This is a genomic window from Mycobacterium sp. IS-1742 (assembly GCF_001500125.1).
Taxonomy (GTDB): domain Bacteria; phylum Actinomycetota; class Actinomycetes; order Mycobacteriales; family Mycobacteriaceae; genus Mycobacterium.
This window is the reverse complement of the sequence record NZ_LQIV01000014.1, coordinates 1-57,671: the sequence shown is the minus strand read 5'-3', so window position 1 is coordinate 57,671 and position 57,671 is coordinate 1. Positions and strand designations below refer to the sequence as shown.

Sequence of the window (57,671 nt, the reverse complement as noted above, 5' to 3'; positions counted from 1 at the left end):
CACCGCGGCCGACACGGCCATGTACGACGCGAAACGCGCCGGCGGCAACCGGGTGCGGCACCGCGAGCTGCCGGTGGTGACCGACGACGACGCCTGACCCGGCGGTTCAGAGCCCGGGCTGGTCGTCGATGATCCCGAGCCAGATCTGCGCGGCGTCGATGGCCACCTTCTCTGAGATGAAGGCGTGCTGGGTGCCGGTGTAGATGTCGCGGAACGCCCGTTCGAGACGACTGCCCTCGCGGATCGCGTCGGTGCCCGCCACCAGGTGCGCCCACTCGGCGCACTGCCGTGCGGTGTCGGTGGCGTAGACCGCGGCCACCCGCATGTCGGCGCGCAGGGCGGGTGTCAGGTCGGCGCCGGAGTCGACAGCGGCTTCGGCGGTGGTGAAGGCGTCGAGCACCAGCAGCCGTGCGGCCCGCCACGCCGCCGTGTGGTGAGCCAGGCCCTTCTGGAAGGTGGGGCGGCTCGCCAGCGACGCCATGTCGCTCATCCGGAACTTCGTCGCCGCGAGCTCGGACACGTCGTCGAGCATGCTCCTGGCGACTCCGAGCGCCCATGCGGCGTGCCCGGCGGCGGTGACCGGCATCAGCCCCATCCGGGTGGCCGGTGACGCGCCGCGCAACGGGCTGCGGGAGAACAGCGGGAACGTGCGCCGCACCGGGACGAACACGTCCTCGACGCGGTAGTCGTAGGAGCCGGTGCCCTTCAGGCCCTGCACGTGCCAGCCGTCGGTGAAGGTGACCTCGTTGCGGGGCAGCACGGCCACCTGCATGTCGGGGACGCCGTCGCCGGCCCAGCGGATCTCACCGGCGTCCATCGGCAGGAATCCCGCTGCGACATACTGCGAATGCCCGGTTCCCGATCCGAAGCTCCACGAGCCGCTCAACCGGAACCCACCGGATATGGCTTCCCCCTGGCCATTCGGGAAGAACTGACCGCCCATCGCCACGTGGTTGTCGTGCGCGGTGAAGACCTCGGCGAAACCCTCGTCGGGCAGGTAGCAGGCGGCGGCGAACGACGACGGCAGGTTCGCGATCCCGATCCACCCGAATGATCCGTCCTGCCATGCCATTTCGATCCAGGTCTCGATCATCTCGGAGAAGGACGGTTCCGCGCCGCCCGCGGGCGCCGGGTTGAACGCGCCCATCAGCCCGCTCGCCCACATCGCGTCGACAATCTGGGGGGACAGCGTGCGCAGCCGCTCACTCTCGTCCGCCTGTGACCGTACGAGGTCGCGCATGTCACGGGCCAGCCCGACGACTCCGCACTGTCGTGTCTCCATCGCGGACGACCGTAACGGTTTGCCTCAGCCGCCGACGGGTATTTCAGGATCCCGTCACCGACCGAAGGGAGCCCCCCGATGGCCACTCCGATGTTGCGGCCACTGCTGCGCGTGGTCACCGCGGTGCTGCCGCGCCGGGCGCCCAGCAGGGCGCCGTGGGCTCCCGCGGCGCCGTCGTACCTGAGTTACCAGCTCCGAATCCGGTGATCGACGACGCGGTGCGGTTGGCCGGCCGGACCGCCGTGCGGGTGGCGCGCGGGATCCCCGTCGTCGGCAGCCGGTTCGGCGCACCTCCCCATCTGGACCTCGACGGCCGGGTCGTCTTCGTCACCGGCGCGGCGCGCGGGCTGGGCGCCCGGATCGCCCGGCAGGCGCACGCCCGCGGCGCGTGCGTGGCACTGGTCGGCCGCACCCTGGAACCACTCCAGACCCTGGCCGCCGAACTCGCCGACGCGGCCGCCGCCTTCGAGGCCGACGTCACCGACGCGGCGGCGCTGCGGCGTGCCGCCGACGGTACGGTCGCCACGTTCGGCGGTATCGACGTGGTGGTCGCCAACGCCGGGATCGCACCGCCGTCGGAGACCGTCGCCACCATCGACCCGGACGACTTCGAGCACACCGTCGAGGTGGACCTGCTCGGCCAGTGGCGCACCGCGCGCGCCGCGCTGCCCGCCGTCATCGCGGCCCGCGGCCACATCGCGTTCGTCGGCTCGATCTACGCGTTCTTCAACGGTGTGCTCGCCGCCCCCTACGCGGTCAGCAAGGCGGGGGTCGAACAGCTTTCGCGCGCCCTGCGAGTCGAGCTCGCCCAGCACGGCGTCACGGCCGGCATCGCGTACCTCGGCTTCATCGACACCGACCTGACCAGCGACGCGTTCGCCGACGAGCACGCCGCGGCGATCCGGTCGGCGGCGCCCGGTTTCATCACCAGGCCGATGAGCGCCGAGGCGGCCGCCGAGGCCGTGCTCTCCGGCGTCGAACGCCGCGCCGCGCGGGTCACCGCACCCGCGTGGGTGGGCCCGCTACTGACGGCGCGCACGCTGACCACCACCGTGATGGACGACGTCCTGATGCACAACCCCCGCGTCAACCACGCAGTCCACAGCGCCGAAGCCCTTGCCGCACGGCCGGATTCCTAGCTCAGTCGGGTCGCACGGTGGTCAGGCAGAACGGATGACCGACCGGGTCGAGCAGCACCCGCCACGCCTGCCCGGGCTGGACTTCGGCCTCTGTCGCACCCAGTGCCACGGCGGCGGCCACCGCTGCGTCCAGATCGTCCACCGCGACGTCGAAGTGCATCTGCTGGCGCTGCGGACCGTCGGGCCAGTCGGGTGCCACGTAGGTCTCGGCGCGCATCAACGTCACCATCGGACCGGCGCCCGCCAGGGCGACGACGCCCCGGTCGGGGGTGGCGAAGACCTCCTCCACACCCAGCAGGCCGCGGTAGAACGGCGCGAGCCGGTCGGGGTCGGGACAGTCGACGGAGATGGACGCCAGGGTGCCGACGGGTCCTTCGGGGGAGGTCATGTCGCAGAGCCTAGATCGGCCTCAGCGCACGACGATCGTGTGCTCGCCGCGCGGTACCAGTTCCCCGATGACCGGGGCGCCGGGGATCTCACCGGCGACCAGGAGCCCCCCGGAGGTCTGGGCGTCGGCCAGCAGCAGCGCCTCGTCCTCGTCGACCGCCGACAGGTCGGCGTGCGGCGCCACCCAGTCGAGGTTGCGCCGCGTGCCACCGCTGACGTGGCCGGCCGCGAGCGCGTCGCGCGCCCCGTCGATGTAGGGCACGGCGGCCGCGTCGACCACCGCGGTCACACCGCTGGCCCTCGCGAGCTTGTACAGATGACCGAGCAGGCCGAAACCCGTGACGTCCGTGGCACATTCGGCGCCGGCCTCGAGCGCCGCCACCGCCGCCTGCGCGTTGAGGGTCGTCATCACCTCGATCGCCTCCTGGGACCGCTCACCGGTGGCCTTGTGCCTGCTGTTGAGCACGCCGATCCCGAGCGGTTTGGTCAACGACAGCGGTGTGCCGGGCCTTCCGGCGTCGTTGCGCAGCAACCGGTTCGGGTCGGCGACACCCGTCACCGCCAACCCGTACTTCGGCTCGGGGTCGTCGACGCTGTGCCCGCCCGCGAGGTGGCAGCCCGCGGCGTTGCAGACGTCGAGCCCACCGCGCAACACCTCGGCGGCCAGCTCGAACGGCAGCACGTCGCGCGGCCAGCCCAGCAGGTTCACGGCCACCACCGGGCGGCCGCCCATCGCGTACACGTCCGACAGCGCGTTGGTCGCCGCGATGCGGCCCCAGTCGTACGCATCGTCGACGACCGGGGTGAAGAAGTCCGTCGTCGCGATCAGCGCGGTGTCCCCGGCGATCCGGACGGCCGCGGCGTCGTCGCCGTCGTCCAGACCCACGAGCAGCTCACCGACCGGGTTGTGCGGCCGCGCCGCCGTCAGCCCGCGGACCACGTCCTCCAGTTCGCCCGGCGGGATCTTGCACGCGCATCCGCCGCCGTGGGCGAACTGGGTGAGTCGGTAGGTCACAGACGTCATGCCCACCATGGTGCCTGCCATGATGGGGCCATGGGCCAGGGAGGCGTATCCGGTCTGGTGACCGGCGCGATCTTCAAAATCGTCGAACGGCAGGATCTGTCGTTGGCGGGTTCGATTCCCGTCCGCCTCCGCCATACTCCCCGCGATTTCGGTGTAGTCGGTCGCGCCCAGCGCGACGAAACACACCGAAATCACCGCCGGGGAGCGGCATGAGTGACCCGCGCCGCCGTGTCCCCCGCACCGATTCGCTACTCGCCGATCCGCGACTGGCCGAGGCGCAACGACTGCTGGGGCGCACGCTGGTCAAGGCGGTGGTCGCCGAGGCGCAGCAGCGGGCCCGCGCCGGGGACATCGCCCCCGAGCAGGTGGCCGACCACGCCGTCGCCGCGTTGCCGTCCGCCGCGGTGAGCCTGCGCCCGGTGATCAACGCGACCGGGGTCGTCGTCCACACCAACCTCGGTCGGGCACCGCTGTCCCGGACCGCCGTCGACGCGGTGGTGACGGCCAGCGGGGCGACCGACGTCGAATTCGACCTCGGCACCGGTCGACGCGCCCGCCGCGGGCGTGGCGCGCTCGCCGCCCTCGCCCGGGCGGTGCCCACCGCGGGCGGTGTGCACGTGGTCAACAACAACGCGGCCGCGCTGCTGCTGGCCGCGATGACACTGGCCGGCGGGCGCGAGATCGTGGTCAGCCGAGGCGAACTCATCGAGATCGGCGATGGCTTCCGCATCCCCGAACTGCTCGAGTCGACCGGGGCGCGCATCCGGGAGGTCGGCACCACCAACCGGACGCATCTGCGCGACTATGCCGACGCGATCGGCCCGGACACCGGTTTCGTGCTCAAGGTGCACCCGTCGAACTACCACATCAGCGGCTTCACCAAGACCGTCCCGATCTCCGAACTCGCGGGGTTGGAGGCGCCGCTCGTCGTCGACATCGGCTCGGGCCTGCTGACCCCGCACCCGGTGTTGCCCGACGAGCCCGATGCCACGACCGCACTGCGCGACGGCGCCGACCTGGTCACCGCCAGCGGCGACAAACTGCTCGGCGGACCGCAGGCGGGTCTGCTGTTCGGCGGTTCGAACGTGATCGAGCGGCTGCGCAGGCATCCGGCCGCCCGGGCGCTGCGGGTCGACAAACTCACGCTGGCCGCGCTCGAGGCAACCCTGGTGGGTCCGCCGACGCCGGTCGAGCGCGCGCTGACCGCAGACATCGCCGCCCTGCGGGAGCGTGCGCAGCGGCTTGCCGACCGGCTGCCCGACGCGCGGGCCGTCGACTGTGTGGCGGCGGTCGGCGGGGGCGGCGCCCCGGAGGTGTCGCTGCCCAGCGCCGGCGTCAGCCTGCCCGAGTCGTACGCGCCCGCCCTGCGCGCAGGGATGCCTCCGGTGGTGGGCCGCGTCGAGGCCGGCCGCTGCCTCCTCGACCTGCGCACGGTTGATCCGGAGCAGGACCGGCAGCTGCTCGAGGCCATCGCGGCATGTATGTAGTCGCGACCGCGGGCCACGTCGACCACGGCAAGTCGACGCTGGTCCAGCGGCTCACCGGGATGTGGCCCGACCGGCTCGCCGAGGAGCAGCGCCGCGGCCTGACCATCGACCTGGGATTCGCCTGGGCCGACATCGGCGGACGCGAGATGGCCTTCGTCGACGTGCCCGGCCATGAGCGGTTCGTGGCCAACATGCTCGCGGGTGTGGGACCGGTCCCGGCGGTGATGTTCGTCGTCGCGGCGACCGAGGGGTGGATGCCGCAGTCGCAGGAGCACCTGGCCGCGCTCGATGCGCTCGGCGTGCGGCGCGCGCTGCTGGTCGTCACGAAAGCCGACCTCGCCGACCCGGAACCGGCAATCGAGCAGGCCCTGACGGCGTTCTCGGGAACCGGTATGGCCGGTCCGCCGGTCGCCGTCGGCACCGACCTCGACGGCGTGCGCACCGCACTCGTCGACCTCGTCGACCGGTTGCCAGACCCCGACGACGCCGCCGACGTCCGGCTCTGGGTCGACCGCTCCTTCACGGTGCGCGGGGCGGGCACCGTCGTCACCGGCACGCTCGCCGCGGGGACGCTGCGCGTGGACGACGAACTCGAGCACGCCGGGCGGCGCGTCAGCGTGCGCGGGCTGCAGTCGCTGGGGCAGCAGCGCAGCGCCGTCGGTCCGGTGGCCCGCGTCGCGGTCAATCTGCGGGGTGTCGACCGGCAGGACATCGGACGCGGCGACACGCTGCGCACCCCCGGCGCTTGGCTCGACACCGATGAGGTCGACGTCGCACTGCGCGTGGCCGACGACCTGCACCCTCGCCTCGTCATGCACATCGGTTCGGCCGCGGTGCCCGTGCACGTCCGCCCCCTCGGCGCCGCGGCCCGGCTGCGGTTGTTGCGGCCGTTGCCGCTGCGGGTCGGCGATGTCGGGCTGTTGCGTGATCCGGGCCGGCACCGCATCGCCGCCGGAGTGAGGGTGCTCGACGTGCGGCCCCCGCCGTTGCGGCGGCGGGGGGCGGCCCGCGAGCGCGCCCAGGAGCTGGCCGAGGGGCGCACGCCCCCACCGCTGTTCGCACGGGTGTCCGATCTGCGCGCGATGGGCGCGCCGCAGACCGGCCGGCGCATCGGGGCGTGGATGGTCGACGAGACGTGGTGGGGCCGGCGCCGCGACGACGCGGTGGCTGCCGTGCGGCAGTGGTCGGCCGTCCACGACGTGGCGGCGGGGATGCCGCTGGAGACACTGCGCCGTGAGATCGGTTTGCCGGCAATCGAACTCGTCGCCCCGCTGCTCGCGGACACCACGCTGGAGGTGTCCGACGGCAGGGTCCGGGAGCCCGGGATGACGCTGCCGGCGCGGGTCGACGAGGCGGTCCGCAACATCGAGGAGTCGCTGGCCGCCGAACCGTTCCGCGCACCAGAGGCGGACACGCTCGCCGAGTTGGGGCTCGGCGCACCGGAACTGGCCGCGGCGGTGCGGGCGGGACGGCTCACACGGATCGCCGACGGCATCGTCCTCGGTGCGGACGCGCTGGGGCACGCGGCCAAGATCCTTGCGGCGCTCCCCCAGCCGTTCACCGTCGCCGAGGCCAAACGGGCACTGGGCACCACCCGTCGCGTCGCGGTGCCGCTGCTCGAGCGGCTGGACGCCCAGCGGATCACCCGCAGGCGTGACGACGGGACGCGCACGCTCACCGCCGAACGTCGACGTGCCGACAATCCGCGGCGCGATGTCTAGCGAATGGTCTGCCTACGACGTCGTTGTTCGAGGATAATTCGCACACTTGATAGTTGCGCAACGAAACGGGGGCCTGAGGCGTGATTGTCGTGTACGGCGGTTCCCAGGCTGACGAGGCCGATCGAGCGAACCCCAGAATGCCATTGGATCGTGCGAACGCGTTGCGCTTGCGGATCAGGGGGCTGCTGCAATCGCTGCAACCCGCGTGTGTTGTCGGCGCTCTTGCTTCCGGAGCAGACATGATCTTCGCGCAGGCGGCTTTGGCTGAGCAGATTCCGGTGAAGGTGGTCCTCCCATTCGACCGAGACCGATTCCGAGAAACCAGCGTCGCGGTCAGGGGTGAGCCGTGGACGAGTCATTACGACCGAATTCTTCAAAATGACGCGGTCGCGGTCAGGGAATTCGATCTGGATCCGGCCGACGAGCGCACCTACCACCTACACAACCAACACTTGCTCGACGCGGCCGATGCGCTCGCCGCGGCGGAGGCTCAACGAGTATGGCTCTTCACGCTACGGCCGGCGACTGCCGACGACGAGTTGAGCGTGACCGACGATCTGGTTCTGCGCGCTGAAGAGCGCGGCATGTTGACAGTCGACCTCGACCCGATCCAATCGAGTGGAACCGCCTTCATCGTGATGCCTTACGGGCGAAAGCGCGATCCCCGATTGGGACGCTACGTCGATTGCGATGCTGCGTTCCACAAGGTCTACCGCGTCCTCATGGAGGACCTCGACACTGCATGGACGCGCGCCGACCTGGAGACCGACAGCGGCATCATCCACTCGGGCATGCTCGCAGAACTCGCCAATTCGGACATCGTGCTCGTCGATCTGTCCACCCTGAACTTCAATGTCGCCTACGAGCTGGGAGTACGACACGTATTCGCTCCGCGCTCGACAGTTCTCGTGGATCCGGCAATCGAATCGTTCAAACCGAAGCCGCCACCGTTCGACGTCAACATGATCAGGACCCACAGTTTCGTACGCCGTACCGATTCCGTATCAGACGAGCAGGCAGAGAGGGCGATTCGCGCGCTCAGACCAGTATTACAAGAGGCGTTGACCTCTGATCACACCGATAGCCCAGCTCATGCGTGGTTTGATCTGGAAGACGTCGTCCGTCCCTTTCGACAGCGGTTCAGCGGCCCGCACCACGGACGACTCGAAGCCGATCTCAGACAGCAAATGACTGACGCTCTGCGGCGACCCGATCAGGAAGCATTCGAGTTACTCGCCACTCGAATCGGCGCTGCCAAGGGCCTACCGCCATCAACGGTGCGCGGACTCCGGATCGAACTGGCATCCGCCCTGTTGGACGAAGGGGCATACGGGCGTGCCCGTGATCTGCTCGAGTCAGCGGAACCAGACGGACGAGATCCCCTGTACAGAGTCTGGCTCCAGAAGTCTGTGATGGCGTATCGCCGCTTGGGAGAGACGGCAAGTGATGTCGGCACACGATCGGAAATGTGGCGTAGTGCAGAAGCATTCCTCATCGAAGCGGAACGGCGCGGCTATGTGGATTCGGAGACGCACGGCATATGGGGTGGTCTGCTCAAGAGGCAACTTCACACCCAGCGATCGACGCTGACGGCGGGTCAAAAGAGCCGACTCTTCAGCGAGATCGAACGGCAGTACCGCCTCGGTTTTCAGCTCGATCCCGACTACTACACCGGCGTGAACCTGGCCATGGCCATCCGTTTGAGCGATCGTCCACGGGACGCTCATTTCAGCGCAGATTTTTCGGAAGTCGTCACCGTCACCAATTTCTTGACGCGGGTCGCGCTGACGAACGATCCGTCCGACTTCTGGGCGCTTGCCACTCGAGCAGAGCTCGTACTGCATGAGAGCCTGGAAAGTGGCACGGATTTCGACGAGGCTCTTTACCGGTATTCAGAGGCCGCAAGGTATGGCCGGGGCGATCAGATTCGCAGCGCGCGATTTCAGTTGCAGTTCCTCGCCGACTGCGGCGACCCGAAGGACGTGATCGACCGCCTGCTCACCGCCCTCACACCCTGACGACGGGTCCGCACGGGCAATTCTGTATGGCACAAGCGAATTCGCGATGTCGATCCGATTCGGGTGCGCTTGTTCGGACGATGGCGTAGCCGAAGGATGCCGCTATCGCCGGGTAGGTCTCCGTTGCGATCCTGCGGTTGTAGTCGGCAGCTTTCCGAAGACGGACCGGTGTTTCCCCGCTGGCTTCCAGCGCGACAAGACCTCGGTAGCAGTACTGGTTGGCACGTGATGTGCTGTAGGTGATGACTCGTTCCACCCGGGCAGGCCATCGGCTGGTATCCGTCCACGTGCGAGTCAGCCAGTCGTGGTGCTCGGACTCCGCAATGTATTCGATGTCCTCAGAAGTCAGCGGCGGAGCCTCGATGGCGTTGGTGTCGAGCGCTCGACGTAACTCGAACCCACGGTCTGCCAGCACCTCCAGCATCACTTCCGCGGCACGCTTGCTGGAATATCGGCTGGCGATCTCTCGGCGGGCCGAACGCGCGGCGTCCTCTGCCGACCCGTTGCACCGACGCGCTGCCCGGATTCGCTCTCTTTCGAGTCCGCGTGTGGACTCCCCCATCGGCGCGCCGGGTTGCCATCCTGTGACAGGCGATCCGACACCGCCGACGGAGAACATGATCTGGTAGGCCAGGTCAAATGTTCTGGCCCATTGTGTGCCCGTGACATCCGTGACGAGTGTGGCGTCCAGGCCGACATCGGCTGGGTCGAGGACCAGGATGGGTAACTCACGATCGCTCGTCGTGGGTGACTTCATCGTCGGGGAGCCCAGCCACTCCCGGCCGGTCAAGACGTCCGGGCGCTCCTCCTCCCGGTATCGGAGCTCTACGGCGCCCTTTGTCATGTCGGCGTCTGCGATCGCGATCCAGAGATCCGCTGCGGCTCGGTTCGTCAGCACGTGCCGCACGACCGCGGCGGATGTAGCGCCCGTGACGATCTTGATGCGCATTCCTGCTCCACTTGGTGTCGGCGGGTCCCCGCAGACGACAGTCACCCGAGGCACGGTCGTGTGATCCGCCAAACCGACGCCATCGCGAGGGATACGGAGGAACTCCAACGATCTGCACAGCCGCCGCACCCAAATGTCGATGGTTCGGTCGAGGTTGAGCTGCGGGTCAGAGCGCGCGCTGGGCGACTCCACGTCGATGACGGCGACACTGACGTGTTCCGTTTTCGAGCCGGTCACCGCCGCAACGATCACATGGCAGACATGCTCCGCGATATTCTCAGCTGGACAGGTGATCTCGTTGGCAGGCAGCACTCTCCCGAGCGACTCAGGACGCAGCAACTCTGCGTACTCGGAGTCGTGTATGACGACGAGGTCTCTCGGCTGTCGGCCGAGTGCGGGCTGCCGTCCAGCAGAGGACGCGCGCCCGCTTGTGCGCACGCGGCGCATCTCCGTGTGAAGAGCCATGTTCGACCGATCGGAATCCGTCGCGATCACGACGGTACGCGCGCGCTTGACCGCCCTCCGTGCCGGAAAACTCGTGAGTGCGGAGGGCATCTCGCCGGAGGCGATGATAGGAACGGTCGGTTCGGCGGCCCTGGCGGCCAATGACCTCCGTGTGTCCGTGAGCAGTACCGCCGGGATACCTCGATCAATACTGGATGTCACCAACATGGCGGCCGATGAGCCGTCGCCGATCACGACCAACCGACGAGCGGGTCGAATCGTCCGCACGAAATCTCGCACACGGCGAGAGAGAAGGACCAACGAGCCTGCGGTGATCAGGGTCAGGCTCAGAGCGATGATCCCGACGACACTCAGCTCCCTTGGTGGCATCGGGTCCCAGTCCGGGTTCAGCGAGATGTACGCGCCGGTGAACAACGCGAGCGTCGCCCATAGCCGCTGCCAATTGCTCGACGAGCTGTGGTCACCGGTCTCCACGTCGAATTGGCCGGTTATGTGAAATCCCCACATGAAGACCACCGCGATCGCAATCGCCAAGAGCGCGGGCACGAGCACGGAGCCCCGCATCCATCGGCGGCCGCCACGAATACGCCGGGCTGCCCGAATTCTCACAATCATGGACCGCCTCGTTACTCCTCGATTCAGTTCGGGACGGGCGTCCTGCCGGTCCAACCCTGATTCTCACAGAATTGACGAGCAACACACCGGTATTGCGCTCCGGCAGCGGTTCCGCAGTTTGTCAGTGACAATCGATCGGGAAGAAGCAGTCGACGTGAGGTAAGCGCAGTGAACACTGCCGTCAACGACCCCGATGATTTTCCGTCCGTCTATCGCAGTGTCGACACCCTGTCGTCAGCCGCGCAGCGAAGTTACCTCGGTTGGTTCAAAATCCGCTTGTACGGGTTCCTCATTGCTGCAGTCGGTGGTGCCATTGTTTGGATCGTCGGCCCAATCAACATGGGTGGAGCTGTCGCCTTTGTTGCCTTTGCAATTTCACTGGCTGCCGAGCTCGTGCTCGCCCTCCGGCGGCAGGACCGAGTTTGGCATCAAGGTCGGGCGGTCGCCGAGCACGCCAAGACACTCAGTTGGCGCTATATGGCGCACGGAGCTCCCTTCGAGACGGGCGTGACTGACGTCGATGCCAGGTTCCTGTCCAAGTTGAAGGACGTGTGGCAAGAACACACCGACATGGTTGTCGAATCGGTCGTCGGCGACCGCCAGATCTCGCCTGCGATGCACGAGGTACGCGACCTGGATTTCGAGATGCGTCGGGATGTGTATCTGCGGGACCGGATTGGCAGGCAGCACACGTGGTATTCGGCCAACGCCGCGCTCAACGCATCGAGAGCGCATCGTTGGATGACGGCTGCGGTCGCGTTCGAGTTTGTCGGCCTCATCGGTGCCGCGTGCAAAGCCGCCGGTTTCATCACCGTCGACCTGCTGGGAATCTTCGCCACAGCGGCGGCAGCAGCCGCTACCTGGTTGCAGGCCAAACAGTACGAACGGCTTGCATCCGTGTACGGCAGTACAAGTCAGGAGTTGGCAGCCGTCGCATCGGTGGTCGAGTCCGCCGTCGATGAAAGACGGTGGCCGGACCTGGTGGACGAGGCCGAGCAGGTGATCACGCACGAGCACCATCTGTGGCGTGCAACTCTCGGTATCCCCGCCCGTCGTCCCTGACCCGCCCGCACGCCGACGGAGGTGTTATCTATGACCGCGAAGGCCATGGCTCAGCACATTGCCAGCGCTGCGTTGAATTATCGCTGGCATATCTTGGTAGTGGCTGCACTCACCGCATTCGTACTGGGCTGCGTGGGCTACTGGCAGTACTTCACGAACGCTGACGGGACTCCGCCGGCGGCAAGCGATGCAATCTACTGGAGCCTCAGGACGTTCTTGACCTACGCACCGTTGGATCCGCACCTCCCGCTGGCCTTGGACATTGCTCGATTCTTGGGCCCTGCCGTCGCGGGATACGCCGGGTTGGAGGCACTGACCCTGCTGTTCCGCGATCGTCTCCAACAGATGCGCGCGACGCATATGCGGGGGCACGTGATCATCTGTGGCCTCGGGTATATCGGCGCGACATTCCTCCGCGAGCTCGACGGCACCGGTACCAAAGTGGTGGCAGTCGACATCGACGCTGCCAACCCACACATCGAATTGTGCCGCGCATTAGGGGTGCCGGTAGTGGTGGGGGACGCACGGCTACCCCGCGTACTGCAGGCCGCAGGGGTGCATCGAGCCGCACGACTACTCGCCGTGACACCAGACGACGCGCTGAACGCTGAGATAGTCGCTGTTGCGAGGCGTTTGAGTGCGGCGAGGCGCCGCGGCCGATTGAGATGCCTCGCGCGGGTGGGAGACCCCGAGCTGTGTGTGTTGTTGCGCGTCCACGAAGCACGCCGCGCCGGCGCCTCGTCGACGCTGGACTTCTTTAACACCGAGGAGATCGGAGCGCGGTTGATGCTGCGGGACGTTCCGATCGATACCGACCGCAGTTCAGTGCATATCATCGTCGCCGATCTCAACGCCCTCGGTTCCTGGGTGGTTTATCACGCCGCACAAGCGTGGTTCGAAACACACAGGGGGGACCACCAATCGCTCATTGTCAGCGTTGTCGATGAGATGGCGGCCGACCGCATCAGCGCACTCCTGAGTACGCATCCCGCGCTTGGGCATGTGTGTAGGTTCATCATCAGCGGGCGAGAAGCCGACAGTCCTGCGATACCACCCCCGTCTCGGGCCTATGTCGCGGCGTATCGAGACCAAGACGGGTTGACCACAGCGCTGAGATTGCGATATGAGCTCGACGACGGCGTGCCCGTGGTCGTCGCACTGGACCGAACTGACGGGGTGGCAGGACTGCTCGACGACGCCCGGCACGCCGGTGCGTACAACATTCACGTCTTTCCGACCCTCGAACGCAGTTGTTCTGTCGGCTTGGTTGAGGGCGGTTCGTTCGAGACGATCGCCGAGGCGATCCACCGGCGTTGGCGGACTGAAACCGCGGCCAGGGGCGTGACCGCACCACCGTGGTCGGAAGCGGACAAAGCAGGACGCGAGTCCAGTCGCGCACAGGCACGGCACATACCGGTCAAGTTGCGCGCTATCGGGTGTGAGGTGACGCCGTTACGCGACTGGGCCGCATCGCAGTTCGAACTGAGCGCCTCGGAAGTAGAGACGCTCGCGGCCATGGAGCACGATCGGTGGCGAGACGAGCGAAGATCTCGACCATCCAAGGACGAACGAACTGACAGCGGTGACGTTCACATGGTTCCGTTCGACGAGCTTCCCGGTGAGATCGCCGAAATGAACCGTGCCTTCGTGCGAGATATTCCTGGACTGCTCGCCTCGGCCGGACTGCAACTCGTGCGGGCGCCCGAACTTGCTCGCGTACGCCATGTCGAGGCCGACAACATCTGAGCGGCGGTCGGTTTCAGGCTTCGGGCCGCTCACGCCACGGCTCCCCGTCGCGACGCAGAGGTGTTCGGTCACGTGCCTTCTGCGCTTTGTCGTCCCATTCGTAGATTAATCCGTCGCGTACCAAGAACTTCACGCCGCTGCCGTCATCGACAACTTTCCCTTCGTAGTTGTCGATGTTCTCGCCGTAGCACGTCTCGAAGACGTGGCGAGTGTATTTCCGTTCGTCGTGCACAAGGGTGCCGACGGGAGTTTCCCAGGCGCCGTGCTTCCACATCTTGTAGACGTCGACTGTCTGTGTCACAACCGATAGAACGCCGGCGGTCCTGCCGACGGCGCGTAGGAAGCCCGTTCCACCGCCCCGTGGCCGCAGCTTCGCTATGGCAGGTGAGGAGCCCGTGCGCGCAGGTGCGATCTTCGCGGAGCGTAGACCGCTGACCGGGCTTGGCGTTGGTGGCACGGGTACGGGATTCTGCTCAGCCGCAATCGGGGAGTTCGGTGGGATCTTCCCTATGTTCGGTGGCTTCCTACCAGGGAAGTGACGCGCCACGTTGGCGCTGTTCTCCGCCCGTGTCTGCGGAGGATTGAGGGGGTTGACCTGACCTTTCGGCGTCGCCACGACCTGACGTGCTGGATGAAGCACGGAGTGTTTCTGATGAAGACCTCTCGGGACGGGAACCGTTGCGCCACCCTGACCCACATGGTGATGATCCAATGTCTGCCCCTTGAAGCCCTTGTGCTGCGGGTACTTCGAGATCCAGGCGCGGTCGACGATCGGGGACTTCCCCGCTTCGATCCTGCGGAGATTCTTCTTACTCAAGGCGCCCATGGACTTGTACTTGTCCCTCCATACACGCCAGAACATACGATGGTCCCGCGCGAAGCCCAGTTCGCTGGAAGACACACCTGCTCCTTTGCCTCTCCAGGGCATATCCACAGACTCATGCGGCAGATTCAGCGGATTGTCGGGTTCGCGGCCGGATTGATACCCACCGTTAGGTGTGCCGTTCTGCCTCTTCCTGGCGGGCGTGGTGACTCGTGACGCAGTGCGCAGCCATCCGCCGGGCCGCTGGCTTCCACCGTGCGCTTGGGCAGTCGCAGAGTGAGGTCTGGGCTCAACTCGAGTGACCCGGATTTGTTCAGGTGGATGCGTCGTGGATTTGGGGGCCGGCGGGGGGTTTCTGCGAACGTTCTCGGTCCAACGCGAACCGTTCCACCATCGCATCGGTGCTCGGCGCGACGGATCGGCGTACCACCCGGGGGCGGGGCGGGGCACCTTGTTCGCAATCGGGCGACCGGTGTTCGACTCCTTCGCGCGTCCTGTGATCCGAGACCAGAGCGAGGGCTTCGGCGTACCCGACGCCGGCGCCGTCTGTGAGTCGGCTCGGCGTTGTTGATCGCGTCGTTGTTGATCGCGTCGTTGTTGATCGCGTCGCTGTTGATCGCGTCGCTGCTTCTCCAGCCTCCGCTGGGTTGACGCCCGATTGAAGGACGATCGATTGAACGACGACCGTCCGAAGGATGACCGTCCGAAGGATGACCGACTCATGGGTACACCTCACTGTGTCGAGCAATGGGAACTGCAGACAAGTGCCGCTACAAGGCCGTGGGCATGCATCAGTTCGTTCGGCTGGGGCTGCCTGCCGCGGGAGCGGTCCATTGATCCCCGCATCATTCGGCTTCTCCTAGCGCGGAGAGAACTTCGTCAGATCCGCTGGTAAAGGCGCGACCCTATATTCGATCCCGGCGTCTTTCAGCGCTCGGCGAAGGCGCTCTGCTTCCCCAGTAGCAGGCAGAGGTTCAGTTCCGTACCAGACGGCCGAGCGAATCTTCCTTTCCCTTTTCAGTTGCAGATCTTTGCCCACCTGTTGGATTTTGAAGTTGACCTTTTCTCGAAGTACATCCTGTGGGACTTTGCTCCATGGGGTGGTGTTGAACTCATAGAGCGTCTTCGTTCGCGGATCGAAGTGGTCGGCCACCCTCGAATCAAGCTTCGATTTTCTGGTCAGTACAAAGGACTTCGAGCTTAGACGTCCGCCGACCACGGACTCACCGTAGCGATCGTGTACATACGTCGCCCTCACCTCTACCTTGGTTCGACGTTGAGTGGGCGAGTTCGCCGGCGTCGGCGGCATCGGCGGCCGCGGTCTAGGCGACGGGGGAATCTGTGGGCGCCGCCCCAGGAACTTGAACACACGGGATGGTTGCGGCCGAGATCCTGCCGGTCGTCCCGGAATGTCCGAACCTTGTTGCGCGAGAGGTGGTCTGACGACCTTCGGTCGCAACTCACGAACTACCCCCCTGATGGCCGACGTCGCGCGTGACCGCGAACGTGTCGGGGTACTGCCCATGTCATCCGTGCCCGTGCGTTGAACCTCGACTTCCGTCGGCTGAGGGCTGAGGGCACCTGTGCTCGGCGGAACGTGATTGTCGTTCGCAGGTCCGCGTTGATCCGCCTTCCCGGCCGCCGGTACGCCACCCGGCCGAGGCACCATATTGTCGTTCGCCGGTTTGTCACCGGCTGAACGATCCCTGGGACGGACGCCGCGGCGAGGGGCTTTCGGGTTCGGGTCGACACCGGATCGGGGAGCAGTACGCGGCAGGCCGGCGGTGGGGGGCTTGTCCGGCGATGCAGGTGCATTGCGTCGCGACGGAGTCGCGCTGCGCATCCCAGCCAGTCCGGCTGCCATACCGCCGAGGAACTCGTCTCTTGCGTCCTGTAACCCCTGCTCTTTGGCAGCGTCGACTTGATCTTCGGGACCGACTCGCGTTTCCGTGACTCGCCTTCCCGCCATATAGGGATGAGGAACGGAGACTTCGTCGATGACCGTCTTACGTGGCGGGCGAGAGCGATCTTCGGTCTCGCTGTAAACCGGCCTGATCTCGCCCTTCTCGATCATCCGTGCTTCCAGCTCCAGCGGGTCCACCTTGTCGGGCGGAACCGGCCCATACTCCTTCAAGACCAGATCGTTGAAACTCTTCCCTGTTTTTGCCGTCAGCATCGCTTTGATGTCGTCGTCCGTCCGGCCCGCGCGCTGGTCCCGGCGTGTCCGCCCTGAGAGGTACGAACGTATGCCGCGCCCGTACAGGGTCGGTGCGTTTGGGTCCGCACTCTGCGGTCCGTGGTTCGCCGATTGAGTGACTTGAGGTGGTCGCGCAGTCTCGGCGGGCGCGCCCGCATCGTTCGATCGCACCACTTTCTGCCGGTTTGGAATGCGGTTACGCAATCGTTCGGCCTTTGGCTTGAGCCGGCCGCCGGAAGTGGGTGTCTCAATCGGCATCCCGCGGCCATTGTTGTCGCCGCGCCGCGGAGGAACGCTCGACTCGGCCGGCCGGCCGAGGTCATCCGACGCTCTCTCACCCCGGCCGTTCGCGGTTCGGCCGGTCCAGCCCTTGCCGTCCCACCACCGCAGCGGCGCTCGACGGGACGGGTCCGCATACCAGCCCGCATTCGGCAACCGTCGAGGCGGCCGGAACGGGCCCCGCCTCTGTTCGCGCGTTTGCGCTCCGGGCGTCCTTACTTGCTCCTGTCCGATCGTCACCCTTTGTCGGGGCGGTCGAGCCGATGGCTGAGAAGCCGCCGCCGGCGATTGTGAGCTCGCCGGGCGTTGTCTGAATCCGAGGCTCCGGAGGAGGGCCCGCCATCCACCTCGTCTGTCGCCACGGCCGAGCGCGCTGCCACCGCCCGTGCGTCCGGTGCGCTTCGTCGTCCCCGACAATGTTGGTTTGGTCGACTCGATGTTCTTCGGCGCAACCGCTCCGGCTGGTGTGCCTTCCTCCCACGTCGCATGCGGGCTGTCCACATCGGCTGGGTCGGGTGCTCCCCAGCCGTCCTTGAAAGGTGGGGGCGCGGTAGGCGGCGCTGTTTTACCCTGTCTGTCCGAACGTTGTTGTTGATCGCGTCGCTGTTGATCGCGTCGCTGCTTCTCCAGCCTCCGCTGGGTTGACGCCCGATTGAAGGACGATCGATTGAACGACGACCGTCCGAAGGATGACCGACTCATCTTTCTTTCCTTCCCCCGCCCGTCCACGATCCGACCGAGTTTCGGTCGCTGACACGTGCTGTGGGTGAGTAGCCGGCTACACGAACCGCATGTGGGCGGGCCGGCCAGAACGTGCGCACAGGCATCATCAACCGCCGGAATCCGTTGCGATACTGGGTTCGTCGGGCCCTGACGGGCCGATGCCCGGGTCAACCGGGATGGGATCGGTCGTCGGCGGAGTGGTAACGGGAGACGAAGAAGGATCGGTGGATTCGGCTGTTCCACCGCCAGGATCACTGCCGTTGTACCACCCAGGCGGCGGAACAGCGGTCGTGTCGGTGACGTCACCGCTTCCGCCTTCCGTCTGGTCGAGCCCCAGGACAGTCAGGGTGAGCGTCGCCGCGAGAACAGCGCCCGCCGCAGCGACCGCCCAGAAAACCCCTCGGCGGCGTGAATCGGGTTGTCCACCGTGCGGCTTCGGCCGATGAGGATCTTTCGGCACATTGCTCGCGCGGCTGTGGTGCTCATTTCGGCTGCGCACGGGCGCGTTGACCGCATGACTCGGTGAGGCGTCGGCGCGCCGGTCTTCCCACGGTCGGTGCGATTGTTCTGGTTGTCGACCTGTCAGCTGAGAGATCGTTCGATCCACATCCGCATACAGATCGCTGCGGCTGCTCAGCATTCGAAGAATGTCCTTGCCGGCTTGCCGTTCTTCTGCGTCGGATGACTGAAGTGCGGGGCCGATTCGCTGCACGATGTGACGCTGCTGCTCATGGTTCAATGACGTGTTTCGGTAGAGCAGATCGACCAGATCAGTGATGTACGACAACGGTGCCGCGGGCGGTTTAGGAAGCGGCCTTGGTAACGACGGTGCCGCCGGCAAGGCGCCGATACCGCCCGCCAGGGACAGAGCGGCACGATCACGGGCCCCAGAGTCGGAATAGTCGACGATGTGTCGCATCGAAAAGCGGCGCGGGAGCGCCTTGGGCAGTGGTTCGAGGGCAACGGGTAGTACTGGTTTATGAAGGGCCTCGGCCCAGTCGAATTCTCGTTGACACGCCGACGATTCGAGCGCCGAGCGAGAGACCGTCGCGATGAAGACGTCGCAAGCGGCGATCTGCCGGAGTATCTCGTCCCACCATTGCTGGCCGCCTCGCAGGGAGGAGTCCACCCATGGGGAATTGCCCAGGAGGTGCAAATGCGCGACCAACTGATCGACGTCCGCTTTGTCTCGCCGCGCGTACGAAATGAATGTCTTAGCCACTCTGTCCCCGATCCAAGCAGGCCGCCGCGAAAGCCGATTCAACGTGGTGTGCGCGCATTCATCACACCGTTGTGGGCTTCGACTACACAGGCTATCGAAAGGATGTTAGGCGTGACCGAGACGATCGGCGCCCACCCCTGCCAGGCGACCTCGATTACTCGCTATGCCAAATGCCCCCTTTGTATGAATCCCCACCTTCTGCCATTGCATCCGGCTACACATGCATTCGTTACGAGGCTAGGCTTCTCATGGTCAATTGACCAGTGTCACCAATATTTGAATAGTCGACGATCCAGGCAGCGGGTTCGCCTGATTCCGCCCGCGGTACGCAACCTGGGCTCGCTCGCTGATCGACACTTCGCGCTGACCATCCAGCTTGATCCGCAAGGGGCGGCAAATGAGCACGAGTTTGTCCTCGCATACGGCCGAGCTCCCGTACTACTTCGTGTGCTATTCGCGTGAGCAGCGGGGGTTTGCCGAAAAGATCGAAAGGAAGCTCCAACCGCGGAGGGCGCGCGGTGAATTGGAGGTCTGGCGCGATGTCCGCAACCTGGACATGTGGGAAGAATTCACGCCGAAGATTCTCGAGGCGTTGCGCAATGCCGCCGGCGCCATCGTCCTGGTCAGCGACAGTTGGTACGCATCCGACTATATCCAAACGTACGAATGGCCGACGGTGAAAGCTTGCCGGGAGCGAGACCCGTCCTTTCAGATATTTCTCCTGGCGTACAACGCGCTCGACGATGACGATCCCCTACGGAAGCGCAACTTCGTCAACGACATCCAGCGGGAACTACTGGTCAAATCCCGACCGGCAATGCGTGACACGATTCTGACTCGGCTTTCGAACCTCGTCGGCGAGCATGCCCGCATGCGATGCCCGCGAGTCACGCCGCCCGTAACGGCTCCAACGGAACGGACGGTGTCGGGGCAGCCATCCACGGGCGAGGGTATCGCGGAGCCTGACATCGCTTCTGACACCGACGGAGCGCTCAACGACGTCCCGGACCTGCCCGAACACTTCAGGGAGCCCGACCAACTGGTCGCGTTCACGCGGGCCGTCGCGGATGGCTTGCAGGGCAGAACCTGTGGCCTCCTCGGTGAGGGTGGGACAGGAAAGTCCGTTCTGGCCGCAGCGATCGCTCGGAGGTCTGCGCCCCGATTTCACGACGGTGTCTACTGGCTTACCGTCGGCGAGTTCGCGACAAGCGAGGATGTGCGCCGCCTTCAAGTCGATCTGCTGACGTCGTTCGGAGGCGGTCAGTCACCGCCGACCGACATATCCGATGGCGCAAAACAACTCGGTGAGGCGCTCGCGGGGCGGACTGCGTTGATCGTGATCGACGACGTGTGGCACCCCTGGCAGGCACGGGCCTTCGCCACCGCGGGAGTGGATCACTCGAGACTCCTCTTCACCACACGGTTCGTCGAGGCGCTACCGGACGGTGCTGCTGTCATCCATGTACCACGACTCGAACCTGACCAAGCCACACTCTTTCTCGAGCAGGGACCCAGCGGTGTGCCTGGCGACCCCCACGACCGAGCCGCCGTTCTCGACGCCGCGGGCGGTCTGCGTCTGGCGCTGGCGGTGTTCGCGGCGACGGCGGACGCAGAAGGTTCCTGGGCGCCGGTGCTCGCACGCCTCGATGGCTTGGCCGAACGATTCGGCCAAGGCGATGACGCATCGTCCGCCCACAAGGCGCTCTACGTGGCTCTCGACACGATGGATGCCGCAGACCGCAGCCTCGCATCGTCGCTCGGAGCCTTCCCGGCTGACGCCGCCATCCCAGTCGACCTACTGGCGAGGATGTGGAACACCACTGCGGAGGACGCTCAGCGGTTGGTCCGAACTCTCGTGGCCAAAAACCTGGCTGCATACGCGAACGGGGACGTGACACTGCACGACCACGTGCACGACTTCCTCATCCTCCAGAGTCAAGCGCCGACCAGCGACGTCCACCTTCGTCTGTGGGAACTGGCCTCCGGTTTACGCCATCATGGCTGGTCCGCGCTGATCGAGGAGATCCCATACTTGTGGGATCGTCTGGTGTGGCACGCATGTCGGGCAGGCCTCAACCGGAAGTCCCTGTGGGATCTGGTCTCGGATCTGGGTTGGCTGGAACTACGGATCCGACGAGAAGGGGCAGCAGCCGCCGGCCAAGACGTCGGAACAGTGTGTGAGGTGACCGATGTGGCCGATGACGCGCCGCTGAGCTTGCTGCGTGGAGTGTTGCGGCATGGCGGGTTGTTCGACACCGCAGACGCTGACGCGGGCTTGGGTGTCAGCCTCACCGCCTGGGCGGACGTCCTCGGGCTTCGGCATCGGCAACGTCGACGCCTCAGGAGCGGCGCGCTACCCGTTCCCAGCCCTGGCTTGAAGCAGACGCTGCGCGGCCACACCAGCGAGGCATGGGCGGTCAGATTTCTGAGCAACGGACGCGGCCTTGTCACGTGCAGCGAAGATGCCAACGCGGTCGTGTGGGACATCAGGAGCGGACAGATCCTACGCACACTCGCCGGCCACACCGGGCGCGTGTGGAAGCTGGCGGTCAGCCGGGATGAGACACGAGTGGCCACCGCGAGCGAGGACGGAACCGCTCGCATCTGGACAACTGAGAACGGTCGCCTCCTGCACATTTTGGAGGCGCACTCCGGTGAGGTGTGGGGTGTTGCGTTCAGCCGGGACGGCAACCGGTTGGCGACCTGTGGCGAAGACGGCAGTGCAAAACTGTGGGACGTCACGACAGGGCAGCACCTACGAACGCTGAATGTCGGACGACCGTTGTGGGACATCGCCTTCGACCCCGACGGCCACCGCGTCGCCGCCGCGGGTGGTGGCATCGACGCCGATGGCGCCAGCCGCCCGCTCGTGTGCATGTGGGACAGCGGCACCGGCAAGCCGTGTCCCACCGGTTCTGACCACACCGCACAGGTGCGCGCGATCACCTTCAGCCCAGACGGATCCCAGATCCTGACCGGGAGCGACGACGGAACCGCCCGGGTGTGGGACATCGCAGCCGGCATGACGACGATGCTGTTGAGCGGTCATGCCAACGCGGTCTGGTCGGTTGCCTTCAGCGCCGACGGACAGCTCGCGGCAACGGGCAGCGACGACGGGTCCGCGCGAGTCTGGGATGCCCGAACCGGCGCACAGCTGCTCGCGCTCAACGGCCACTCGAGCACGGTGCACGGGGTGACGTTCAGCGCCGATGCGCGTCAGCTCGCCACGTGCGGAGGCGACGGTACCGCCCGAATCTGGTCCGTCAGTAGTTCGCCCGACACGGTGCCACGTCTTCCCAGTACTGCGCATGATGTCGCGCTCGACGCCGCCAACACACGACTGCTGGTCGCCGTTGGCGACGGGACTGTCCGAATGTTCGAGACGGGCAGCGGAGAGGAGTTGCGCGCGTTCGGTGGCCACGATGCCGCGGTCTGGGGTGTCGCGTGGAGTCCCGACGAACGCCGCATCGCCAGCTCCGGAGAGGACCGGACCGCACGGGTGTTCGACGCCTGCACCGGGGCGCTGCTCGTGACGCTGACCGGACACACCGGACAGGTATGGGACGTGAAGTTCAGCCGCGATGGACGTCAGGTGATCACGGTCAGTGAGGATTCGACGGTTCGTCTCTGGGACAGCGACACGGGACAGGAGTTGTGCCGTCTGAACGGCCACCGAGGTCGAGTGTGGGAGGTAGGGCTGAGTTTCGACGGGCGGCGGATGGCCACCGGAGGTGATTTCGGGAGCGCCCGGGTATGGCACATTGATCGGCGGGTCGAACAGATGTCGCTCGGGGACCACACCGGCGCAATATGGGACGTGGTGTTCAGCCCGGACGATCAACACCTGGCCACAGCCGCTGAAGACGGTAAGGCACGCATATGGGACCTGGCGAGCGGAGGCCTGCGGCACGAACTGTCCGGTCACACCGGACAAGTGTGGGGAGTCGCCTTCAATACCGACGGCACGCTGCTGGCCACCGCAGGCGGCGACGGGACGATCCGCATCTGGGAAGCGCACTCGGCTCGACCTGTGATGACGCTGCCGGTCGCATGTTCCGGGCCGATGTCATGGCGGCGCGACATGCTCGCGATTGCGGCTGGGCGCCATTGGGCGATTCTGAACGTACCTGGATTCGCGAGTGACCTTGCCTCGGCAGCCGGCGACGGCGCTCCACGCGAACACTGAACACTGAACACTGAACACTGAACACTGAACACTGAACAACCCATACATAGCGCTGCTAGGGTAGAGGCGCTATGCATATCGACAAGGACCTCGTCGCGGCCACCGCGACACCGCTCGTCCTCGGCATCCTCGCCGAGGGCGAGTCCTACGGCTACGCGATCATCAAACGCGTCCACGACCTGTCCGGCGGACGCATGCAGTGGACCGACGGGATGCTGTATCCCCTGCTGCACCGGCTCGAACGGCTCGGTTACGTGTCCGCGTCGTGGGGGGTCTCCGAGACCGGGCGTCGCCGCAAGCACTACGCGATCACCGATGCGGGCCGAGAGATGCTGGCGGAACGGCGGAGTCAGTGGACCGTCGCGGTCGACGCGCTGAACCAGGTGTGGCGCGACGCCCGCCCGCCGCTCGTCGAGGGGTGGTCGTGATGGACGCCGACACCGCGCTGGAATCGCAGATCGCCCAGTGGCGCGGATACGTCGAGCGTCATCAGTCGATCTCGGCCGCCGACGCCGACGAGATGGAAGACCATCTGCGCAGCCAGATCTCGGACCTCGCCGCGGCGGGGCTGATGAGCGACGAGGCGTTCCTCGTCGCGGTCAAGCGCATGGGCAACACGCACGGCATCTCCCGCGAATTCGCGCACGAGCACTCCGACCGGCTGTGGAAACAACTCGTGCTGATGCCCGCCGCCCCGGACAGCGCCGACGCTCACCCGACCCGCGAACTGTGGGTGGTGCTCGCGCTGGCGGTCGGTGCCGCCGTCGCGGTCAAGGTCGGCTCGGCCCTACTGGGCGAACAGGCGTTCGCCCGCAACGCCGCACTGTTCGTCCTCCCCTTCCTGACCGCGTACTTCGCCTGGAAGCGCCGGATGCCGCCGCGCGGTGCCGCGGCACTGCTGCTGCCATTCGCATTGGCCGGGGCCGTGCTCAACGGCTACCCCTTCCGCCCGGAGGGCGCGACCGAGGTGATCGCGGTGATCCATACGCCGATCGTGCTGTGGTTCGTGGTCGGGCTGGCCTATGTGGGAGGCCGGTGGCGATCCGACCGCCGCCGCATGGACTTCCTCCGGTTCACCGGCGAATGGATCGTCTACCTGGCGTTGCTCGGGATCGGCGGCGGTGTCCTCGTCGCGCTGACCGTCGGCGCGTTCGACGCGCTGGGCATGGACATCGAGTGGGTGATCGAGAGCTGGGTGCTGCCGTTCGGCGCGGCGGGCGCCGTCGTCGTCGCCGCCTGGCTGGTGGAGGCGAAACAGAACGTGGTGGAGAACATCGCGCCCGTCCTCACCCGGGTGTTCACCCCGCTGACCATCCTCATGCTGCTGGTGCTGCTCGTCGCGTTCGCGGCAGCCGGCAGCGTGGTGGGCGTCGACCGCAACCTGTTGATCCTGATGGACCTGATCCTGGTGCTGGTCCTCGGGCTCGTCCTGTACGCGATCTCCGCGCGTGACCCGCAGGCCCCGGCCGACCTGTTCGACCGCCTGCAACTCGTCCTCGTGCTCAGCGCGCTGGCGGTCGATCTGCTCATGCTCGTCGCCATGCTCACCCGGATCGCCGAGTTCGGGGTCACCCCGAACAAGGTGACCGCACTGGGGCTGAACCTGGTCCTGCTGGTGAACCTGACGTGGTCGGCGCGCCTGCTCGCCGGATTCCTGCGCGGCCGCGTGCCGTTCACCAGCGCCGAACGCTGGCAGACGCGCTACCTTCCCGTGTTCGGTGTGTGGGCGGCGGTCGCGGTCACCGTGATCCCGCCGGTGTTCGAGTTCGTGTAGAAGTGGTTTGATCGGAGACCCTTCGGGTATCGCCAGCCCACTCGAGGAGGACGGTGTGGACGTCAGGAAGCTGATCGCGTCGTGGCCGGTGTACCGGCAGCTCACCGGTGACGACGCGCTGGGCCGCGGTAAGGCCGCGCAGTCCGGGCGCTCGCTGACACTGACGCCCCGTACCGCCGAGGCCGACCACGTCGCCCACTCCGTCTGCCCGTTCTGCGCCGTGGGATGCGCGCAGAAGGTGTACGTCAAAGACGAGAAGGTCGTCCAGATCGAGGGCAATCCGGACAGTCCGATCTCGCGGGGCCGCCTGTGCCCCAAGGGTTCTGCCAGCAAGCAGCTGGTCACCGGCCCCCAGCGCCTGACCAGGGTCAAGTACCGGCCGCCGTACGCGACCGAGTGGCAGGACCTCGACCTCGACACGGCGATGGACATGGTCGCCGACCGCCTGCTCGACGCGCGCGAGAAGGGCTGGCAGCAGTTCGACGCCGACCGGAACACGCTGCGCCGCACCATGGGAGTCGCGAGCCTCGGTGGCGCGACGCTCGACAACGAAGAGAACTACCTGATCAAGAAACTCTTCACCGCCCTGGGGGCGCTCCAGATCGAGAACCAGGCGCGTATTTGACACAGCGCAACGGTTCCCGGTCTGGGAGCCTCCTTCGGTCGCGGCGGGGCGACGGACTATCAGCAGGATCTCGTCAACTCGGACTTCATCGTCATCATGGGGTCCAACATGGCCGAGGCCCATCCGGTCGGGTTCCAGTGGGTGGTCGAGGCGAAGAACCGCGGCACCGAGGTCGTGCACATCGACCCGCGGTTCACCCGCACCAGCGCACTGGCCGACCGGCACGTGTCGCTGCGCGCCGGTAGCGACATCGCGTTCCTCGGCGGGGTCATCAACCACATCCTGAGCAACGGCCTGGACTTCCGGGAGTACGTCACCGCATACACCAACGCGTCGTTCCTCGTCGACGAACGGTTCAGCGACGCCGAGGATCTCGACGGTCTGTTCTCCGGCTACGACGACGAGACCGCGTCCTACGACCCGTCGACGTGGCAGTACGAGACGACCGACCCCGAGGAAGGCGGCGCCGAGGCGAAGGAGCAGAGCGCGGCCTACGAGTCCGGGTCCGGCGGTCCGCCGGTCGAGGGCGGGGCGGGTGCCATCCCGTCCGATCCGACGCTGCAGCACCCGCGCTGCGTCTACCAGATCCTCAAACGGCACTACGCCCGCTACACCCCGGAGATGGTCGAGCGGGTGTGCGGTGTGCCCGCCGAACAGTTCCTCGAGGTGGCGAGCAAGTGGGCCGAGAACTCGGGACGCGAACGGACTGCTGCGCTGGTCTACAGCGTCGGGTGGACCCAGCACACGATGGGCGCCCAGTTCATCCGCGCCGGCGCCATCATCCAGTTGCTGCTCGGCAACATCGGTCGTCCCGGCGGTGGGGTGTTCGCGCTGCGCGGCCACGCGAGCATCCAGGGTTCGACGGACGTGCCGACGCTGTTCAACCTGCTGCCCGGCTACCTGGCCATGCCGAAGGCCGGTCAGGAGACGCTGGCCGACTACATCGACGACGTGAAGAGCCGCAACCAGAAGGGCTTCTGGCACAACGCCGATGCCTACATGGTGTCGCTGCTCAAGGAGTACTGGGGCGATCACGCACGAGCCGACAACGATTTCTGTTTCGACTACCTGCCGCGGATCAGCGGCGACCACGGCACCTATCGCACCGTGATGGACATGGTCGACGGCAAGGTGTTCGGCTACTTCCTGCTGGGGCAGAATCCCGCGGTCGGGTCGGCGCACGGCCGCCTGCAGCGGCTGGGTATGGCAAACCTGGACTGGCTGGTGGTGCGCGACCTCGTCGAGATCGAGAGCGCCACCTTCTGGAAGAACGGGCCCGAGATCGAGACGGGCGAGATCACCCCCGAGACGTGCCGCACCGAGGTGTTCCTGTTCCCCGCCGCCTCCCACGTCGAGAAGGCCGGCACGTTCACCCAGACCCAGCGGATGCTGCAGTGGCGCGAGAAGGCCGTCGAACCGCCGGGCGACGCCCGGTCGGAGTTGTGGTTCTTCTATCACCTGGGCCGCATCCTGCGGGAGAAACTGGCCGGTTCCACCGACGAGCGCGACCGCCCGCTGCTCGAATTGTTCTGGGACTACGCGATGGACGGCGACGAACCCTCGGGTGAGGACGTGTTGCGGCGGATCAGCGGCGTTGACCTGACGACCGGCCGCGCGGTGGACGACTACATGTCGCTCAAGGCCGACGGCAGCACCCTGAGCGGCTGCTGGATCTACAGCGGCGTGTACGCCGACGAGGTCAACCAGGCGGCCCGCCGCACACCCCACGATCAGCAGGGGCCCTACGAGAACGAGTGGGGCTGGACGTGGCCGATGAACCGGCGGGTCCTCTACAACCGCGCGTCAGCGGACCCGCAGGGCCGGCCGTGGAGCGAGCGCAAGAAGCTGGTCTGGTGGGACCCGGAAATGGGGGCGAACGGCGAGTGGACCGGCTACGACGTACCCGACTTCGAGAAGAAGAAGCCGCCGGACTACCGGCCGGCGCCGGAAGCGGTGGGCGTGGAGGCACTGCACGGCGACGACCCGTTCATCATGCAGGCCGACGGCAAGGCGTGGCTGTTCGCGCCGAACGGCGTCGCCGACGGTCCGCTGCCCACACACTACGAGCCGCACGAGTCGCCTGTGCGCAACCCGCTCTACGCCCAACAGGGCAATCCTGCCCGCAAAGTCTATGGGCGAGCTGACAATCCGTCGAACCCGTCGCCGCCGGAGCTGCACGGCGACGTGTTCCCGTACGTGTTCACCGCGGCCCGGCTGACCGAACACCACACCGCGGGCGGCATGAGCCGTCAGCTCCCCTACCTCGCCGAGTTGCAGCCCGGCCTGTTCGTCGAGGTGTCCCCGCAGTTGGCGGCCGAACGCGGGCTGACCCACATGGAGTAGGCGCACGTGATCACCAGCCGGGCAGCCGTGGACGCCCGGGTGTTCGTCACCGACCGGATGCGTCCGCTGCGCATCGACGACCATGTGGTGCACCAGATCTGGATGCCCTACCACTGGGGCAACGCCGGGCTCGTCGACGGCGACGTGGTGAACGACCTGCTCGGTGTGGTCGCCGACCCCAACGTGTTCATCCAGGAGAGCAAGGTCGCCACGTGCGACATCCAGCCCGGGCGCCGCCCGCGCGGAACCGCGCTGCTCGAGTACATCGCGATGTACCGACAGCGAGCCCGCATCACGATCGACACGGGCACCGACCTCGACACGACGAAGGCGTCGACCGAGCACACCGAGGAGACGCCATGAGCGGCAACAGTTTCTACGGACCACTCGCGGATCCGGCCGGTGACGCGGGCTATTCCGAACACCCCGAACGGGTCGGATTCTTCACCGACACCTCGGTGTGCATCGGCTGCAAGGCCTGTGAGGTCGCGTGCAAGGAGTGGAACGAGGTCCCCGTCTCAGGAGAGGGGGACGGCTTCAACCTGCTGGGCATGTCGTTCGACAACACCGGCAACCTGGGTGCGAACTCGTGGCGGCACGTGGCGTTCATCGAACAGCCGGTCCCCCAACGCGAAGCGGTCGATCTGGGCATGCCCGATGTCAGCGGCGCGGGGATCGACATGGTCGGGCAGCGGCCCGACTTCCGGTGGCTGATGGCCTCCGACGTCTGCAAGCACTGCACGCACGCGGGCTGCCTGGACGTGTGCCCGACCGGGGCCCTGTTCCGCACCGAGTTCTCCACCGTCGTGGTGCAGCAGGACATCTGCAACGGCTGCGGGTACTGCGTGTCGGGGTGCCCGTACGGGGTGATCGAGCGGCGTGAAGGTGACGGCCGGGCGTGGAAGTGCACGCTGTGCTATGACCGCCTGCACGACGGCCTCGAACCGGCGTGCGCCAAGGCGTGTCCGACGGATTCGATCCAGTTCGGCCCGCTCGACGAACTGCGGGAGCGCGCGGCGTTGCGGGTGGAGCAGTTGCACGAGCGCGGGGCGACCGAGGCGCGGCTGTACGGTCACGACCCCGACGACGGGGTGGGCGGCGACGGCGCCTTCTTCCTGCTGCTCGACGAGCCGGAAGTGTATGGGCTGCCGCCGGATCCGGTGGTGCCCACCCGTGACGCGGCCGCGATGTGGCGTTACGCCGGGATGGCGGCCTCGGCCCTGGTGGGCATCGCGGTGTCCGCGTTCGCGAGGCGCTCGTGAAGGAACAGTTGGCGGTGCCGAAGGCCGAGTTCCGGTCCTATTACGGGCGGCAGATCCTCAAGACACCGGTGTGGAACTGGATGATCGCGGCCTACCTGTTCACGGGCGGGCTGTCGGCCGGCTCGGCGATGCTGGGCGCCGGCGCGGATCTGACGGGTCGGCCCGGCCTGCGGAGGGTCTCGCGGATCGGCTCGCTGGTGAGCCTGCTGGCGAGCATGTACTTCCTGATCGGTGACCTCGGCAGGCCCGAACGGTTCCACCACATGCTGCGGGTCGCCAAACCCAGCTCGCCGATGAGCATGGGCACATGGGTCCTCGGCGCCTACGGGCCCGGCGCTGGGGTGGCCGCCGTGGCCGAACTGATGCCCGCGCGCCTGCGGCGGACCCGGGTGGGCCGGTTGCTGGGCTGGGCGGCGCGGCCCGCCGGACTGGAGGCCGCGGCGGTGGCGCCCGCAGTCGCGTCCTACACCGCGGTCCTGTTGTCGCACACCGCCGTTCCCGCCTGGAACGAGGCACACCCCTACCTGCCGTTCGTGTTCACCGGGTCGGCGGCGGCCAGCGGCGGCGGGCTCGGCATGCTGCTGGCACCGCTCGGCGAATCCGGCCCGGCGCGCCGGATGGCGGTCGCGGGCGCGGCACTCGAGGTGGCCGCGTCGCGGACCATGGAGCACCGGCTCGGTGTCGTCGGCGAGGCCTACACCACCGGCAGGGCGCACCGGCTGCGTCAGCTCTCGGAGATCCTCACCGTCGGCGGCGCGGCCGGGGCGGTCGTCGGCCGGAACCGGGCGGCGCTGGCGCTGTCGGGCGCGGCGCTTCTGGCCGGCAGCGCACTGCAGCGCTTCGGCGTCTTCGAGGCCGGGGTGGAGTCGACCAAGGACCCCAGGTACGTCGTGGTGCCGCAGCGCGAACGCCTCGCCGCCGGCGAACCGGCGCGGGCCCGCTGACGCCTCACAGGTGGGTCGCGGCGAACCCCGCCCCCTGGTGGACCATGCCGTTGACCGGATACGACGAGTGCGCGGTGGTGTTGCCGCCCGGGCCGCAGACCGGGTCACCCGCCGCGCACAGTTCGATCGTCCTGGCGGCGTACAGCGGTCCGGTGACCACCGGGGGCATCGCGTACTTCTGCAGGAACGGCCCGGACGGCTTGCCGAGCAGCACGACCGCGGCGACGTTGTCGGCGACGTCCGGGGCCAGCGCCGGCGGCATCGGGGCGGGCGTCACCCCCTGGGGCACCGCGTCGCCGGTGACGAATCCCGACACCATCGCCCCCTGGGAGAACCCGCCGAGCACCAAGCGGGTGTTGGGGCAGATGACCGACATCACCTGCACCCGGTTCGTCGCGTCCCGGATCCCGTCGACGACGGTGCTCGGGAAGTTGGGGTTCGTGAAGTCATTGCTGGCCGGATAGTTGACGCCGTACACGCCGAGGGTCCGGAAGCCGATCTGCGAGCGCAACGAGTCCACGAACGCCTGCCCCGTCCCGCCGACCCCCGGTGCCTCGGCGGTGCCGCGGGCGAAGATCACCTCGACGTCCGGACACGGCTGCGCCGCCGCCGCGGGCACGACGCCGCCGACCACGGCCGCCCACGCCAGACCGGTCGCCCCGGCCAGCCGGCGCACAGCTCTCCACGTCCCGAAGACGTTCACTCCCACCCCCACAGTCGCGCGTCACCACCCGACCCGGAGACCGATGCTAATACCGGTGTCAACGACGACGCCTAGAATTCCGGCGAGCCCGGGGACGAGCACCGGAATGAGCACTGCGGAAAGGGGTCCGGTGTCGGCAATCCCGGTCATCGCGCTGACCGGCTACCTGGGTGCCGGGAAGACCAGCCTGCTCAACCACGTGCTGCGGGCGCCCGATGCCCGGGTCGGCGTGGTGATCAACGACTTCGGCGAACTCAACGTCGACGCCGCACTGGTGACCGGCCAGGTCGACGAACCGGCGTCGATCGCCGGTGGCTGCATATGCTGCCTGCCCGACGACGGCGGCCTCGACGCCGCGCTCGAGAAGCTGGCCGACCCGAAGCTGGGCCTGGACGCGATCATCGTCGAGGCGAGCGGTCTGGCCGATCCCGTCGCGGTGTCCCGGATCATCCGGTTCAGCGGCGTGGACCGGGTGCGGCCCGGCGGTGTGGTCGACGTCATCGACGCCGCCATGCACTTCGACACCGTCGACCGTGGCGGCGCGCCGCCCGCCCGCTACTCGGCGGCCTCGCTGGTGGTGGTCAACAAACTCGACCAGATCCCCGACGACGAGCGCGCCGCCGCGCTCGAGCGCATCGAAGCCCGGGTCCGCGAACGGCATCCGGAGGCGCACATCGTCGGCGCCGTCGGCGGCCGGGTCGATCCGGCGCTGCTGTACGACGTGCCGGACGCGGACTCCCCCGTCGGTCAATTGTCCTTCCGCGAACTGCTGATCGACGGCGCCGACGACGAACCCCACCATCACGTGCACGCGGTGTCGGTGACGGCGACCAGCGAGGGCTGCGTCGACCCCGGCGGGCTGTTCGACCTGCTCGAGGAGCCGCCCGCGGGGGTGTACCGGCTCAAGGGCACGGTCGCGGTCCGCTACCGGGAGCGCGCGCGCCGCTACGTCGTCAACGTCGTCGGCCCGTCCGTGCACGTCGCGGCGGGGACGCCGGGCGCCACGAACGTCCTGGTGGCGATCGGCACCGGATTCGACGTCGACGCGGTCCGCGCGCGCGTCGAGGCGGCGCTGCGTCCGAGCGACGGTCCGGTGCCGACGGCGGGGTTGCGCCGCCTGCAGCGCTACCGACGGCTCAGCGTCTAGGTGCCGCGGTGCCCGGCCTCGGCGGGCAGCGGCGGTGGGAGCGGAGTGGTCGGTGTGGGTTTGGCGGGTGCGGGCCCGGGACCCGGCGACGCCGGCGCGCTCGGGGCCGCCTGGCCGTGGAACTCCAGCATCGTCTCCTCGCGGACCACGTCGTCGCCGATGGTGACGGTCAGCGCCTCCGAGGTGACGGTGTAGGTGGCCACGTTGTTCGAGGCGACGTACTCGCCGTCGCCCGTCGCCGTCGCCGCGGTGATCAGCTTGGCGCCGTCACGGACCCGCACCCCGCGGTACTGGTACTTGCCGTCGGGCGATTTGCACAACGCGATGCGCGAGCTGTCGGTTCTGCCGTACGCCACCGCGGTGCTCGGCGAGGCGCAGCGGGCGGTGGAGTCGACGAAACCCTGCGCGTCGGAGGCGGGTGCGGCCGCGGCGGGCAGCGCGCCGAGACTCAGCAGCGCCGTACCCGCCGCCGCGGCGACGGACCAACGGATGAGGAAGCGGGAGGTGGGCATCACCGTCCACTCGACCATGTAGGACCCGGCGGAGGCGAGGGCCGACACCGAGACACAACTGGATCGTTAGGTCTCCGAGACAGTCAGCGCCCGGTTGGCGGTGCGGATCGACAGGTAGATCACCGTGGAGGTCACCACGAACACCGGCCAGCCCATCGCGATCCGCGCCACCGCCAGCAGGCCTTCCCGGTCGCTGTCGTACAGGTGGTACTGCACTCCGAAGCGCATCCACGACACCGCGGCCATCATCAGCGTCGCGGCGTCGAAGACCCGCCGGACCCGCCGCACACCGCGCCACGAGCCGTCGCGGCCGGTGAACCAGGCCCACACCACCCCGACCGCGGGCCTGCGCACCACCACCGACAGCGTGAACACGACGGCCAGACCGAGGTACATCCAGATGCCGGGCAGGTAGAAGTCCTTGCTGCGGCCGGTGATCCACGCGACGGCCGCGCACAGCGCCACCGCGGCGAAGCCCAGCACCGCCGGGCGGGCGGACTCCCCGCGCGCCAGTTGCCACGCGAGGACGACGGTCGCAGCGGCGAGCGCGGCCACGATGGCGGGGACCAGTCCGGAGACCGCCGAGGTCGGGGCGAAGGCGGCGACCGGCAGGGCGGTGGAGACCAGTCCACGGATTCCGCCCGCGCGGGCGAGCAGACTCTGCAGCGGGGGCGCCGAATCCGTCGTACCGGGCCGGCTGGACATGGCCCGAGGGTACTGCCCGGTGACCGGATGCGACAGTGTCGTGCGGCTACGGCAGGATGGCGCCGTGACCTCGCGGCGGCGCCACATCGCGCGGCTGGCCCTCTTCGCCGCGCTGGTGTCCGTCGTCTTCTACCTGGTGGCGGTCGAGCGGGTGATCGACGTGGACGCGGTCCGCGGTGCGGTGGCGTCGACCGGACCCGTCGCTCCGCTGACCTACGTCGTGGTGTCGGCGGCGCTCGGTGCGCTGTTCGTGCCCGGCGCGCTGCTGGCCGGTGGCAGCGGTCTGCTGTTCGGTCCGGTGCTGGGTACCTTCGTCACGCTGGGCGCGACGGTCGGCACGGCGGTCGTCGCCAGCCTGGTGGGTCGGCGGGCCGGACGGGACAGCGCCCGCGCACTGTTGGGGCCCGAACGTGCCGATCTGATCGACGCGCAGATCGCTCGGCGCGGCCTGTGGGCGGTGGTGGGCCAGCGGTTCATTCCCGGCGTCTCCGACGCGCTGGCCTCGTATGCGTTCGGGGCGTTCGGTGTTCCGTTGTGGCAGATGGCGGTCGGGGCGTTCATCGGTTCGGTGCCGCGCGCGTTCGTCTACACCGCGCTGGGGGCGTCGATCGGTGACCTGTCATCGCCGCTGGCGTACACCGCGATCGGGATCTGGGTGGTGACGGCGGTCGTGGGCGCGTTCGCCGCGCACCGCGGGTATCGACGCTGGCGTCGGCGCCCGTCGAGGCCGGACGATGGCACACCCGAGTCGCCCGATCCCGCCTAGAGTCGGACGGGTGAGCGCCGGGGAGAGCCGGGCCGGGGTCGACCTGACCAACCTCGACCAACCGCTGAGCCCCGACGCCGGGGCGACCAAACGCGACCTCGTCGACTACCTGGACGCGGTGGCCGACCGGATCCTGCCCGGCCTGGCCGGCCGGCCGCTCACCGTCCTGCGGGTACTGCGCGGCCGCGCGCCGTTCATGCAGAAGAACGTGCCGAAGTACACCCCCGAGTGGGTGAAGACGGTGACCATCTGGGCGGAGAGCTCACACCGCGAGGTGCGGTACCCGCTGTGCGACGACCGGCGCACGCTGCTGTGGCTGGCGAATCAGCGTGCGGTCGAATACCACCCGACCCTCGGTCTGGCCGGGGACATCTACCGGCCCACACACCTCGTGCTCGATCTGGACCCACCGACCGACGACGACTTCGCCGCCGTGGTCGCCGTGGCGCATCTGGTGCGCCGGGCGCTCGCCGACATCGGGTTGGCCGGGGCGGTGAAAACCAGCGGCGCCAAGGGTTTACACGTCTTCGTCCCGGTCGACGACCGCGCGCCGGTCGAGGATGTGGCCGCCGCGACGCGGGCCCTCGCGGCCCGTGCCGAAGCTCTCGACCCGTCGATCGCCACCACTGCGTTCATCGTCGAGGACCGGCAGGGCAAGGTCTTCGTCGATTCCACCCGGGCCGGTGGGGCGACGGTCGCGGCGGCCTACAGCCCGCGGCTGCGCCCGGGAACCCCGGTGTCGTTTCCTGTCGACTGGTCGGATCTGTCCTCGGTGGCCCCGACGGATTTCACCGTGCACACCGCGATCGACGCGCTCAACGGCCGTGACCCCTGGGCGGAGTCGATGCCCGCACCGCAACGCCTACCGGCTGACCTGATCGAACACGGCCGCACCATCCCCGTCGCCCGGGTGGCGGCGATGCACGAGGGCAAGCGTCGCGCGCGCCCGCCGCACCCGCGGTGAGTGACCGGATCGCGCTGACGCTCAGCCTTTCTCGGCGGCCAGCCGGGCTCGCTCCCGGACCGACGCGACCACTCCGCCGTCGTTGAGGATGTCGGTTCCGGTGAGATAGCCGGCCCGGTCGCCGGCACAGAAGGCGAACAGTTCGGCCATCTCCTCCGGCTTGCCCCAGCGCGGAACGGCGGCGTCGGCCACCATCGCGCCCGCGCCGGCCTGTTCCTCGAGCCGGCCCATCTCGGTGTCGACCGACCCGGGCGAGACGGACACGATGCGCAGCCCGCGGCCGTTGAACCGCTCCGCCTGCGAGGAGCTGAACCACGTGACGAAGTTCTTGCTCAACGCGTAGGCGATCCCTGACTGCGCCTCCTCGGGCACGATCCCGCACGCCGCCAGCATGTCCGCCATGAAGGCGCTCTCGTCCTCGAGGGCGCGGGCGAACTGGCCGACGGGGATCATCTCCTCCGGCAGCAGGTGCGCCGCCATCGACGCCACGTTGACGATCGCGGCGCCCTCACCGGCACTGGCGTAGAAGGCCTCGTTGACGTTGAGGGTGCCGATCGCGTTGGTCCGCATGACGTACTCGGCGTCGCCCATGCTCGGGCTGACACCGGCGGCGTGGATCACCGACGCGATGGGCCCGAGTTCCTGCGCGGTGTCGAACAGCGCCGCCACGGCGTTCCGGTCGGTGACGTCGCAGTGCACGGCCGTGGGTGTGATGCCGACGTCCTTCAGCGTGGCGACGGCACTGTCGAGCCGCTCCTTGCGGACGTCGCAGAGCACCACCGGCTGGTCGCGGCCGACGATCCGCGCCGTCGCCACACCCATACCGCCCGCACCGCCCGTGATCACCGAGATTCCGCTCATCCTCGGACCGTATACGTTGGATGCGGTGGATCACGCAGACAGTGAGAAAGTCGACGCCGGCGCCCTGAGCAGCATCTCGGAGACCGCGCTGCTCACGCTGAACGGGCGGGCGCACCAGGCCCGCCACCCGAACGCGATCATCGACGACCCGATGGCCATCCGGCTCGTCGACGCCATCGACGTCGACTTCACGAAGTTCGGTCGCAAGGGCCAGGAGATGGCCTTGCGCTCACTGGCCTTCGACCGGGCCGCCCTCCAGTACCTCGACGCGCACCCCTCGGCCACGGTCGTCGCGCTCGCCGAGGGTCTGCAGACCAGCTTCTGGCGCCTCAGCGATGCGCGACCCGCCCTCGACTTCCGTTGGCTGACGGTTGATTTCGAACCAGTCATCGCACTCCGGGAACACCTGCTGCCGCCGTCCGACCGGATCACCACGCTCGCGCAGTCGGCACTGGACTTCTCGTGGATGGACCGCGTCGACACCACCAACGGTGTGTTCATCACCGCCGAGGGTCTGCTGATGTACCTGCAACCCCACGAGTCGATGCGTCTGATCACCGAGTGCGCGAAGCGATTCCCGGGCGGGCAGATGATCTTCGACCTGCCGCCCGTGCTCGTGAAGAAGTTCGCGCCCAAGGGCATGCGGGCCTCCCGCCGGTACCGCGTTCCGCCGATGCCGTTCAGCCTGACGCCCGATCAGCTCGCCGATCTGGCCATCACGGTCCCCGGAATCCGCGCGGTGCACGACCTTCCGATGCCGAAGGGCCGCGGTCTGGTGTTCGAGAAACTGTTCCCGGCGTTCTGGCGGTTCAAGCCGACCAGGAACTACCGCGGCGCCTACACCCTGCTGGAGTTCGGCTGAGCCTCACCGGCCACCGCGTCGGTGAGCAACGCGGCGATGCGCCGGTGCACGACATCGGTGTCGTCCTCCACGGCGACGGTGGAGAGCAGCAGCGCGGCGCCCGCCGCCAGGGCGAGCACCGTGCGCGCGTCCAGTTCGGCGTCGTCGCCCGAGCCGAACAACGCCACCGCGGGGCCGCTGAACTCCGCCCACAGCCGCCGCCGCAGCGCGTCGTTCTCCGACATCGCGAGCAACAGGCCGGGCACCGCCGCCCGGACCTCGGGACGGGCGAACAGCTGCCTGCTCCCGCGCACCACCCAGTCGATCCAGCCCCGCCGATCGGTGCCGGCGAACGGCGCCAGGTCCGGGGTGTCACCCAGAATCGCGTGGAACACCAACTCGGACTTCGACGGCCAGCGGCGATTGATGCTCGACCGGCTCACCCCGGAGCGCGCCGCGATCCGGCGCATGCTCAGGTCGTCCCAGCCGGTCTCCACCAGCAGCTCCCGGGCCACCGCGAGGACGCGCTCGTCGATCGAGCTGTCCCTGGGCCGACCCTGCGCTCTCCCGTCCACCACGCCCGCAATTCAACCGCAGTGCCGGTTCTGCCGGCCCGCCGCGGAACCTCGACACTAGGCTGAGCACGTCGGTCGGCGTGGGGAGCTCGTGTGGTCACTTTGGACCGGCTCGTCAATGTGCTCGGCGGGTACGGAGTCCAGTTCCGGACGGGTTCGACGCCGCGCTCCACCGAGTTGCGCACCGTGGTGCTACGCGAGGATCGCGATGTCGTCGGCGACGTGCTGCTGGCGGTCGGAGCCGATTCGGTGGCCACCGCGCTCACGTGGGCCCGGGCGGCCAGGGCCGCGGTGGTGCTGGTGCGCGGCGATGACGGCGGCGCGGTCGCGGCGGAGCCCGGGCAGCCCGCGGTGCTGACCGTCGACCCCGAGGTGTCGTGGAGCGAGCTGGCCGCGGTGGTGTTCGGGCTGGTGCTCGAGGGCCGTGAGACCGAGTCCGGGCGCGGCCCGACCGATCTCTTCGCGCTGGCCGACAGCCTGTCCGACGCGATCGGCGGCGCGGTCACGATCGAGGACCGGCACTGGCGGGTGCTGGCCTACTCGCGGATGCAGCAGCACACCGACGACGCCCGCGTCGCGACCATCCTCGGCAGGCAGGCACCCGACCGGCTTCGTGCGCTGTTCACCGACCGGGGCGTGGCCCGGCACCTGGCGAGCTCCGACGCGCCGATGTTCGTCGCCCCGTCACCCGCGGACGGGCTCGCCGGCCGGATGGTGATCGCGGCCCGCGCCGGTCGCGAACTGCTCGGCTCGGTGTGGGTGGCGTGCGCCGAGGAACTGCGCGGTGACCAACTGCGCGCGCTGGCCGACGGGGCCCGCATGGTCGCCCTGCACCTGTTGCGGTCGCGGGCCAGCGCCGACCTCGAGCGGCAGGTGGAGTCCGACCTGGTGATCGGTCTGCTGGAGGGCACGGTGGACGCGCCGACGGTGGTGAGCAAGCTGGCGCTGCCCCCGTCGGGACTGCGGGTCATCGCGCTGCGGGCCCGCCTCGGCGACGAACGCCACGCCGCGCTGCTGCTGGCCTTCGAACGCGCCACCATGGGCTTCGGGTGGTCCCGGCCGGGGCGCAGCACGCTGTCGGACACCACCGTCTACACGGTGTTGCCCAGCGACCCGGCGGGCAGCGCGCGGCACTGGGTCGACAGCCTGCGCGCCGCCCTGCCGGAGCGGGCCACCATACTCGCCGGGATCAGCAGCACCGCAACGGTTCTCGAGCTTCCTACGGCTCGCGACGAAGCCGACGAGTGTCTGGCGCTGCACGAGATGCAGGGCGGGGTCGGCGAAGCGCCCGCCTACGACGAGTCCTGGGACGACATCGTGCTGCGGCGGCTGCGGATCGCCGCCCGCGTCGGCCGTACCCCGCAGCGCGGTCCGGTGGCCGATCTGCGGCGCCACGACGAGCACCACGCGACCCGCTACGTCGACACGCTGCGGGCCTGGCTGGCCGCGCAGGGCGATCTGCACGAGGCGGCCGAACGCCTGGGCGTGCACGAGAACACCGTGCGCTACCGGCTGCGCAAGATGGCCGAGGTGACCGACCTCGACCTCACCGACGCGCGCAAGCGGCTGGCCATGACGGTCGAACTCGCCGCTACAGATGACGACGGTTTCACGTTGTCGGTGCCCGACAAAAACTCCTAGCCGGGTTGTCCTCACCGGGCAACCGCCTGCCGGACATGCCCGCCATCATCGGTGGGGACGGTCCTGCCCGGAGCAGCCGTCCAGTGGAGGTGACGTGATGTTCGGCGGCGACGGATTCGACGGCGGCCCGCGATCGGTGATCGTGGTGGGCGCCGGCATCGTCGGGCTGTCCACCGCATGGTTCCTCCAGGAACGCGGCGTCGAGGTGACGGTCGTCGACCGCGGCGGTGTGGCCGCGGGCGCGTCCTGGGGTAACGCCGGATGGGTGTCGCCGGCGCTGACGATCCCGCTCAACCAGCCGTCGGTGCTGGGATACGGGCTGCGGTCGCTGGCGAATCCGTCCGCGCCGTTGCATGTGCCCGCCCGTGCCGACGTCCGGCTGTGGTCCTTCCTCACCCGCTTCGCGGCCAACTGCCGACCCTCGTCGTGGGACCGCGCGGTCGCCGCCAACGTGCCGTTCAACGCCGAATGCCTCGAGGCGTTCGACGTGCTGACCGGCAACGGCGTCGACGCGCCGACCACCGACTGCCCCATCACCGCGATGTTCACCACCCCGCGTCAGGCCGACCGTCTGCTCGACGAGCTGAGCGCGCTGCGGGAGGCCGGCCAGGACGTGTCCTACCGCCGCCTCACCCGCGACGAGCTCGAGGATCACGTACCGCTGGCGTCGCGCGCGGTGACGGTCGGCGTCAGCGTCGAGAACCAGCGGTTCGTGGACCCGGGACGGTTCACCCACGCGCTGGGCCGCGCCGTCGTGGCGCGCGGCGCGACGATCGCCGAGATGGACGTCGTCGACGTGGGGCCGGACCGCCGCGGCGTGCGGGTCCATCCGGGGACCGGCGCGCCGCTGACCGCCGACGCCGCCGTGATCGCCACCGGCGCGTGGTTGTCGACGCTGGCCGGCCGCTGGGTCCGCACGCCGGTGCGCGCTGGACGCGGTTACTCGTTCACCGTGCCCGTCGACCGCCCGCTGCCTGGTCCGTTCTATCTGCCCGAGGTGCGGGTGGCGTGCACGCCGTACCACGGCGCGCTGCGCGTCGCGGGCACCATGGAGTTCCGCGAACCGGACGAGCCGGTGATCCCGGCCCGCGTCGAGGCGATCGTGTCCTCGGCCGCACCGCTGCTCGACGGCGTGCGCTGGGGTGAGCGCACCCACGAGTGGGTGGGCCCACGGCCGGTCACCACCGACGGCCGCCCGCTGATCGGGCAGGCGGCGCCCGGTGTCTTCGTCGCCGGCGGGCACGGCATGTGGGGGCTGGCGCACGGCCCCGTCACCGGTCGCCTGCTGGCCGAGCAGATCACGACCGGTAAACAACCCGAGGCGCTGCGGGCCGTCGACCCGCTGCGCTGACCACGAACCCGCATCGAGTCGTCAGGGGCGGCGCCCCGGCCCGCCCCTGACGACGATTGCGGCTCAATTCATCGAGGAGGACCCGTGACGACAGCACAACCCATCACCCGGCGCATCTGGATGACCCCGGTCGCCTATCAGCGCCTGCAGGACGAACTGACCGAACTGCGCACCCTGATCTCCACCGAGGCGGCCGACGACGGCGAGGAGAACACCGTCGCGGTGCAGCGGGCCCGTCAGACACGCATCCAGCAGATCCATGATCTGCTGCTCAACGCCGTGGTCGGCGAGGATCCGCCCGACGACGGTGTCGCCGAACCCGGCATGGTGCTGACCGTCCGTTTCGACCAGACCGGCGACCAGGAGACGTTCCTGCTCGGTGTCCGCGGGGCGGAGTACGGCGATCTCGAGGTGTACTCGGTGAACTCGCCGCTCGGTGAGGCGCTGCTCGGTGCCCGCCCGGGTGACCGGCGCACGTACGAGGTGCCCAGCGGGGCGTCGGTCCCGGTGACGCTGCTCAAGGCGGTGCCGTTCGGAATGCACCACCCGCGAGACTGAAGCCGCGCAGTGGAATCGCGAGAGGCGGCCTGCGGGGGTTCAGCCTCGCGCAGGGTCGAGCCGGGCGCAGCGGGCGCCTGAGGACTAGGTAAACGACGCGATGATCGCGTCGGTCGGCGAACGCCACGTCAGGCCGAAGTCCGCCAGGGTGGCCGAGTCGTCGGTCGGGGTCGCGGCCGTGAGCAGCAGCGCGGCCTCGTAGGAGAGCCCGTCGCCGAGCGGCACGATCCCGGCCAGGGTGTCACCGATCCGGCTCATCCCGCGAAACACGCCCTGACTCAACGGGATACGCCGGAACCGCCGCCCCGACCCGCGCTCGAGCGCATCGATCATCCCGTCGAAGGTGATGAGTTCGCCACCACAGACGTACCGTCGCGGCCCGCGGCCGGGTTGCATCACCGCCGCGTGGACGGCGGCGACGTCACGCACGTCGATCATCTGCATCCCGCCGCGCAACCTCGGTGCCACCCCGAACCTGACGATCGGCGCCCACCCACGTTCGGTGACACCGGGTGCGGTGTGGAACGCCGGACCCACCACGCTCGACGGATAGGTTACGACGACGGGCGCACCGTCGGCCTGCAGCCGCCTGGCCACCCGGTCGGCGTACCCCTTGGTCTTCGCGTAGGCGCTGCGGCCGTCGGCCGGCGGCGTGTCCGGGCCGATGATCCCGTCGGGCGGTGGGAACAGCGAGCTGTAGCTGCTCACCGACACGACGGGGTCGAGGCCCGCGCGGACGGCCTGGGTGAGCAGCGCCTCCGTCGCGTAGGCGTTGACCTCCCACATCAGTGCCGCGCGCCGGTTGTCGGTGCCGACCACGCCCGCGCCGTGCAACGCCGCGTCGCAGCCGTCGAGCAGGCGGTCGATGGTCATGGCGTCGCGGATGTCGCCGGCGAACACTTCGAGGTCTCCGAGTTCGGCGAGGCGGTCGAGTACCGGCGCCCCCTCGGCGTCGGGCCCGACGAGCAGCCGCACCCGATGGCCGTCGGCCAGAAGCGCACGGACGCAGTGGGCCCCCACGTATCCGGTTCCACCGGTGACGCCGATCAGCATCGATCCTCCTCATCCGTCGCGTCGTCGCGCCGTTACGGTACCAGTGGCACCGTTACGCGCCGGCCTGCACGGTGCGGTCGCGGTCGACCCCGACGAACTCGGGGTCGAAATCATCTGGCGCGCACCGCATGACGCATGGCCTACGCCCGGCCTGAGCGAAGATCACCGAACGCCGTTTCGCGGGCCCTGACATCGGCAACACTGGCAGGGCAGCGTGCCGGTACTCGACGCGGTTGCGGCGACAGAAAGGGAACACCATGGCACTCGACGACGACGACATCACCACCACACCCGGCGGCGGCGGAGAAGGCACCGCCGACGGCGGCTCCAACCCCGAGGGCCACGACGGCGGAGCCGACGGCACCGCTGACGCCGGCGAGGGAACCGCCGACGGCGGCTCGAACCCGGAAGGCCACGACGGCGGAGCCGACGGCACCGCCTGACCGATCGACATGCTGAGCCGCTGCATCGCCACCGACCCGCACGTGTTCGCCACCGAACACTGGGGTCGCCGACCGCTGCTCAGCCGTTCCGAGGCGCTGCCCCGCGATTTCGGCGATCTGCTCTCGCCCGACATGGTCGACGAGCTGATCGCCGAGCGCGGGGTACGTGCCCCGTTCATCCGGCTCGCCAAGGAGGGCGACGTCCTCGCCAAGGACTGCTACCTCGGGCCCGCCGGTTTCGGCGCGGAGATGCCCGACCAGGTCGACTCCGCCAAGGTGCTCACCCAGTTCGCCGCGGGCGCGACCATCGTGCTGCAGGGGCTGCACCGTCTCTGGCCCCCGGTGATCGACTTCGTCCGCCACCTCGTGGACGACCTCGGCCATCCGGTTCAGGCGAACGCCTACATCACGCCCCCCAGCAACCGGGGCTTCGAACCGCATTACGACGTCCACGACGTCTTCGTGCTGCAGGCGGCCGGCCACAAGCGCTGGGTCGTCCACGAACCCGTCCACCCGCACCCGCTGCCGTCGCAGCCGTGGACGCAGCACCGGGCCGCGGTGGCCCGGCGTGCCGCCGCCGAACCGGTGATCGACACCGTGCTGTCCGCCGGTGACGCGCTGTATCTCCCGCGCGGCTGGGTGCATTCGGCGCAGGCCCTCGACACGACGTCGATCCACCTCACCATCGGTGTGTCGGCGGTGACCGGTGTCGACGTGGCCCGCGCCGTCGTCGACGTGCTGGCGGACGACCCCGCGTTCCGGGCGTCGCTGCCCGTGGGCGGCGACCCGGGCGACCAGGATGAGATCATCGCCACGGTGACCAAGGTGATGGCACAGATGGTCGAGACCCTGCGCGACGATGCGACCGCGCTCAGCGGCGCGGCCGCGGATCGGTTGACGCGCAGGCACACCGAGCGGACCCGTCCGGCCGCCGTCCGCCCGTTGGCGACGCTCGACGCGGCCGCGCACGCCGACACCACTCCGGTGCGGTGGCGCCACGGGCTGGTCGCGACGGTCGACACCTCCGGTGACCGGATCGCGCTGCGGCTACCGGACCGGGTGGTCTCCTTCCCCGCCTCGTGCGCGGAGGCGGTGCTCGCGCTGCATCGCGGGTTGGTGGCCGACGCGAGCAGCCTGCCCGGACTCGACCGGGCGGACGGGACCGTGCTGATCCGCAGACTGCTGCGTGAAGCGGTCGTGACACCGGCGCCGGCCACCGTATGACGATGCGCAAGCGCACGCCGTGCAGTGATCAGTCGCTGCGTCGTGGCGACCCGATGTACGGCACCGCCTCAGCCGGAACCTCGTGGGTGTTGCTCGAATTGCCCGGCGGCTGGGGGCCTTCGGCGTTCCTGCAGTCGCCTGCGGTGATCGATCCCGAACTCGGGCGGGCGATCGTCCGCCGCGTCGAGGGCGCCAAGATGCGCATCGCGGCGATCCGCCGCCACGGCCGACGGTCCACCACTGCCCGGTGGCGGTGGTTCGTGGCCCGGACGGACATCGGCGGCGAGGCGCTGTATTCCGGGGAAGTCGACGGCCCGGGCGACTACCTCGATCTCGCGCTCGACGGCTCCGACGGCGCGCCGTCCACCGATCCCGTCGTAGCCGTGTGTGCGCACGGCAAACACGACCAGTGCTGCGCGGTGCGGGGGCGCGGCGCCATCGCGGCCATCGCCGCCGCCTATCCTGAAAGCGCTTGGGAGTGTTCCCATCTGGGCGGTGACCGCTTCGCGGCGACGATGCTCATCCTGCCGGCGGGCCTGTGCTACGGACGGGTGGACTCCACCGACGCGGCCGAGCTCGTGCGCCTCTACCTCGACGGCCGGTTGGACAACCGGTACCTGCGTGGCCGTACCTCGCTGCCGCATGCGGTGCAGGCGGCGCAGTACTTCGCACGCGAGAAGTACGGGGAAGATCGCATTGCGAGCCTCTCACCGCTGTCCGTCGAACGGGACGACCACCTCCACCGGGTGGTGCTCGACGGCGACTCGGGCCCGGTCGAGGTGACGCTCGACGAAGGGTGGTCGGAGCCGCTGCTCTCGCAGTGTCACGCCAAAGTGCCTGGGCGCGTGAAGGTCTACCACCTCGTGTCCATGACGCCTGCGTGATCCCGAGAGTCGGCCGTCAGCGGACCGCCGGCTCGGGCACCTTCCAGGCGCTGCCCTGTTCGCGGTCCAGCGCGGTGACGCCCTTGTTCCTCAGGCCGAAGACGTAGACCAGCAGGCTGACGCCGATCACCACCGTCACGTACACGATGAACAGACCGATCCGGTCGGCCGACTTCGCCCCCTGATACAGCAGCGGCGCCGTGCCGCCGAACGCCGAATTGGCCAGTGCGTAGCCCAGTCCGACACCGAGCGCGCGGACGTCGGCGGGGAACAACTCCGCCTTCACGATCGCGTTGACCGACGTGTAGCCGGTCAGGATGACGTAACCGACCGCGGTCAACGCGAACGCCATCAGCGGTGAGGTGGTCTGCGGCAGGAAGGTCAGCAGCACATAGGTGTAGAGGACGCCGCCGACGGCGAAGGACACCAGCAGGGGTTTGCGGCCCACTTTGTCGCTGAGCAACCCGCCGAGCGGCTGCAGGAGCATCAGGAAGATCAGGCCGAGCAGGTTGATCCACGTCCCGGTCAGCGCCCGGTCGGATCCGAAGGTGGACTTCACGATCGCCGGTGCGTTGATCGTGTACGTGTAGAACGCCACCGTGCCGCCCGCGGTGATCAGGAAACACAGCACCAGGGCACGCCAGTGCGTGGTGAACAGCGCCTTGACCGAACCGGCTTCGCGGTCCTTGCCTTCGCGGATCGCCTCCAGGTGGGAGTCGCTGAGCGATTCGTCCATCGAACGGCGCATCCACAGCACCACCAGGGCGGCGATGCCGCCGATGAAGAAGCCGATCCGCCATCCCCATTCGGTCACCGCCTCGACGTCCAGGACGGCGAGCGCGATCAGCAGCGTGAACTGCGCGAGCACGTGCCCGCCGACGAGGGTGACGTACTGGAACGACGACAGGAAGCCACGCCTGTGCGGGGTCGCCGCCTCGGACATGTAGGTCGCCGACGTGCCGTACTCCCCGCCGGTGGCGAACCCCTGCAGCAACCGGGCCGCGATGAGGATCACCGCCGCCCAGTAGCCGATGACCTCCCGGGTCGGCATGACGGCGACCACGAACGAGCACGACGACATCACGGTGATGCTGACCATCAACGCGGCCTTGCGCCCGCGCCGGTCCGCGAAGCGCCCGAAGAACCACGACCCCACGGGCCGCATCACGAACGTCACCGCGAAGATGGCGTAGATGTACAGCGTCGAATTCTCGTCGTCCTGGTCGAAGAACTGCGCCTCGAAGTACGTGGCGAACACGGTGTAGACGTAGACGTCGTACCACTCGACCAGGTTCCCCGCCGACCCCCTGACGGTGTTGAGCACGGCCCGCCGTGTGCTCGTGGGTGCCCGTGTCGGGCCGGTCGTGGCGGTCGGCGTCTCCCCATCGCTCATCGGGGGACGATAGCGCGGATGGCGGCGGCCAGGGCGGGGATCGGTCAACGCGCGGGCAAACACTCGACCCGATCTCGGCAAACACACTGCACCCACGCCGACTTTGCCTCAGAATCACTGCCGGACCGCCATCCGCGCCACGAGGGGGAATACCCATGAGCACGGCAGCCGAGCGCGCAGCACAGTTGGACCTGGTCGCCCGACTCAAGTCGGCGTACCCGGAGTTGCCGGACGCACCGACGCCCGACCAACTCGACCACGGCCGCATCACGGCCTACCTCAAGCCGGTGCACGACGTCGGCGGTGAGCCCGACGCCCCGATGAAGTACGAGAACAAGCAGTACGAACAGTGGGAGGAAGCCACCTACGTCATCTGCGAAGTCCTGGCCTGGCGGGGTATCTGGCTCTCCGAGGAGCGGCGCCGCATCGGCAACGTCGACGTCGGCCGGGCCCAGTATCTCGGGCTGCCCTACTACGGACGCTGGCTGCTCGCGGTGGCCCGCGTACTCGTGGAGAAGCACCACATCGGCCTCACCGAACTGACCGAGCGCATGGCCGAGGTGAAGGCTCGATACGCCGGCGGGCTCGACGGCCGGAAACCCGACGCGCAACCGAAGTTCGAGGGCGACGGTTCGCAGGTCGCCCGCAACGAGCACCACCGTCACGCGGTCGGCAAGGGGGATCCGCAGGTGTACGCCGGGCAGGCCGGCCAGCCGAAGTTCGCCGTCGGGGACGCGGTGCGGGTGCGCGAACTGCCGGTGCTGTTCTACACCCGCACCCCCGAGTACACCCGCGGTGCCACCGGCGTCATCGCGACGGTGGCCTACGAGAGCCCGGCCGCCGAGGACGAGACGTGGGACCGCACCGACGCCACGCCGGAGTGGTTCTACGTCGTGCGGTTCAACCAGTCCGAGCTGTGGCACGGCTACACCGGCACGGCCACCGACACCCTGCAGACCGAACTGCCCGAGCGTTGGCTCGAAGCGGCGAGCTGAACACCGAAGGACGCCACCGTGACCCACGACCACGACCACGACCACGACCACGACCGGACCGTCAAGCCGATGGTCGACGAGATCACCGACTTCGAGGTCCTCGAGATCGCGTTGCGTGAATTGTGCATCGAGAAGGGCATCTTCACCGCCGAGGAGCATCGCCACTTCACCGAGTTCGCCGAGCAGATCGGGCCCACCCCGGCCGCGCGTCTGGTCGCGCGGGCGTGGCTGGATCCCGACTTCAACGACCTGGCACTGCGCGAACCGATGACGGCCAGCAAGGAGGTCGGCGTCGACTGGATGGAACCGACCGGGTTCGGTACGCCCAGCGACTTCACCGCGTTCGAGATCCTCGCCGACACCCCCACCGTGCACCACGTGATCGTGTGCGCGCTGTGCTCGTGCTATCCGCGTCCGATCCTCGGCAACTCGCCGGAGTGGTACCGCACACCCAACTATCGCCGGCGTCTGGTCCGGTGGCCCCGTCAGGTGCTGGCCGAGTTCGGGCTCTATCTTCCCGACGACGTCGAGGTCCGGGTGCAGGACTCGAACCAGAAGCACCGCTTCATGGTGATGCCGATGCGCCCGGAGGGCACCGACGGCTGGACCGAGGAACAGCTCACCGAGATCATCACGCGCGACTGCCTCATCGGCGTCGCGCTGCCCAAGCCGGGTGTCACCACCAACGTCATCGTCGACACCCGCCCGGCGATCCATCCGATCGGTGACTGAGGCAACGCGATGAGTGCGTCCGAGCACACCCCGATCGAGACACTCGCCCGGATCGTCGAACGCGGTCAGGTGTGGCCGCGCATGGCCGCCAAGTACGGCGTCGAGAACCCGGTCCCGCCGTGGAAGACCAGCCTCGACGGGCTGTGCGACGCGCTCGATCACGGCGCCTGCGGCGAGGCGAACGTCCCGACGTTCGCGGAGCGCCGGGACGAGGAGGACCACCTGTCGGCGACCGTCTATGCCGATCTGCCCTACCCCGAGAACCAACTGGTGTCACTGGCCCACTCGCTGCTCGTCCGCGGCGTCATCGACGAGGCCGAACTGCGGCAACGCCTGGCCGGTGTGCGCGCCCGCCTCGAAGCCTCCTGACGCCGCCGGCGGCGGACCATCGCGACGTGATCCGAGTCGTCCATCTGCTCACGCTGCTGGGCCTCGTCGCCGTGCCCGCGGCCGGCTGGTTCGCCGCGGGCTGGTCGGGCGGCACCACGCTCGCCGTGTACTGGGTCGAGAATGTGGCGACGTGCGTGTTCATCTCGCTGCGAATCCTCGTGCACCAGAGGTGGACTCCCCGGCGCGGACATTTCCGGTACACCGCGCCGAGCGCGGACCGGCGCACCGCCCGCGGCTCGTTCCTCGCCGGTTTCGCCGTCACCGGTTTCGCCTTCTGCGCCGCGCACGGGGTGTTCCTGGGTGTCATCCTGTTTCTGCTCGACCACAACGGCAAAGGCGGATTCGCCGAAATCGACTGGCGTAGTGTCGGACTGGGCTGCGCGGGGGTGGTCGTGCTGCTCGTCGTCGACTTCGTCGCCGACCTGCCCGTGCTGCGCCAATTGTCGTTCCATCGGCTCGAGCAGACCGCCAACCAGGGTGTCGGTCGCGTCATCGTCGTCCACCTCACGCTCATCTTCGGCATGGTGGGGGTGGCCGTGACCGGGGCGCCGTCGACGTTCTTCGGGGTCTTCATCGCCCTCAAGACGCTGTTCGCGATCAGCACGGCGCTGCCCCAGTGGGAGCCCGAGGCGGCGCCGGCATGGTTCAGCCGCCTGATGAACCGCCTGCCCAATGTGCACAAGGGCCGGACCTTCGAGGAGTTCTGGGCCGCCGACCGCGCCGCCGAGCGCGCACGCCGCGAGCAGAACGAGCGACCGTGGAGCGCCGGCCGCCGCGGGTAAGGCAGGCTGGAGCCCGATGACCGTCCCGCTGCTCGACGATCCGAGTGACCTCGCGTCCCTGCGCGCCAAGGGCGCCGACGCCGACGACCTGTTCGCCGCGTTCGCCGCATGGGCCGAAGGAAACGGCACGGCGTTGTATCCGGCGCAGGAGGAGTCGCTGATCGAACTGCTCAGCGGCGCGAACGTCATCCTCGCCACCCCCACCGGCTCCGGGAAGTCGCTGGTCGCCACGGGTGCGCAGTACGCGGCGCTGGCTCGATCTTCCGCAGGGCACGGTCGCAGCTACTACACCGCGCCGATCAAGGCGCTGGTCAGCGAGAAGTTCTTCGCGCTGTGCGGGGTGTTCGGCGCGGAGAACGTCGGCATGCTCACCGGCGACGCGGCGGTCAACGCTGCGGCGCCGATCATCGCCTGCACCGCCGAGGTGCTCGCCAACATCGCGCTGCGCGAAGGGTCCGGCTGTGACGCCGGGCTCGTGGTCATGGATGAGTTCCACTTCTATGGCGACCCGGACCGGGGCTGGGCCTGGCAGGTGCCGCTGCTCGAACTGCCGCGCGCCCAGTTCCTGCTGATGTCGGCCACGCTCGGTGACGTCACGTTCCTGCGCGAGGACCTCACCCGGCGCACCGGCAGGCCGACGGCGCTGGTCGCCAACGCCGAACGTCCGGTTCCGCTGTTCTACTCGTACGCGACCACGCCGATGCACGAGACGATCTCCGATCTGCTCGACACCAAGCAGGCGCCGATCTACGTCGTCCACTTCACCCAGGCGTCCGCGCTCGAGCGCGCGCAGGCACTCATGAGCATCAACGTGTGCACCAAGGCGGAGAAGGCCGCGATCGCGGAGCTCATCGGGGCCTTCCGCTTCTCCACGGCCTTCGGCGCCACACTGTCGCGGTTGGTGCGCCACGGTATCGGCGTCCACCACGCCGGGATGCTGCCCAAGTACCGGCGCCTGGTCGAGCAACTCGCCCAGGCCGGTCTGCTGAAGGTCATCTGCGGTACCGACACCCTGGGCGTCGGCATCAACGTGCCCATTCGCACCGTCGTGTTCTCGGCCCTGTCGAAGTACGACGGCACCCGTACCCGGCTGCTCAACGCGCGTGAGTTCCACCAGATCGCGGGGCGGGCCGGCCGCGCCGGTTACGACACCGCCGGCACCGTCGTCGTGCAGGCGCCCGACCACGAGGTGGAGAACCTCAAACAGTTCGCGAAGGTCGCCGACGATCCCAAGAAGCGGCGGAAGTTGGTGCGCCGCAAGGTACCCGAGGGCATGGTGCCGTGGAGCGAGTCGACCATGACCCGTCTGGTGGACGCCGCACCGGAAGCCCTGCAGAGCAACATGCGGGTGTCGACGGCGATGATCCTCGACGTCGTCGCCCGGCCGGGCGATCCGTTCCAGGCGATGCGTCGGCTGCTCACCGACAACCACGAACCCCGCAGGCGCCAGCTGCAGCTCATCCGTGAGGCGGTCGGCGTCGCCCGCTCTCTGCTGCAGGCCGGTGTCATCGAGCGGGTCGACACCCCGGAGGGCCGGCGCTACCGGTTGACCGTCGACCTGCCCGACGATTTCGCACTCAACCAGCCGCTGTCGACGTTCGCGCTCGCCGCCATCGAGGTGCTCGACAGCACCTCGGAAAACTATGCGCTGGATGTGGTTTCGGTGATCGAGGCGACGCTCGAGGACCCCCGCCAGATCCTGGCCGCGCAGCTGAAGAAGGCCAGGGGCGAGGCGGTGGCCGCGATGAAGGCCGAGGGCATCGACTACGACGAGCGCATCGAACTCCTCGACGACGTCACCTATCCCAAACCGCTCGAGGAGCTGCTCGAGCACACCTTCGAGGTGTACCTGCAGAGCAATCCGTGGGCCGCCGACGGCACGCTGTCCCCCAAGTCGGTGGTGCGCGAGATGTGGGAGCGGGCGTTCACGTTCCGCGAGTACGTCAGCGTCTACGGCCTGACCCGTTCGGAGGGTGCGGTGCTGCGCTATCTGTCCGACGCGTACAAGGCGTTGCGCTCCGGTGTACCGGCCGCGGCCCGTACCGAAGAGGTCACCGACATCGTCGAGTGGTCGGGTGAACTTGTGCGCCAAGTGGATTCGAGCCTGCTCGACGAATGGGAGAAACTCACCAGCCCGGACCAGCACGACCGACGTGCCCCGGAGATCCCAGCGGTGCCTGCGCGTCCGCGGCCGTTGACCGGCAACCAGCGCGCGTTCACCGCGATGGTCCGCAACGCGCTGTTCCGGCGGGTCGAGCTGTTCGCCCGGCGTCGCTGGGCCGATCTCGGCGAGCTGGACGCCGGCTCGGGGTGGACCGCGCAGCGCTGGGCGGAGGTCGGTGACGCGTACTTCGCCGAACACGACGACGTGGGCACCGGCGCGGACGCCCGCGGCCCGGCACTGCTGATCTTCGACCGGCGGCCCGCTCTGTGGCGGGTGCGGCAGATCCTCGACGACCCGGCCGGCGACCGCGACTGGGGTTTCGACGTCGAGGTGGATCTCGAGGCCTCCGACGAGGAGGGCTCGGCGGTCCTGCGCCTCGTCGATGCGGGCCGCCTGGACTGACGCCGCGACGTCATTTCCAGGCGAAGACCGGCTGTTCCAGGTCGTCGACGCGGTCGGGGCGGCCTTCGAGGCCGAGCCACCGCAGTTGCAGCAGCACCGCACCGGTCGGCGCGTGGATCAGGTCGTTGCCCAACGGGATCTGCACCACCGGCCGAGGGCTCTCCGGGATCGTGACGAACCGGGGCGAATCGTCGCGCTGCAGCTGATGCAGGCCCACCCGGTAGGCGGCGACCACCTCGTCGGGGGCGGGCCGCAGATCGAGCCGGCCGCCGCCCCAGACGACCACGGGGGTGATGACGTATCCGGAGCGCGTCGGATAGTCGTCGAGCAGTCCGAGCACCGATGAATCCGGCAGCGAGACGCCGAGCTCCTCGTCCAGTTCGCGCAGTGCGGCCTCGACCGCGGTCTCCCCCGGGTCGAGCCGTCCGCCGGGCAGCGCCCACTGAGCCGCATGCGACGACAGTCGGGAGGCCCTGCGGCACAACAGGAACGCCGCACCGCCGGAGACGTCGACCATCCGACCGTCGAGGCCGGCCTCGGGCATCGGCCTGCCCGCGATCCAGTCGTCGACCGGCGCCGGGTCCACCCGGTCCTCCCCGGTCTCGGAGTCGACGAGGACCACCGCCACCGCCGCATGCCGCTTGGTCGGGTCGGTCACGGTGCGACGCTCGTGGCCGGCCAGGTGAATCCGGATGCGCTCGCGCAGCGGCTCGTCGTAGGTGATCGTCACGCACTCACCGTAGGACCCGGCTGCGCTGGAGTTCCTCGCGGATCACGGCCACGAAGCCGTCGACGTCGTCCTCGGTGGTGTCCCACGCGGTCATCCAGCGGACCTCGCCGCGGGACCGGTTCCAGTCGTAGAAGCGCACCCGGTCCCGGATGCGGTCGGCCGCCGCGGTGGGCAGCGTCGCGAAGATCGCGTTGGCCGCGGTGTCCTGGGTGAAGGCCAGGCCGGGCAACGTCCCGTCCTCGACACCTTCCTCCAGTGCGGTGCGCAGCCGCGCGGCCATGGCGTTCGCGTGCGCCGCACTGCGCAGGCCGAGGTCGTCGTCGAACAGCGCCAGCAGTTGCGCGGAGGCGAACCGCATCTTGCTGGCCAGCTGCATCGTCAGCTTGCGCAGATAACTCAGACCCGCCGCGCGGTCCGGGTCGAGGACGATCACGGCCTCCACGGCGAGCAGCCCGTTCTTGGTGCCGCCGAGGCTGAGGACGTCCACCCCGGCGTCAGTGGTGAAGTCGCGGAACGGCGCGTCGAGGGCCGCGGCGGCATTCCACAGCCGGGACCCGTCCATGTGCACGGCCATCCCCCGGTTGTGCGCGTGATCCGCGACCGCTCGCACCTCCGCGGGGCTGTAGACGGTGCCCAGTTCGGTGGTCTGGGTGATGCTGACCGCAAGCGGCTGGGCGCGGTGTTCGTTGCCCCACCCCCAGGCCTCGCGCTCGACGAGCTCGCGGGTCAGCTTGCCGTCCGGTGCGCCGACGGTGAGCAGTTTGAGGCCGGTCATTCGCTCCGGGGCGCCCGCTTCGTCGGTGTGGATGTGCGCGGTGGACGCCGCGATGACCGCGCCCCAGCGCGGCAGCACGCTGGTGAGCGAGATGACGTTGGCCCCGGTGCCGTTGAACACCGGGAACACCTCGGCCCGCTCGCCGAAGTGCTCGTGAACGACCTCGCGGAGCCGTTCGGTGTACCGGTCCTCCCCGTACGCCGGCTGGTGGCCACCGTTCGCCGCGGCCAGCGCGGCCAGCACCTCCCGGTGCACGCCGGCGTAGTTGTCGCTGGCGAAGCCGCGCCAGTCCGGGTCGTGGAGCGAGGAGAGCGTCACCGGGCAATCCTTCCACCGCCGTTGACATGCAAGTGGCTGCTTGCCTATCGTCGTCGGTGTGGGTGACGTCTTCAAGGCGCTGGCCGATCCCACGCGCCGGACGATCCTCGACGAACTGGCCGACCGGAACGGGCAGACGCTGTTCGAGATCTGCGCGCGCCTGACCACCAAGCACGGGCTCGGCTCGTCGCGCCAGGCGATCTCGCAGCATCTCGACGTCCTCGAGGATGCGGGCTTGGTCCAGACCAGGCGCGAAGGCCGGTACAAGTTCCACTACCTCGACACCACACCGCTGGAACCGATCGTCGAGCGGTGGCTCGACAAGACCCGGAAGGACAGGGAGGCACCACCATGAAGATCCATCTGACGAGCGTGCTCGTCGACGATCAGGACAAGGCGCTGCGCTTCTACACCGAGATCCTCGGCTTCACCCCGAAACACGACATCCCCATGGGCCCGGCGCGGTGGATCACCGTGGTGTCCCCGGAGAATCCGGACGGCACCGAACTCGTCCTCGAACCGGACGGCCACCCTGCCGCCAAACCGTTCAAGGAGGCCCTGGTCGCCGACGGGATCCCGTTCACGTCGTTCGCCGTGGACGATGTGGCGGCGGAGTTCGAGCGGCTGACCGGGCTCGGGGTGAGGTTCACCCAGGAACCCGTGGACATGGGGCCGGTGACCACCGCGGTGTTCGACGACACCTGCGGAAACCTGATCCAGATCGCACACCAGAAGTAAGCGCCGACCGCCGCCATTCTATCGATCGGGTGGGGGCTTGCGGCAAGGGCGGGGTCATCCCCCAAAATGGCTGGCTTCGGCCGGATTCGAGGGGTGATGACGCGGTCATGCAGGAGTACGAGGACGAGCTGCGGTCCGAGCGCAGCTACGTGACCGGTCTGTACACGCGCCTCGACGGCGAACGCGCGCGGGCCAGGGAGAAGTACGCCGCCGCACTGCGTGGTGACGGTGCGCTCGTGGAACGGGACGCCGAGGTGCGGGCGCTGGCCAACGAGATCCAACGCCTCGACGTGGCGGACGACGGGCTGTGCTTCGGCCGGTTGGACGCCGACTCCGGTGAGCGGCTCTACATCGGCCGAATCGGGCTCTTCGACCGCGACGACGATTTCGAACCGCTGCTGCTCGACTGGCGGGCGCCGTTGGCGCGGGCGTTCTACGTCGCCACCGCTGCGCACCCGGAGGGTATGCGCAGGCGCCGTCAGTTCCACACGCGCGGGCGGCGGGTGCTCGACTTCACCGACGAGGTCCTCGGCCGGCCCCGCGGTGACGAACGCGGCGGCGAGTCGGCACTGCTGGCCGCGGTGAACGCACCGCGCGGTGAGGGTATGCGCGACATCGTCGCGACCATCCAGGCCGAGCAGGACGCGATCATCCGGCTCGACCACTCGGGGGTGCTGGTGATCGAGGGCGGGCCGGGCACCGGTAAGACCGTGGTGGCCCTGCATCGGGTCGCCTATCTGCTGTACACGCAGCGCGCCCGCATCGAGCGTCACGGTGTGCTGGTGATCGGTCCGAATCCCGCGTTCCTCGACCACATCAGCCGGGTGCTGCCGTCGCTGGGTGAGACGAACGTCGTGCTGATGACGACCGGCGATCTGGTGCCCGGCCTTTCGGTGACCGCCGAGGACGGCGCCGAGGCCGTCGCGCTGAAGGGTTCGCTCGAGATCCTCGACGTGCTGGCCGCGGCCGTCGCCGACCGCGAACGGGTGCCCGAGCGACCCCTGGTCATCGAACTGCCCGACGTCACCGTGCAGATCGACCCCGACACCGCGCAGTGGGCGATCGACGAGGCCCGCGGAAGCGGATTGCCACACAACCACGCGCGCAGGGTCTTTCGCGACACGGTCGAATACGTGCTCACCGAACGCGCGGTCAGCCGGATCGGCAGGGGCTGGCTGTCGCGCGCCGACAAGGGCGCGTGGGAGGAGCTACGCGCCGATGTGCTCGAAGATCTCGCGGACAGCGAACAGTACCTCGCGGCGCTCGACCAGCTGTGGCCGTCCCTGACCCCGCAGCAACTGCTGTCCGAACTCTACGAATCCCGCGAACGCCTGCAGGCGGCAGGCGCCGACGAGAGGTTGTGGCGTTCCGACGGTGCCGCGTGGACGGTGTCGGACGTGCCGTTGCTCGACGAACTGGTCGACCTGCTGGGCCGCGACACGGCCGCGGACATCGCCGCCGAGAAGGCGCGGGTGGCCGAAACCGACTACGCCGAGGGCGTTCTCGAATCGATGGTCGCGCACGAGGATCTCATGGACGACGAGGATCTGCTGCTGGCCACGGATCTGATGCGGGGCGAGGAGCTGGCGGAGCGCTTCACCGAGCGCGACAACCGGGAGCTCGCCGAACGTGCTGCGGCAGATCGGGATTGGACCTACCGGCACGTCGTGGTCGACGAGGCGCAGGAACTCTCGGAGATGGACTGGCGGGTGCTGATGCGACGCTGCCCGAGCAAGTCGTTCACGATCGTGGGCGATCTGGCCCAACGCCGTTCGCCGGCCGGGGCGCGATCCTGGTCGGAGATGCTCGAACCGTACGTGCCGGGCCGCTGGCTCTACCGCCCGCTGTCGGTGAACTACCGCACCCCCGCGGAGATCATGGCGGTTGCGGCGGCGGTGCTCGCCGAGTTCGCGCCCGCCGTCACGCCGCCCGAGTCGGTCCGGTCCACCGGTGTGCCGCCGTGGCGCAGGCTGGTGGCCCCAGACGAAATAGCCTCTGCCATCGCGGATTTCATGCAGGAGGAGGACGCCAGGGACGGCACGTGCGTCGTGATCGGACCGCCGGATGTTCCCGGCACCGTCGCCCCCGCGGATGTCAAGGGTCTGGAGTTCGACGCCGTCCTCCTGGTCGAACCGGAGCGCATCTTCGACGGTCCGCGCGGCGCCGCAGACCTCTACGTCGCCCTCACCCGCGCGACGCAGCGCCTCGCCATCGCGCACTGCGGCCCGCTTCCGCCGGCGCTGGCGGGGTTGACCGAACATCGCGTCGATCGGGAAGCCGCGAGCTAGGGTCGACGGATGCGCATCGTCAGTCGGTCCGTAGCAGCCGTCGCCGTGGCCGCGAGTGCACTCGCCTCGGCGATCCCGGCGGCGGCCCAACCCCCCGCGCCGACGATCACCCAGATACCCGAACGTCCCCAGGCGGAAGGCTTTACGACGTTCGTCGACACTCCGGCGATCGTGGACCCCCGCCCGCAGAGCATCGAGTCGTGGGGCCGGCTACCCGACGACCGCACCATCACGGTGCGCTTCACCTCCGGCACGCCCGAGTGCTACGGCGTCCACGCGGAGGTGCAGGAGACGGCGGACATCGTCGCGGTGAAGCTGCGCCACGGTGTGCTGCCGGAAGCGGTCAATCGGGCGTGCATCGCGATCGGCGTGTTCGCGAGCCTGCCCGTCGCGCTGCAGTCGCCGGTCGGCAGCCGAGCCGTCGTCAGCATCACCTGATCGGGAGATGTCGGACCCGTCTGCTTGTATGGGGTCATGCCTTCGGGCGCACCGTGTTTCGTCCCGAGCACGCCGAGTGCTGCGCGGCTGGAGGCGTTGTTCGAGGAACTGTCCGAGCTCGCCGGTCAGCGCAACGCCCTCGACGGCCCATCGTGGAGATCGCCGCCGAAATCGACCGTGAGCGGTTGTGGGGCGCCACCGGGGCCCGCTCAGTCGCCGCGCTTGTGGCGTGGAAGACCGGTGTGTCTGCGGCGAATGCGAAAACCATCACTACCATCGCCGACCGGATCGAGGAATTCCCGCGCTGCATCGCAGATCTACGGGAAGGACGACTCTCCCTCGATCAAGTCGGGGTGATCGCCGCGGGCGCCGGCGCTGGATCTGATCAGCATTACGCCGAACTCGCCGCCAACGCCTCGGTCAGCCAGCTGCGCACCGCCATCAAACTCGAACCCAAACCGGAACCCGCGCCGGAGGCCGAGCTGCCCGAGCCGAAACCTTCCCCTGATCCCGTCCCGCAGCCGTCGATCACCAAGACCTCCGATGAGCAGTACACCTGCTGGCGGATCGCCCTGCCCCATGTGGAGGCGGCGGTGTTCGACGCCGCCCTGCAGTCCCACCACGATGGGCTGGTCGCGCAGTGCAAACGCGACCACGGGGATGGTCCAGCCGAGGGCCGGCCGCCGCTGCCCACCACCATCGACGCCTTCCTGGCGCTGGTCGACGTCGGGTGGGACGCCGAAGCCGCCCGCCGCCCGCACGGGCAGCGCACCACCGTCGTCGTGCATCTCGACATTCAAAGACCGCATCGCCGCCCTCCACCTCGGCCCGCTGCTGCCCGACGCCGACCGGCGATATCTCACCTGCGACGCCACCTGCGAGGTGTGGTTCGAACGCGACGGCCAACCTCTCGGCGCCGGGCGCACCACCCGGCTGATCAACCGCCAACTGCGCCGCGCCCTCGAGCACCGCGACCGCACCTGCGTGGTCCCCGGTTGTGGGGCCACCCGCGGGCTGCACGCCCA

48 protein-coding genes, 1 tRNA gene and 3 pseudogenes (1 of these 52 running past the window's edge) are annotated in these 57,671 nt (G+C 68.6%); 35 read left to right on the top strand and 17 right to left on the bottom strand.

Annotation, left to right across the window (positions count from 1 at the left end):
• Positions 1-97 carry the end of a GGDEF domain-containing protein gene (locus AU196_RS11045; RefSeq protein ID WP_231737528.1) on the top strand. It extends 1,007 nt beyond the left edge of the window, so only the last 97 of its 1,104 coding nucleotides appear in the window; the start codon falls outside the window, past its left edge; its stop codon occupies positions 95-97.
• Between the two features lie 9 nt (positions 98-106).
• On the opposite strand, the gene AU196_RS11040 is transcribed toward AU196_RS11045, so the two are convergent.
• Positions 107-1,282: an acyl-CoA dehydrogenase family protein gene (locus tag AU196_RS11040; RefSeq protein ID WP_059095111.1), complete on the bottom strand. Its 1,176-nt coding sequence runs from the start codon at positions 1,280-1,282 to the stop codon at positions 107-109.
• Between the two features lie 78 nt (positions 1,283-1,360).
• Between AU196_RS11040 and AU196_RS26280 the strand changes: the two genes are divergently transcribed.
• Both AU196_RS26280 and AU196_RS11035 read left to right on the top strand, forming a co-directional pair.
• On the top strand, positions 1,361-1,489 hold the full coding sequence (locus AU196_RS26280) for a hypothetical protein (RefSeq protein WP_286141144.1): 129 nt from the start codon (positions 1,361-1,363) through the stop codon (positions 1,487-1,489).
• The gene (locus AU196_RS11035; RefSeq protein WP_231737526.1) at positions 1,486-2,421 is read left to right on the top strand and encodes a short-chain dehydrogenase/reductase; all 936 of its coding nucleotides are present in this window, start codon (positions 1,486-1,488) and stop codon (positions 2,419-2,421) included. The genes AU196_RS26280 and AU196_RS11035 overlap by 4 nt, the downstream gene beginning before the upstream one ends.
• A gap of 1 nt (position 2,422) precedes the next feature.
• Here AU196_RS11035 and AU196_RS11030 read toward each other — a convergent pair whose 3' ends face one another.
• A complete protein-coding gene (locus AU196_RS11030; RefSeq protein WP_059095109.1) occupies positions 2,423-2,809 on the bottom strand; it encodes a VOC family protein in 387 nt (128 codons plus the stop codon).
• Between the two features lie 21 nt (positions 2,810-2,830).
• Positions 2,831-3,832 (bottom strand): selenide, water dikinase SelD, encoded by a 1,002-nt coding sequence (gene selD, locus AU196_RS11025; protein ID WP_082695677.1) that lies wholly within the window; start codon positions 3,830-3,832, stop codon positions 2,831-2,833.
• A 39-nt stretch (positions 3,833-3,871) separates the two neighbouring features.
• Between selD and AU196_RS11020 the strand changes: the two genes are divergently transcribed.
• The 4 genes from AU196_RS11020 to AU196_RS11005 all read left to right on the top strand — a co-directional run bounded on the left by AU196_RS11020 (position 3,872) and on the right by AU196_RS11005 (position 9,058).
• Positions 3,872-3,966, top strand: a tRNA-Sec gene (locus AU196_RS11020).
• Positions 3,967-4,041: 75 nt separating this feature from the next.
• Entirely contained in the window at positions 4,042-5,319 is a 1,278-nt protein-coding gene (gene selA / locus AU196_RS11015; protein WP_059095108.1) for an L-seryl-tRNA(Sec) selenium transferase, read from the top strand.
• Positions 5,310-7,040, top strand: a complete 1,731-nt coding sequence (locus AU196_RS11010; protein WP_059095107.1) for a selenocysteine-specific translation elongation factor — start codon at positions 5,310-5,312, stop codon at positions 7,038-7,040. The genes selA and AU196_RS11010 overlap by 10 nt, the downstream gene beginning before the upstream one ends.
• A 239-nt stretch (positions 7,041-7,279) precedes the next feature.
• Entirely contained in the window at positions 7,280-9,058 is a 1,779-nt protein-coding gene (locus AU196_RS11005) for a tetratricopeptide repeat-containing protein (RefSeq protein ID WP_059095106.1), read from the top strand.
• Here the strand turns inward: AU196_RS11005 and AU196_RS11000 are convergent.
• A complete protein-coding gene (locus AU196_RS11000) occupies positions 9,048-11,024 on the bottom strand; it encodes a potassium channel family protein (protein WP_157546233.1) in 1,977 nt (658 codons plus the stop codon). The two genes, AU196_RS11005 and AU196_RS11000, sit on opposite strands and share 11 nt — an antisense overlap.
• Positions 11,025-11,255: 231 nt before the next feature.
• On the opposite strand from AU196_RS11000, the gene AU196_RS10995 reads away from it, so the two are divergent.
• Together AU196_RS10995 and AU196_RS10990 are read left to right on the top strand one after the other, a co-directional pair.
• Positions 11,256-12,149: a DUF4231 domain-containing protein gene (locus AU196_RS10995; protein WP_059095104.1), complete on the top strand. Its 894-nt coding sequence runs from the start codon at positions 11,256-11,258 to the stop codon at positions 12,147-12,149.
• Between the two features lie 30 nt (positions 12,150-12,179).
• The gene (locus AU196_RS10990; protein ID WP_059095103.1) at positions 12,180-13,895 is read left to right on the top strand and encodes a potassium channel family protein; all 1,716 of its coding nucleotides are present in this window, start codon (positions 12,180-12,182) and stop codon (positions 13,893-13,895) included.
• A 13-nt stretch (positions 13,896-13,908) separates the two neighbouring features.
• Here AU196_RS10990 and AU196_RS25815 read toward each other — a convergent pair whose 3' ends face one another.
• The 4 genes and pseudogenes from AU196_RS25815 to AU196_RS25100 all read right to left on the bottom strand — a co-directional run bounded on the left by AU196_RS25815 (position 13,909) and on the right by AU196_RS25100 (position 19,139).
• On the bottom strand, positions 13,909-15,441 hold the full coding sequence (locus tag AU196_RS25815) for a DUF2510 domain-containing protein (protein WP_082695674.1): 1,533 nt from the start codon (positions 15,439-15,441) through the stop codon (positions 13,909-13,911).
• A 136-nt stretch (positions 15,442-15,577) separates the two neighbouring features.
• On the bottom strand, positions 15,578-17,173 hold the full coding sequence (locus AU196_RS25105) for a hypothetical protein (protein ID WP_231737524.1): 1,596 nt from the start codon (positions 17,171-17,173) through the stop codon (positions 15,578-15,580).
• A 99-nt stretch (positions 17,174-17,272) separates the two neighbouring features.
• A pseudogene (locus AU196_RS26335) lies at positions 17,273-17,896 on the bottom strand (DUF2510 domain-containing protein); the annotation flags it as partial.
• Positions 17,897-18,023: 127 nt separating this feature from the next.
• Positions 18,024-19,139, bottom strand: a complete 1,116-nt coding sequence (locus AU196_RS25100; protein ID WP_197415756.1) for a toll/interleukin-1 receptor domain-containing protein — start codon at positions 19,137-19,139, stop codon at positions 18,024-18,026.
• Positions 19,140-19,536: 397 nt separating this feature from the next.
• Here AU196_RS25100 and AU196_RS10980 point away from each other — a divergent pair, with 397 nt between their 5' ends.
• The 6 genes and pseudogenes from AU196_RS10980 to nrfD all read left to right on the top strand — a co-directional run bounded on the left by AU196_RS10980 (position 19,537) and on the right by nrfD (position 30,273).
• Positions 19,537-23,325 (top strand): NB-ARC domain-containing protein, encoded by a 3,789-nt coding sequence (locus AU196_RS10980; protein WP_157546230.1) that lies wholly within the window; start codon positions 19,537-19,539, stop codon positions 23,323-23,325.
• 71 nt (positions 23,326-23,396) lie between these two features.
• On the top strand, positions 23,397-23,753 hold the full coding sequence (locus AU196_RS10975) for a PadR family transcriptional regulator (protein WP_059095100.1): 357 nt from the start codon (positions 23,397-23,399) through the stop codon (positions 23,751-23,753).
• Entirely contained in the window at positions 23,753-25,099 is a 1,347-nt protein-coding gene (locus tag AU196_RS10970; RefSeq protein ID WP_059095154.1) for a permease prefix domain 1-containing protein, read from the top strand. Before AU196_RS10975 ends, AU196_RS10970 begins: the two co-directional genes overlap by 1 nt.
• Positions 25,100-25,169: 70 nt before the next feature.
• A pseudogene (gene fdh, locus AU196_RS10960) lies at positions 25,170-28,430 on the top strand (formate dehydrogenase).
• Positions 28,427-29,329, top strand: coding sequence for a 4Fe-4S dicluster domain-containing protein (locus tag AU196_RS10955; RefSeq protein WP_059095098.1), 903 nt, complete (start codon positions 28,427-28,429; stop codon positions 29,327-29,329). The pseudogene fdh and the gene AU196_RS10955 overlap by 4 nt, the downstream one beginning before the upstream one ends.
• A complete protein-coding gene (gene nrfD / locus AU196_RS10950; protein ID WP_059095097.1) occupies positions 29,326-30,273 on the top strand; it encodes an NrfD/PsrC family molybdoenzyme membrane anchor subunit in 948 nt (315 codons plus the stop codon). Before AU196_RS10955 ends, nrfD begins: the two co-directional genes overlap by 4 nt.
• 4 nt (positions 30,274-30,277) lie before the next feature.
• Here nrfD and AU196_RS10945 read toward each other — a convergent pair whose 3' ends face one another.
• Positions 30,278-30,976: a cutinase family protein gene (locus tag AU196_RS10945; protein ID WP_059095153.1), complete on the bottom strand. Its 699-nt coding sequence runs from the start codon at positions 30,974-30,976 to the stop codon at positions 30,278-30,280.
• 130 nt (positions 30,977-31,106) lie between these two features.
• Between AU196_RS10945 and AU196_RS10940 the strand changes: the two genes are divergently transcribed.
• Entirely contained in the window at positions 31,107-32,123 is a 1,017-nt protein-coding gene (locus AU196_RS10940) for a CobW family GTP-binding protein (protein WP_059095096.1), read from the top strand.
• Here the strand turns inward: AU196_RS10940 and AU196_RS10935 are convergent.
• Entirely contained in the window at positions 32,120-32,683 is a 564-nt protein-coding gene (locus AU196_RS10935) for a hypothetical protein (RefSeq protein ID WP_231737522.1), read from the bottom strand. The two genes, AU196_RS10940 and AU196_RS10935, sit on opposite strands and share 4 nt — an antisense overlap.
• Positions 32,684-32,701: 18 nt before the next feature.
• Positions 32,702-33,340 carry a DUF3159 domain-containing protein gene (locus AU196_RS10930; protein ID WP_059095151.1) on the bottom strand — a complete coding sequence of 213 codons (639 nt, stop codon included), beginning with the start codon at positions 33,338-33,340 and terminating at the stop codon, positions 32,702-32,704.
• A gap of 64 nt (positions 33,341-33,404) precedes the next feature.
• Here AU196_RS10930 and AU196_RS10925 point away from each other — a divergent pair, with 64 nt between their 5' ends.
• Both AU196_RS10925 and AU196_RS10920 read left to right on the top strand, forming a co-directional pair.
• Complete coding sequence (locus AU196_RS10925; RefSeq protein WP_059095095.1) at positions 33,405-34,106, top strand: TVP38/TMEM64 family protein; 702 nt, start codon at positions 33,405-33,407, stop codon at positions 34,104-34,106.
• Positions 34,075-35,070: a DNA polymerase domain-containing protein gene (locus AU196_RS10920; RefSeq protein WP_502687254.1), complete on the top strand. Its 996-nt coding sequence runs from the start codon at positions 34,075-34,077 to the stop codon at positions 35,068-35,070. The genes AU196_RS10925 and AU196_RS10920 overlap by 32 nt, the downstream gene beginning before the upstream one ends.
• Before the next feature lie 21 nt (positions 35,071-35,091).
• On the opposite strand, the gene AU196_RS10915 is transcribed toward AU196_RS10920, so the two are convergent.
• Positions 35,092-35,931, bottom strand: coding sequence for an SDR family oxidoreductase (locus AU196_RS10915; protein WP_059095093.1), 840 nt, complete (start codon positions 35,929-35,931; stop codon positions 35,092-35,094).
• 25 nt (positions 35,932-35,956) lie between these two features.
• Here AU196_RS10915 and AU196_RS10910 point away from each other — a divergent pair, with 25 nt between their 5' ends.
• On the top strand, positions 35,957-36,793 hold the full coding sequence (locus AU196_RS10910; RefSeq protein ID WP_197415755.1) for a class I SAM-dependent methyltransferase: 837 nt from the start codon (positions 35,957-35,959) through the stop codon (positions 36,791-36,793).
• On the opposite strand, the gene AU196_RS10905 is transcribed toward AU196_RS10910, so the two are convergent.
• Positions 36,769-37,350, bottom strand: a complete 582-nt coding sequence (locus tag AU196_RS10905; protein ID WP_059095092.1) for a TetR/AcrR family transcriptional regulator — start codon at positions 37,348-37,350, stop codon at positions 36,769-36,771. The genes AU196_RS10910 and AU196_RS10905 overlap by 25 nt on opposite strands.
• A 90-nt stretch (positions 37,351-37,440) precedes the next feature.
• On the opposite strand from AU196_RS10905, the gene AU196_RS10900 reads away from it, so the two are divergent.
• The 3 genes from AU196_RS10900 (at position 37,441) to AU196_RS10890 (ending at position 40,897) form a co-directional block, all read left to right on the top strand.
• Positions 37,441-38,988, top strand: a complete 1,548-nt coding sequence (locus tag AU196_RS10900; RefSeq protein ID WP_059095091.1) for a PucR family transcriptional regulator — start codon at positions 37,441-37,443, stop codon at positions 38,986-38,988.
• Positions 38,989-39,085: 97 nt separating this feature from the next.
• On the top strand, positions 39,086-40,339 hold the full coding sequence (locus AU196_RS10895) for an NAD(P)/FAD-dependent oxidoreductase (protein ID WP_059095090.1): 1,254 nt from the start codon (positions 39,086-39,088) through the stop codon (positions 40,337-40,339).
• Positions 40,340-40,423: 84 nt separating this feature from the next.
• Positions 40,424-40,897 carry a GreA/GreB family elongation factor gene (locus AU196_RS10890; RefSeq protein ID WP_059095089.1) on the top strand — a complete coding sequence of 158 codons (474 nt, stop codon included), beginning with the start codon at positions 40,424-40,426 and terminating at the stop codon, positions 40,895-40,897.
• Positions 40,898-40,981: 84 nt separating this feature from the next.
• Here AU196_RS10890 and AU196_RS10885 read toward each other — a convergent pair whose 3' ends face one another.
• Positions 40,982-41,950 carry an NAD-dependent epimerase/dehydratase family protein gene (locus AU196_RS10885; protein ID WP_059095088.1) on the bottom strand — a complete coding sequence of 323 codons (969 nt, stop codon included), beginning with the start codon at positions 41,948-41,950 and terminating at the stop codon, positions 40,982-40,984.
• A 257-nt stretch (positions 41,951-42,207) separates the two neighbouring features.
• Between AU196_RS10885 and AU196_RS10875 the strand changes: the two genes are divergently transcribed.
• From AU196_RS10875 to AU196_RS10865, 3 genes are read left to right on the top strand one after another with little or no spacing between them, the layout of a single operon-like run.
• Positions 42,208-42,393 (top strand): hypothetical protein, encoded by a 186-nt coding sequence (locus AU196_RS10875; protein WP_059095086.1) that lies wholly within the window; start codon positions 42,208-42,210, stop codon positions 42,391-42,393.
• Positions 42,394-42,402: 9 nt separating this feature from the next.
• Complete coding sequence (locus AU196_RS10870) at positions 42,403-43,617, top strand: cupin domain-containing protein (RefSeq protein ID WP_059095085.1); 1,215 nt, start codon at positions 42,403-42,405, stop codon at positions 43,615-43,617.
• Complete coding sequence (locus AU196_RS10865; protein ID WP_059095084.1) at positions 43,614-44,501, top strand: ferredoxin family protein; 888 nt, start codon at positions 43,614-43,616, stop codon at positions 44,499-44,501. Before AU196_RS10870 ends, AU196_RS10865 begins: the two co-directional genes overlap by 4 nt.
• A 16-nt stretch (positions 44,502-44,517) precedes the next feature.
• Here AU196_RS10865 and AU196_RS10860 read toward each other — a convergent pair whose 3' ends face one another.
• Entirely contained in the window at positions 44,518-45,894 is a 1,377-nt protein-coding gene (locus AU196_RS10860) for an MFS transporter (RefSeq protein ID WP_059095083.1), read from the bottom strand.
• 155 nt (positions 45,895-46,049) lie between these two features.
• On the opposite strand from AU196_RS10860, the gene AU196_RS10855 reads away from it, so the two are divergent.
• The 5 genes from AU196_RS10855 to AU196_RS10835 all read left to right on the top strand — a co-directional run bounded on the left by AU196_RS10855 (position 46,050) and on the right by AU196_RS10835 (position 51,359).
• A complete protein-coding gene (locus AU196_RS10855; RefSeq protein ID WP_059095082.1) occupies positions 46,050-46,889 on the top strand; it encodes a nitrile hydratase subunit beta in 840 nt (279 codons plus the stop codon).
• Between the two features lie 69 nt (positions 46,890-46,958).
• Complete coding sequence (gene scnC, locus AU196_RS10850) at positions 46,959-47,621, top strand: thiocyanate hydrolase subunit gamma (RefSeq protein ID WP_197415759.1); 663 nt, start codon at positions 46,959-46,961, stop codon at positions 47,619-47,621.
• Between the two features lie 9 nt (positions 47,622-47,630).
• Positions 47,631-47,990: a hypothetical protein gene (locus AU196_RS10845; RefSeq protein WP_059095080.1), complete on the top strand. Its 360-nt coding sequence runs from the start codon at positions 47,631-47,633 to the stop codon at positions 47,988-47,990.
• Positions 47,991-48,016: 26 nt separating this feature from the next.
• Complete coding sequence (locus tag AU196_RS10840; RefSeq protein WP_059095079.1) at positions 48,017-48,793, top strand: DUF6498-containing protein; 777 nt, start codon at positions 48,017-48,019, stop codon at positions 48,791-48,793.
• A 16-nt stretch (positions 48,794-48,809) separates the two neighbouring features.
• The gene (locus AU196_RS10835) at positions 48,810-51,359 is read left to right on the top strand and encodes a DEAD/DEAH box helicase (RefSeq protein ID WP_059095078.1); all 2,550 of its coding nucleotides are present in this window, start codon (positions 48,810-48,812) and stop codon (positions 51,357-51,359) included.
• 10 nt (positions 51,360-51,369) lie between these two features.
• Here AU196_RS10835 and AU196_RS10830 read toward each other — a convergent pair whose 3' ends face one another.
• Positions 51,370-52,089 carry an NUDIX hydrolase gene (locus AU196_RS10830; protein ID WP_059095077.1) on the bottom strand — a complete coding sequence of 240 codons (720 nt, stop codon included), beginning with the start codon at positions 52,087-52,089 and terminating at the stop codon, positions 51,370-51,372.
• A 4-nt stretch (positions 52,090-52,093) separates the two neighbouring features.
• Entirely contained in the window at positions 52,094-53,182 is a 1,089-nt protein-coding gene (locus AU196_RS10825; protein WP_059095076.1) for a threonine aldolase family protein, read from the bottom strand.
• A gap of 58 nt (positions 53,183-53,240) precedes the next feature.
• Between AU196_RS10825 and AU196_RS10820 the strand changes: the two genes are divergently transcribed.
• From AU196_RS10820 to AU196_RS10800, 5 genes and pseudogenes are all read left to right on the top strand, one after another.
• Positions 53,241-53,537 carry an ArsR/SmtB family transcription factor gene (locus tag AU196_RS10820; RefSeq protein ID WP_059095075.1) on the top strand — a complete coding sequence of 99 codons (297 nt, stop codon included), beginning with the start codon at positions 53,241-53,243 and terminating at the stop codon, positions 53,535-53,537.
• Entirely contained in the window at positions 53,534-53,920 is a 387-nt protein-coding gene (locus tag AU196_RS10815; protein WP_059095074.1) for a VOC family protein, read from the top strand. Before AU196_RS10820 ends, AU196_RS10815 begins: the two co-directional genes overlap by 4 nt.
• A gap of 107 nt (positions 53,921-54,027) precedes the next feature.
• On the top strand, positions 54,028-56,208 hold the full coding sequence (gene helR, locus AU196_RS10810; RefSeq protein WP_059095073.1) for an RNA polymerase recycling motor ATPase HelR: 2,181 nt from the start codon (positions 54,028-54,030) through the stop codon (positions 56,206-56,208).
• A gap of 9 nt (positions 56,209-56,217) precedes the next feature.
• Positions 56,218-56,646, top strand: coding sequence for a hypothetical protein (locus AU196_RS10805; protein WP_059095072.1), 429 nt, complete (start codon positions 56,218-56,220; stop codon positions 56,644-56,646).
• Between the two features lie 36 nt (positions 56,647-56,682).
• A pseudogene (locus AU196_RS10800) lies at positions 56,683-57,671 on the top strand (13E12 repeat family protein); the annotation flags it as partial.

Excerpts from the sequence above, each read along its gene's own strand:
- selA (WP_059095108.1), top strand. The coding sequence starts at position 4,042 with ATGAGTGACCCGCGCCGCCGTGTCCCCCGCACCGATTCGCTACTCGCC.
- AU196_RS10895 (WP_059095090.1), top strand. The coding sequence starts at position 39,086 with ATGTTCGGCGGCGACGGATTCGACGGCGGCCCGCGATCGGTGATCGTG.
- AU196_RS10980 (WP_157546230.1), top strand. The coding sequence starts at position 19,537 with ATGAGCACGAGTTTGTCCTCGCATACGGCCGAGCTCCCGTACTACTTC.
- AU196_RS10805 (WP_059095072.1), top strand. The coding sequence starts at position 56,218 with ATGCGCATCGTCAGTCGGTCCGTAGCAGCCGTCGCCGTGGCCGCGAGT.
- AU196_RS10875 (WP_059095086.1), top strand. The coding sequence starts at position 42,208 with ATGGCACTCGACGACGACGACATCACCACCACACCCGGCGGCGGCGGA.
- AU196_RS26280 (WP_286141144.1), top strand. The coding sequence starts at position 1,361 with ATGGCCACTCCGATGTTGCGGCCACTGCTGCGCGTGGTCACCGCGGTG.
- AU196_RS11010 (WP_059095107.1), top strand. The coding sequence starts at position 5,310 with ATGTATGTAGTCGCGACCGCGGGCCACGTCGACCACGGCAAGTCGACG.
- AU196_RS10975 (WP_059095100.1), top strand. The coding sequence starts at position 23,397 with ATGCATATCGACAAGGACCTCGTCGCGGCCACCGCGACACCGCTCGTC.
- AU196_RS10970 (WP_059095154.1), top strand. The coding sequence starts at position 23,753 with ATGGACGCCGACACCGCGCTGGAATCGCAGATCGCCCAGTGGCGCGGA.
- AU196_RS10915 (WP_059095093.1), bottom strand. The coding sequence starts at position 35,931 with ATGAGCGGAATCTCGGTGATCACGGGCGGTGCGGGCGGTATGGGTGTG.
- AU196_RS25815 (WP_082695674.1), bottom strand. The coding sequence starts at position 15,441 with ATGAGTCGGTCATCCTTCGGACGGTCATCCTTCGGACGGTCGTCGTTC.
- AU196_RS11040 (WP_059095111.1), bottom strand. The coding sequence starts at position 1,282 with ATGGAGACACGACAGTGCGGAGTCGTCGGGCTGGCCCGTGACATGCGC.
- AU196_RS10920 (WP_502687254.1), top strand. The coding sequence starts at position 34,075 with ATGGCACACCCGAGTCGCCCGATCCCGCCTAGAGTCGGACGGGTGAGC.
- scnC (WP_197415759.1), top strand. The coding sequence starts at position 46,959 with ATGGTCGACGAGATCACCGACTTCGAGGTCCTCGAGATCGCGTTGCGT.
- AU196_RS10815 (WP_059095074.1), top strand. The coding sequence starts at position 53,534 with ATGAAGATCCATCTGACGAGCGTGCTCGTCGACGATCAGGACAAGGCG.
- AU196_RS11030 (WP_059095109.1), bottom strand. The coding sequence starts at position 2,809 with ATGACCTCCCCCGAAGGACCCGTCGGCACCCTGGCGTCCATCTCCGTC.
- helR (WP_059095073.1), top strand. The coding sequence starts at position 54,028 with ATGCAGGAGTACGAGGACGAGCTGCGGTCCGAGCGCAGCTACGTGACC.
- AU196_RS10860 (WP_059095083.1), bottom strand. The coding sequence starts at position 45,894 with ATGAGCGATGGGGAGACGCCGACCGCCACGACCGGCCCGACACGGGCA.
- AU196_RS11005 (WP_059095106.1), top strand. The coding sequence starts at position 7,280 with ATGATCTTCGCGCAGGCGGCTTTGGCTGAGCAGATTCCGGTGAAGGTG.
- AU196_RS10930 (WP_059095151.1), bottom strand. The coding sequence starts at position 33,340 with ATGTCCAGCCGGCCCGGTACGACGGATTCGGCGCCCCCGCTGCAGAGT.
- AU196_RS10955 (WP_059095098.1), top strand. The coding sequence starts at position 28,427 with ATGAGCGGCAACAGTTTCTACGGACCACTCGCGGATCCGGCCGGTGAC.
- AU196_RS25105 (WP_231737524.1), bottom strand. The coding sequence starts at position 17,173 with ATGCCGATTGAGACACCCACTTCCGGCGGCCGGCTCAAGCCAAAGGCC.
- selD (WP_082695677.1), bottom strand. The coding sequence starts at position 3,832 with ATGACGTCTGTGACCTACCGACTCACCCAGTTCGCCCACGGCGGCGGA.
- AU196_RS10855 (WP_059095082.1), top strand. The coding sequence starts at position 46,050 with ATGAGCACGGCAGCCGAGCGCGCAGCACAGTTGGACCTGGTCGCCCGA.
- AU196_RS10870 (WP_059095085.1), top strand. The coding sequence starts at position 42,403 with ATGCTGAGCCGCTGCATCGCCACCGACCCGCACGTGTTCGCCACCGAA.
- AU196_RS10845 (WP_059095080.1), top strand. The coding sequence starts at position 47,631 with ATGAGTGCGTCCGAGCACACCCCGATCGAGACACTCGCCCGGATCGTC.
- AU196_RS10990 (WP_059095103.1), top strand. The coding sequence starts at position 12,180 with ATGACCGCGAAGGCCATGGCTCAGCACATTGCCAGCGCTGCGTTGAAT.
- AU196_RS10835 (WP_059095078.1), top strand. The coding sequence starts at position 48,810 with ATGACCGTCCCGCTGCTCGACGATCCGAGTGACCTCGCGTCCCTGCGC.
- AU196_RS10885 (WP_059095088.1), bottom strand. The coding sequence starts at position 41,950 with ATGCTGATCGGCGTCACCGGTGGAACCGGATACGTGGGGGCCCACTGC.
- AU196_RS10865 (WP_059095084.1), top strand. The coding sequence starts at position 43,614 with ATGACGATGCGCAAGCGCACGCCGTGCAGTGATCAGTCGCTGCGTCGT.